The organism is Micromonospora sp. DT46, from assembly GCF_049841735.1.
GTDB lineage: Bacteria > Actinomycetota > Actinomycetes > Mycobacteriales > Micromonosporaceae > Micromonospora > Micromonospora reichwaldensis.
Genome location: NZ_JBNCKW010000008.1, coordinates 1 through 56514 on the forward strand (window position 1 = coordinate 1; position 56514 = coordinate 56514).

Here is a 56514-nt window from a genome sequence, read left to right on the forward strand (position 1 = left end):
GGATCAAACTCTCCAACAAAAACTTGTTGAAAAACTGTCCCGACAACAAAAAGTGTTGCCAAAGGAATCCAAGACCAACAAACCATAAACGGTCTGCCAGTCCGGGGTATAAATCATAATTGGCACTGGCTTATCAAGCACCCTGTTGAGTTCTCAAAGAACAACCACACACCGCCCAGAAACCCCACACCGTGGAGCACCCGACCCGGGGCATTTCGTTCACCGTGTCCGCCGCTTTCCGCGCCGGGCACTTTTACTACGTTACCCGGTGGTTTCCGCCGTGTCAAACCGCTTCGTAGCGATCCGCACCACTTCAACCCAATTTCGGGCGCCACGCGGCATCGGCTTGCGCCGTTGTCGATCGTGACTTCCGGCAGGCCGGCCGCTGCGGTCTCCCGCGAGCTCGCCCGGTTCCCTACCGGCGATGAACCATACCCGGTCGGCTCCGCCTCGCCAAATCCGCCTCGCGGCGGATCCGGGGCACCGCCCGGTCACGGGCCGGTGAGTGCAACTCGCCGGACCCGAAAGCTCGTTGCCGCGCCCGGCCTCCGGTTACTTTGCCCCGGTTCGTCCGTTCCGCGCTGGCAGAGAGAAAGTTACGCCCCCGGCGGGTCGATCGTCAAATCCACCGGGGGCGTCCCGCGTCACGTCGGGACCGTACGGCTAACCGCGCAGCTCGATCCCGGCGAACGACCGCTTGCCGCGACGCAGCACCAGGTACCGGCCGTGCAGCAGGTCGCCGGGGCCCACGGTGGCGTCGGTCTCCGTGATCCGGGTGTTGTTCACGTAGGCGCCGCCCTCGGCGATCACCCGGCGCGCCTCCTTGAGGCTCGACACCAGCCCGGAGTCCCGGAGCAGCCCGGCGACGTCGGGCAGCTCGTCGACGTGGACGAGGCCGGCCTCGGTCAGCGCGGCCCGCAGCGTCGCTGGCGCCAACCCGTCCAGGGAGCCGCGGCCGAAGAGCGCCTGGCTCGCGGCGACCACCTGTGTCATCTCCCGTTCCCCGTGCACCAGCGTGGTCAGCTCTTCGGCGAGCGCGCGCTGCGCCGCCCGGCCCGCCGGCCGTTCGGCGGTCTCCTTCTCCAGCGCCTCCAGCTCGTCGCGGGAGCGGAAGCTGAAGTACCGCAGGTAGCGGCCCACGTCCCGGTCGTCCACGTTGACCCAGAACTGGTAGAACGCGTACGGGCTGGTCATCTCGGGGTCGAGCCAGATGGCGCCGCCCTCGGTCTTGCCGAACTTCGTGCCGTCGGACTTCGTCACCAGCGGCGTGGTGAACGCCTGCACGGGCCCGGCGCCACGCCGGCGGACGTAGTCGACGCCGGCGGTGATGTTGCCCCACTGGTCCGAGCCGCCGAACTGGAGCCGGCAGCCGTGCCGGCGATGCAGCTCGAAGAAGTCGTTGGCCTGGAGCAGTTGGTAGCTGAACTCGGTGAAGCTGATGCCGCTCTCCAGCCGCGCCTTGACGACCTCCCGGGCCAGCATCTTGTTGACCGGGAAGTGCTTGCCAACGTCGCGGAGGAACTCGACCACCGACATCTCGCCGGTCCAGTCCAGGTTGTTGACCAGTTGCGCCGCGTTCTCCCCCTCGTACGAGACGAAGGGGGCGAGCTGGTCGCGGATCCGCGCCACCCAGCCGGCGACCACCTCGGGCGGGTTGAGGCTCCGCTCGGCGCTCTCCTTCGGGTCGCCGATCTGGCCGGTGGCACCGCCGACGAGCAGCAGCGGCCGGTGCCCCGCAAGCTGGAGCCGACGTGCCGTGGCGACCTGCATGAGGTGGCCGACGTGCAGGCTCGGCGCCGTCGGATCGAAGCCCACGTAGTAGGCGGCGGAGCTGCCGTCGAGCAGCGCACGCAGCTCGTCGAGGCCGGTGGAGTCCTGGATCAGGCCCCGCCACCGCAGGTCGTCGGTCAGGGAGTCCCGCCCGGGCGGCGGGGGGCTGCTGTCGGTCACGGTCACCGATTCTCCCCCATGACCGGGGACGGAACGTACCGGGTTTGCCGGGTGGCCGGCGGCGTAGGCTGGCGGGGTCGTGATCAAGGAGGGAAACGCCGTGGACATGCCGGATCTGACGGGTGGCTTCGTCGCCCTGCTCGGCCTCAAGCTCGACGAGGTCGACGGCGACCGGGTGGTGATCCGTTGGCAGGTCCGCCCCGAGCTGCACCAACCGTTCGGCATCCAGCATGGTGGCGTGTACTGCTCGGTGGTCGAGACGGCCGCCAGCATCGGCGGGTCGCTGTGGCTCGGCGAGCGCGGACGCGTCGTGGGCGTGTCGAACCAGACGGACTTCCTGCGCGCGGTCCGCGACGGCGAACTGACCGCCGTGGGCACCCCCGTGCACCGGGGGCGCAGCCAGCAGCTCTGGCAGGTGGAGATCACCGACGCCGACGCCCGGCTCGTGGCCCGCGGCCAGGTCCGGCTGCAGAACCTCTACCCGGCCTGACCCGCCGAGGCGCGTGACGGCGCCGGCCGCAAGGCGGCAGCGGGGGCGCGTCAGCCCCGGGCCTCGTCCAGCACGGCCTCGGCCTCGTCGGGCGCCGGCTCGGCCCCCCGGCGCAGCCGGACCCCGACGATGGCGCGGTGGTCGATGCGGGTCACCTCCAGCTCCCAGCCGTCCACGACGACGCTCTCGCCCGCCACGGTGGGGATGTGGCCGAGGCAGGCGAGCAGGAGGCCCGCGATGGTGGTGTAGTCGCCGCCGGGCCGGCTGGGCAGCTCGACGCCCAGATCGACGAGGTCGTGCACGGGGAAGGTGCCGGGGAGCAGCAGGGCACCGTCGGGCTCGGTGCGCACGGAGCGCACGTCCCGGTCGGTCTCGTCGTAGATCTCCCCGACGATCTCCTCAAGGATGTCCTCCAGGGTGACGATCCCGTCGACCGCGCCCCGCTCGTCCACCACCAGGGCGATGTGCTGGCGTTCGGCCTTGAACTGTCGCAGCGCGTCCACCACCGGCAGGGAGTCCGGCAGCAGCATCGGCGGGCGGGCGCACTCGTCGACCGGCCGGTCCTCGGGGACGCCGACGAGGTCACGCAGGTGGATCACGCCGACCGCGTCGTCGAGGCCGCCGTGCCGGACCACCGGCGCCCGGGAGTGGCCGGTGGCGGCCAGCAGCAGCCGCGCGGCCTCCGCCGTGGTGCCGCTGTCGAGCGTGAAGACCTGCAACCGGGGTACGAGGACCGCCCGCAGCTGGCGGTCGGCGATCTCGACGGCGCCGGCGATGATGGTCCGCTGCTCCTTGGTGAAGCCGTGGTTGCCGGCGACGATGTCCCGCAGCTCGTCGGGGCCGATCTCGTCGGGCTCGTGCTTCGGGTTGAGCCCGACGAGGCGTACCACCAGGTCGCTGGTGGCGCCGAGGGCCCAGACGGCCGGCCGGGTCACGGAGGAGAGCAGGTCGAGCGGGCGGGCCACCAGCAGGGCCCACCGCTCGGCGGCCTGCATGGCGATCCGCTTCGGGGCCAGCTCGCCGAAGACCAGGGTGACGAAGGTCAGCGCCAGGGTGACCGCCACGATCGCAACGGTCTCGGCGGCGCCGCCGAGCGCGCTGAGGAGCGGTACGAGGGGCTTGGCCAGCGACACCGCCGCCGCGGCGGAGGCCAGGAAGCCGGCGAGGGTGATCCCGATCTGGATGGTGGCCAGGAAGCGGTTCGGGTCCTTGGCGAGCCGGGCCAGCACCCGTCCGGCCCGGCTGGTGCGTTCCAGCCGCTGGATCTGGCTGTCCCGCAGCGAGACCAGGGCCATCTCGCTGCCCGCGAAGACCGCGTTGAGGACGACCAGGACGCCGACCAGGGCCAGTTGGGTCCAGATGCTCTGCACGCCCGGCTCTCCTCACGCGGGACAGGTGCCCGCCGGCACGACGGGCACCGCCGGCCGAAGGCCCCGGCCGGCGTAGGGCACTCTGTGCCCACCGGACCGGCCGGCGAATCCTCGCCCCGGGCGGGATGTGATCAGATCCGCCCGGCGACCGGCGGGGCGGGCAGGTCGAGGGCGTACGAGCGGCCCTCGGGGCGGAAACCCAGCCGGTGGTAGTACGGGGCGACCATGCCGGGCGGGGTGATCACCCGACGGAAGCCGCGGTCGGTGAAGAGGCTGCTGCGCCGGTAGACGAACTCGCCCGGGGTGAAGTCCCGGAACCGCCGGGTCACGTAGTCGAGGTCGACCTGCGCCACGCCGTCGGCCTCGGCGTGCGACAGCACCACGCCGACCACCTCGTCGGCGCGTACGACCAGGAACGCCGAGCGTTCGGCGGCGGTGCCGGGCGGCCAGCGGAAGCCGGGGTTGAATCGGGCGATGTCGGCGGCGTGCACACTCAGCGTGTGGGCCAGGAACTGGTCGTCGACGCCGACCTCGACCACCTGGTAGGTGGCCTCGTCGTGGCGGGTGGCGAGCATGGTCCGCAGGTACCAGACGTTGATCACGGCGAGTACGACGTTCAGCCCGACCATGGGCCAGACCTGCACGGCGGCGTTGTAGCCGATCAGGATCAGACAGCCGACCAGGTTGAGGGCACGCAGCCGGAGGATGCGCGTCTGCAGCAGCGACCAGACCAGCAGCGCGGAGCCGGTCCAGCCGATCAGTTCCAGCCAGTTCACCCCGCGAGAGTAGTGCTCGCGCGGATGCGGTGACCCGGCGGGCGGCGGGCGGGTCAGTCGCCGGCCAGCTCCAGCACCCATTCCTCCACCTCGGTGCCCCGGCCGTTGGCGTACCCCCGGTCCTCGCCGATGACGACGAAGCCGCACTTGCGCAGCACGGCGAGCGAGGCGCGGTTGTCCTTGGCGGCGCGGGCGTGCACCGGCCGTTGGGGCAGCTCGCGCAGCAGCGCGGCGAGCGCCGCGGTGGCGTGGCCCCGGCCCCAGCGTCGCGGGTCGATCCAGTAGCTGACCTCGGTGCGCCCGTCGGCCGGGAACGCGACCACGTGGCCGACGACCTCGTCGCCGACGACCACGGTGCGCGGGACGTTGCGCTCGTCGGCGCGCACGCGGCGCCAGTGGGCGTCGAAGCGCTCCCGGTCGGCCGGGTCCTCCGGGCCGAAGGCGGCCATCCAGTTGGCCTCGGCGTCCTGCTCGTGGGCGAAGAAGTGGGGCAGGTCGTCGTCGCGGACGGGGCGCAGGCGCAGCTCGGCGGTCACGGGCCCGAGGATAGGGCCGACCACCGACAACCGGACCGCTGGCCGCCCGGCCGGCCGGGACGCCCGGTGGCCCGGTGGCGCTGCCGGATCCGCGTCGCACCGGACCGCTGGCCGGGACGCCCGGTGGCGCTGCCGGATCGGTGTCGCACCCGCGCGCCGGCCGTGGGCGGCAGGGCCGTTGGTCCCGGGTCAGTCGGGCGGAACTCCCCTGGCCGGTGCCGTCCGGCGGGACGAGGGTGGGATCGGGACGGTGCGCCGCGACGGCGCCGGCAGGGCGGAGGGCGATGTGGGACGGTGCGGAGAACGGCGGCCACGGGGGCGTACCGGTGCCCGCTGACACGTCGACCAGGCCGGCGGCCGGGCTCAGCTCGGCGGAGGCCGCCGTCCGACTGCGCGCGGACGGGCCGAACGCGGCGGTCGCGCCGGCCCGGCGCCGTCTGGGCGGGCGCGTCCTGCACCAGCTCAGCGACCCGTTGGTGGCGCTGCTGCTGGCCGCCGCCGTGGTCACCACCGTGCTGCGCGACTACCCGGACACCGCGGTGATCGTGCTGGTGGTGCTGGTGAACACCGCCATCGGCGTGGTGCAGGAGGTCCGCGCCGACCGGGCGATCGCCGCGTTGGACCAGCTCGCCGCGCCCACCGCACGGGTCGTCCGGGACGGCCGGGACGTCGTCCTGCCCGCCGCCGACCTCGTCCGTGGTGACCTGGTGCGGGTCGAGGCCGGCGACGTGGTCCCGGCGGATCTGCTGCTCGCCGAGGCGGCCCGGCTGAGCGTCGACGAGTCGGCGCTGACCGGGGAGTCGGTGCCGGTGACCCGGGCCGTGGGCGAGGAGGCCAGCGCGGGGACCGTGGTCACCACCGGGCGGGCCACCGGCACGGTGGTACGCACGGGCGCCGCGAGCGCGCTCGGCCGGATCACCGCCCTGGTGGCGTCCACCAGGCCCGCCGCCACCCCGTTGCAGCGCCGCCTCTCCGCGCTCGGTCGGGTGCTCGGTTTCGCTGCGGTGGTGCTCTCGGGGCTGGTCTTCGTCATCGGCGTCGTCGGCGGGCGGCCGGTGGTCGACATGGCGGTCACCGCGGTGAGCCTCGTGGTGGCGGCCGTGCCCGAGTCGCTGCCGGCGGTCGTCACCCTCGCCCTCGCCCTCGGCGCCCGCCGGATGGCCGGGGCACGGGCCATCCCCCGCCGGCTGCACGCGGTCGAGACGCTCGGCTCCGTCACCGTCATCGCCTCCGACAAGACGGGCACGCTCACCGAGGGCCGGATGGCGGTGCAGCACGCCGTCACCGCCGGCGGCTCCCGCTACGGCGTCACCGGCAGCGGTTACGCGCCGCAGGGCGCGGTGCACCAGGGGGGCGCGCCGGTGGCCGTACCGGACGACCTGCGCAGCCTGGCGCGCGCCGGGCTGCTCTGCAACGACGCGACCCTGGCCACGCCCACCGACGAGCGGCCGGAGTGGGCCGCCGTCGGCGACCCGCTGGAGGCGGCCCTGGTCGCCTTCGCCGGCCGGTGCGGCCTCGACCCGGAGCTCACCCGGTCGGCGTGGCCGCGCGTCGCGGAGCACCCCTTCGACCAGGAGCTGCGCCGGATGACCACCGTGCACCGCTCCTGCGACCGGCGGTACCTGGTGGTGTGCAAGGGCGCGCCGGAGAACGTGCTGGCCGCGCCGCTGGTCGACGCCTCCGCCGAGGAGATCGCCGAGCTGACCGCCGTCGCGCACCGGCTGGCCGCCGAGGGGCTGCGGGTGCTGGCCATCGCGTCCGCCGTGGTGGACGCCCCGCCGGCCGATCCCGCCCGGCCGGTCGGGCTGCGGCCCGTGGGGCTGGTCGCCGTCGGCGACCCGCTGCGCGCGGGCGCGGCCGACATCGCGGGCAGCTTCGACGACGCCGGGGTCCGGCTGGTGCTGATCACGGGCGACCACCCGGCCACCGCCGCGGCGATCGGCGGCCAACTGGGGCTCTGGCGCGAGGGCGACCCGGTGGTACGCGGGGACGACGGCGACCCGGCGCGGGCGCACCCGCAGGCCCGGGTGTTCGCGCGGACCCAGCCGGAGCAGAAGCTCGACATCATCGCGGGCCTCCAGTCGCGGGGGCACGTGGTGGCGATGACCGGCGACGGGGTGAACGACGCCCCCGCGCTGCGTCGCGCCGACATCGGGGTGGCGATGGGCGGTGGCACGGAGGTCGCCCGGCAGGCCGCCGACCTGGTGCTCGTCGACGACGACCTGTCCACGGTGGCCGCCGCGATCGGTGAGGGTCGCCGCATCTACGACAACATCCGGCGGTTCCTGCGCTACGCGCTCTCGGGCGGGGTCGCCGAGATCGCCGTGATGCTGCTCGGCCCGCTGTTCGGGCTGGCCGTACCGCTGCTGCCGGCGCAGATCCTCTGGGTGAACCTGCTCACCCACGGCGTGCCGGGGGTGGCGCTGGGCGCGGAGCCGGCGGAGCCCGGCACCCTGCGCCGGGCGCCGCGCTCCCCGTCGGAGTCGGTGCTCGGGGCCGGCCTGGGCCGCGACGTGCTGGTCACCGGCGGTCTGATCGCCGCCGTGGTGCTCGGTGCCGGCGTGCTCGCCGCGCACTGGGACCGGCCCTGGCAGTCGGTGGTCTTCGTGGTGCTCGGCCTGGCCCAGCTCGGGGTGGCGCTCGCGGTCCGCGCGCCGCGACCGCGCGGGGCCCGGCGCGGCAACCTGGCGCTGCCGGTCGCGGTGGCGGTCTCCGCGCTGCTCCAGGTCGCCGGGGTGCTGCTGCCGCCGCTGCGGGAGTTGCTCGGCACGCAGCCGCTCGGCGCGGCGGAGCTGCTGGCCTGCGCCGCCGTCAGCGTGCTGCCCGGGCTGGTGCTGCGGCTGGCCCGCCGCCCGGGTGGCGGCGACGGCCCGGCGGACGCGCCCCTGCGGGACGGGAGCACGCGGGGTCCGGACGCGGTGGCCGGTGTCGGTCGGCCCGCGCGGCGCGTGCCGGTGTCGGACGGCCCGGCCGGTGACCGCCAGCCTGCGATTCGGGACCAAGGTCCCGCTGGTCGGGACGACCGCCTCTGACGGGTAGCGTGCGGACGAAGCAGGCTGAAGGTGGACGAAGGAGGAGTCGATGACCATCAACACCGGTGCCCCCGTCGTGGTGGGTGTGGACGGCTCGGCCGCCGCGCTCGACGCGGTCCGGGTGGCGGCGCGGGAGGCGGCGGAGCGGCAGCGCCCGCTGCGGGTCGTGCACGCCTTCATCTGGCCCCTGACGCGCGCCCCGCTCGGTGCCGCCGAGGGCGCGCCGGCCGGCGCCGGTCTGCGCAACCAGGCCGAGCGGTACGTCGCCGAGGCGATCGCCGAGGCCAACAGGACCGCCCCGGACGTGCCGGTGACCGGCGTGGTGGTCGACGGCGCGGCGACCCCCGTCCTGCTCGGGGAGTCCCGGAACGCCGCGCTGCTGGTGCTGGGCCACCGGGGCCTGGGCGGTTTCGCCGGGCTGCTGCTCGGCTCCGTCACCGTGCAGGTCTCCGCCCACGCGCAGGTCCCCGTGCTCGTGGTGCGCGGCGAGCAGCGCGCCGACGGCCCGGTCGTGGTGGGCGTCGACGGCTCCGAGTGCTCCCTCGAGGCCGTCGCGTTCGCCTTCGAGGAGGCGAGCCGCCGGGGTGCCCCGCTGCTCGCCGTGCAGGCCTGGCTCTATCCCACGCCGGTCGGCCCCGGTGACGTCCTGCCCCTGGCGTACGACCTGGACGCCTACGCCGCGGACGAGGAACGCGCCCTCGCGGAGTCCGTCGCCGGCTTCGCCGAGCGCTACCCCGACGTGCCGGCGCAGCACCGGCTGGTCCGGGGCTCCCCGGGCGGCGTACTGGTGGAGGAGTCGAAGAAGGCCCAGCTGGTGGTCGTGGGGGCGCGCGGCCGGGGCGCGCTGGGCGGGCTGCTGCTCGGCTCGGTCAGCCACGCGGTGCTGCACCACGCGCACTGCCCGCTGGTGATCGTGCGGCACCCGAAGCGGGCCGACGCGTCCTGATCCGGTCACCGCACCGCGACGCCGTCGCGTCGGCCGCTCCCCCGGCCGGCGCGACGGCGTCGACGCAAATGCCGGCGGGTCGGCGGTGCCCCGTCGACAATGGCCTGATCGATCTCTGGAGGGCTCATGAACCGACCCGTGGTGGTGGGTGTGGACGGATCACCGGCGAGCCTGCTGGCGGCGGAGCACGCCGCCCGGGCCGCCGTGCTGCGGTCCCGCCCCCTGCACCTGGTGCACGGCTACCTGCATCCGCTCGGTTACGGCGTGCCGGTCAACCCGTACGACCTGGGGTTGCCGGCGCCGACCGAGGAGGCGCAGAAGATGTTGGAGACGACGGCCGCCGACCTCGCCGAGCGCTGCCCGGGGCTGACCGTCGAGGTACGCCAGGTGGCGGGCGGGCCGGGTGCGACGCTGGTCGAGGAGTCCCGGCGGGCCGAGCTGGTGGTGGTGGGCAGCCGGGGGCTGGGCGGCTTCGCCGGGCTGCTGCTCGGCTCGGTCGGCACGCAGGTGGCCGCCCACGCGCACTGCCCGGTGCTGGTGGTGCGCCCCGCCGAGGAGCCGATCCCCGTCGCCGGGCCGGTGCTGGTCGGGGTGGACGGGTCGGAGCCCGCCGAGCTGGCGGTCGGGTACGCGGCCGACGAGGCGGCCCGCCGGGGCGACGGGCTGGTGCTGTTGCACGTCCAGCCCCCGGACCGCGCGCCGGCGGACGGGGCAACGGACACGCACGCCGCCGAGCTGCTGGCCACCGCCGCGGCGGCCGTCCGGGGCAGCCACCCGGGGCTGGCCGTGGAGGAGCGGGTGCTCCGGGCGCCGAAGGCCGAGCAGGCACTCGTCGAGGCCAGCGGGGACGCGGCGCTGGTGGTGGTCGGCTCCCGGGGCCGGGGCGGGTTCGCCGGGCTGCTGCTCGGCTCGGTCAGCCAGGCCCTCGTGCAGCACGCGCACTGCCCGGTGCTGGTGGCCCGCCCGTACGGTCACGCCCGCTGACGTGCCCCGACCCGCCGGCCCCGGGCGGGGCCGGCGGGTCGGCGGCGATCAGTGGTCCCGACCGCCGAGCAGCTCGTCGAAGCTGGTGGTGAGGGCGAACGGGTCGGCGGGGCCGGTGGACGCCGGCTGCCGGTGGACCTGATCGGCCAGCTCGCCGCCGGCGCGGACGATCCGCGCCCGCAGCGCGCCGTCGGCGGACCCGGCGGACCAGTCCTCCGGGGCGGCGAAGACCGCGGTGGGGACCACGACGGACCGCAGGTGGGCGAACATCGGACGCAGCGCGTGCTCCAGCGCCAGCGAGTGCCGGGCCGTTCCACCGGTGGCGCCGACCAGCACCGGCCGGTCCGCGAGTGCGCCGGATTCGACCAGGTCGAAGAACGACTTGAACAGCCCGTTGTACGAGGCGTGGAAGATCGGCGTGACGGCGATCAGCCCGTCCGCGCCGGTGACCGTGTCGAGCACCTCCCGCAGCGCGGGCGACGGGAAGCCGGTCAGCAGGTGGTTGACGATGTCGTGGGCGTGCTCGCGCAGCTCGACGGGGCGGACGTCGACGTCGTCGCCGCGCCGGGCCAGCTCGTCGCGGGTGGCCGCGGCGAGCTGGTCGGCGAGCAGCCGGGTCGACGAGGGCCGCCCCAGCCCGGCCGACACCACGGCGAGGGTGCGGCGGGTCATCGGCCCGCTCCCGTCCCGGCACGATCCGCGGCGTCGCCGCTGGTGGCGGCGTCCCGCAGGGACGCGTGGGTGGGCGCGGCCGGCACGTGCGCCGGGCGCAGCGACTCGAACTCCTTGCGCAGCACGGGGACGACCTCCTCGCCGAGCAGGTCGAGCTGCTCCAGCACGGTCTTCAGGGGCAGGCCGGCGTGGTCCATCAGGAACAGCTGGCGCTGGTAGTCGCCGACGTAGTCGCGGAAGCCCAGCGTACGGTCGATGACCTGCTGCGGGCTGCCGACGGTCAGCGGGGTCTGCGCGGTGAACTCCTCCAGCGACGGGCCGTGCCCGTAGACGGGCGCATTGTCGAAGTACGGCCGGAACTCCCGCACCGCGTCCTGCGAGTTGCGCCGCATGAACACCTGCCCGCCGAGGCCCACGATGGCCTGGTCGGCGGAGCCGTGACCGTAGTGGGCGTAGCGCTGCCGGTAGAGCCCGACCATCCGCTGGGTGTGCTCCTTCGGCCAGAAGATGTGGTTGGCGAAGAAGCCGTCGCCGTAGTAGGCGGCCTGCTCGGCGATCTCGGGGCTGCGGATCGAGCCGTGCCAGACGAACGGCGGCACGCCGTCGAGCGGGCGCGGCGTCGACGTGAACGACTGCAACGGGGTGCGGAAGCGGCCCTTCCAGTCGACCACGTCCTCGCGCCAGAGCCGGTGCAGCAGGTCGTAGTTCTCGATGGCGAGGGGGATGCCGTTGCGGATGTCCTGGCCGAACCACGGGTAGACCGGCCCGGTGTTGCCGCGCCCCATCATCAGGTCCACCCGACCGTCGGCGAGGTGCTGGAGCATCGCGTAGTCCTCGGCGATCTTCACCGGGTCGTTGGTGGTGATCAGCGTGGTGGAGGTGGAGAGCAGCAGGCGCTCGGTGCGGGCGGCGATGAAGCCCAGCATGGTGGTGGGCGACGACGGCACGAACGGCGGGTTGTGGTGCTCGCCGGTGGCGAAGACGTCGAGGCCGACCTCCTCGGCCTTGAGCGCGATCGTGACCATCGCCTTGATCCGCTCATGCTCGGTCGGCTCGCGACCGGTGGTCGGGTCGACCGTGACGTCGCCGACGGTGAAGACTCCGAACTGCATGACCAGCTCCTCGCGTTGTCCCTGGCCGGGGCCGCTGCGGCGCCCGGACGCACCGCACAACATGTTTGACGAGTCAACTATTCCGCCACCGGAGGCACCGCCGGTGGCCGCCGCCACGCCTCCCACGCCCTGCACGTCGATCACGCGGCGGGCGTGCCCGGACAGGTCAGCGGCTACGCGGCACGTGCCGGCGGTAGGCGCTGACCGTCGGGTCGCCAGCGATCCAGAACCGCCACGGCACGTCGTGCGCGCCGGTGACGCCGACGCGCGGCCCGGCGGCGACCGCCTCGCCGGGCACCGGCACGTCGGCCGGGCGCAGGCGGACGGGACCGTCGCCGAGCAGCCAGCGGCCGTAGGCGCTCTTGTCGATGCCCAGGGCCGCGCAGAGCCGGGCGGGCCCGCGCGCGAGATCGACGTCCCGGCGTACGGCGGGGCGCCGGGCGCGGGCCGTCTCGACGCCGTCGACCACCTCGCCGGCGCGCAGCAGCACCGCCGAGGCCTCCCCGTCGGGCCCCGTGACGACGTTCATGCACCAGTGCATGCCGTAGGTGAAGTAGACGTAGGCGTGCCCCGCCGGCCCGAACATGACGGCGTTGCGCGGGGTGCGGCCCCGGTGCGCGTGCGAGGCCGGGTCGCCGGCCGTCCCGGCGTACGCCTCGACCTCGGTGATCCGGACGGTCACGTCGCCGGCGGTCAGCCGGCAGCCGAGCAGGCCCCGGGCGGCCGGCACCACCGGGCCGGCGAGCAGGTCGGCCAGCCCCGCGAGGTCGGCGGGACGGCGCTGGGAGTACGCCACCACGAGCACGACCCTATCCGCCGGCGCCACCCGACGCCGAGCAGCTATCAACCTTCCGTTGACAACGTAACGTTGACGTGATGGAGTGCTCGCATGACTGACTCCTTCACCGGTCCCGACCCGAGCCGGGCCAGGGCACACCGCACCTACGAGGCGCTGCACCGGATCACCGAGCGGCACGCCGGCACCGAGACGCGGCGCCGCCGACACACCAACCCCTACGTACCGGACACCTACGAGGCGGTCGCGCTCGTCACCGCCCTCGCCGCCGGCGGGGCCGAGGTCGAGCCCGACGAGGAGCCCGTCGACGAGGCGGACCTCGTCGCGGCGCTCACCCTCGTCCCGCACCTGCGCGCCGAGGTCGACACGATGGAGGCGGGGCTGCTGACGCTGGCCCGCAGCCGCGGACTGACCTGGCAGCAGATCGCGTACGGGCTCGGGCTGGGCAGCGCGCAGGCCGCCAAGCAGCGCTTCGAACGGCTCTCCGCCCGCACCGCCACCACCGAATGACGCCGCCGATGGACGAGACTGGGCGCGGGATCGGTGTCGAGGAGGACGCGATGACGCGCGAGGAGATGCTGGCGTACTGCCTGGGGAAGCCGGGAGCCTGGCTCGACCGGCCGTGGGAGGGCGACGAGGTGGTGAAGGTCGGCAGCCGGATCTTCGCCTTCCTCGGCTCCGCCGGCGGCGACCAGCCGACCGTCGGGGTGAAGTGCGGCCCGAGCCGGGACGTGGCCGACGAGTGGCTGCACCGGCACCCGGGCGACGCGCGGCCGTCGCCGTACATCGGGCGCGCCGGCTGGAACACGCTGCGCCTGGCCGGCGGGATCGACGAGGAGGAGCTGATCGAGGCGGTCGACGCCTCGTACGACGCGGTGGTGGCGAAGCTGCCGAAGCGGGAGCGCCCGGCGGGCTGAACCCCGCGCGACGCCGACGGCGCCGCGCGGGGTCGGCGACTCAGCGGGGTACGACCCGCTCGGCGGCCCACTCCCGCCAGGTGGCGAGCTTGTCGGCGGCGGCGGCGAGCTGGTCGGCGACCGGCCCGGGACCGGTCGAGCCGGGCGTGATCCGGGCGGCGAGCGCCGAGCGGACGGAGAGCACGTCGCGCACCGACGGGTCGAGGTGCTCGCTGACCGCGGCGAGGTCGTCGTCGCTGACCTCGTCGAGGGCGCAGTCCCGGGCCACGCAGAGCGCCACCAACCTGCCGGTGATCTCGTGCGCGTCGCGGAACGGCACGTTGCGGCGCACCAGCCAGTCCGCGACCTCGGTGGCGAGGGAGAAGCCCACCGGCGCGGCCGCGACGAGCCGGTCGGCGCGTACGGTCATCGTGGAGATCATCCCGGCGAGCGCCGGCAGCAGCAGCTCCAGGGTGTCGACCGCGTCGAAGGCCGGCTCCTTGTCCTCCTGCATGTCCCGGTCGTAGCTCATCGGCAGGCCCTTGAGCATGGTGAGCACGCTCATCAGCCCGCCGACGAGCCGGCCGGACTTGCCCCGGGCCAGCTCGGCGATGTCCGCGTTCTTCTTCTGCGGCATGATCGACGAACCGGTGGCGAACGCGTCGTCCAGCTCCACCCAGCCGAACTCCTGCGACGTCCAGAGCACCACCTCCTCGCCGAGGCGGGACAGGTGCACCCCGATCAGCGCGGTGACGAACAGGAACTCGGCGACGAAGTCCCGGTCGGCGACCGCGTCCATCGAGTTGGCGAAGGACGTGCGGAAGCCCAGCTCCTTGGAGACGGCCACCGGGTCCAGCGGCAGGCCGGAGCCGGCGAGCGCGCCCGCGCCGAGCGGGCTGACCGCCGTGCGGTGGTCCCAGTCGCTCAGCCGCTCCAGGTCGCGCAGCAGCGGCTGCACGTGGGCCAGCAGCCAGTGCCCGAACGTGACCGGCTGGGCGTGCTGCAGGTGCGTCATGCCGGGTGCGGCGGTCTCCACGTGCCGCTCGGCCTGCTCGACCAGGGCCTCGGCCAGCTCGACCAGCCGACCGGCCACGCCCCGGGCGTGGTCGCGCAGGTAGAGCCGCAGGTCGGTGGCGACCTGGTCGTTGCGGGACCGGCCGGCGCGCAGCTTGCCGCCGAGGCTGCCGAGCCGCTCCAGCAGGCCGCGCTCCAGGGCGGTGTGCACGTCCTCGTCGTCGACCGTGGGACGGAACTGCCCGGAGGCGCAGGCGGCCTCCAGGTCGTCCAGGGCGGCGAGGATCCGGCCCAGTTCGTCCGGGTCGAGCAGGCCGGCGCCCGCGAGCACCCGGGCGTGCGCCCGGGACGCCGCGATGTCGTACGGGGCCAGCCGCCAGTCGAACTGCACGCTCACCGACAGGCGGGCCAGGGCCTCGGCGGGGCCGCCGGCGAATCGGCCGCCCCACAGGCTCGTGCGGTTGGTGGCGGCGCTGTTCTCGGTCAGGCTCTTGTCGTCCACGGCGCCCATTCTGGTGGTCATGGTCAGCAGCCGCCCAACCGGGCGTCCCGTGCGGCGGCCATCTCGCTCGGCAGGCCCCAGAGCCGCACGAAGCCCTTCGCCAGGGACTGGTCGAAGGTGTCGCCGGTGTCGTAGGTGGCCATGCCGAAGTCGTAGAGGCTGGCCTCGGAGCGGCGTCCGGTGACGGTGGCCCGGCCGCCGTGCAGGGTCAGCCGTACCTCGCCGGTGACGTGCCGCTGCGCGTCGTCGATGAACGCGTCCAGCGCGCGCTTCAGCGGCGAGAACCAGAGGCCGTCGTAGACCAGCTCCCCCCAGCGCTGGTCGACGCCGCGCTTGAACCGGGCCAGGTCCCGCTCCACGGTCACCGCCTCCAACTCCTGGTGGGCCGTGATCAGCGCAATCGCGCCCGGCGCCTCGTACACCTCGCGGCTCTTGATGCCGACGAGGCGGTCCTCGACCATGTCGAGCCGGCCGACGCCCTGGGCGCCCGCGCGCCGGTTGAGCTCCCGGATCGCCTGGTACGGGGTGACGGTCTCGCCGTCGATCGCCACCGGCACGCCGGCGTCGAAGGTGATCACGACCTCGTCGGCGTCGCGTTCCTGCGCCGGGTCGCAGGTGTACGAGTAGAGGTCCTCGACTGGCGCGTTCCAGATGTCCTCCAGGAAGCCCGTCTCGACGGCGCGGCCCCACAGGTTCTGGTCGACGGAGTACGGGGACTTCGCCGACACGTCGATCGGCAGCCCCTTCTCCTCGGCGAAGGCGATCGCCTTGTCCCGGGTCCAGGCGAAGTCCCGGGCCGGCGCGACGATCCTCAGGTCGGGGGCGAGCGCGCCGAGGCCGACCTCGAAACGGACCTGGTCGTTGCCCTTGCCGGTGCAGCCGTGCGACACGATGGTGCCGCCGTGCTTGCGGGCCGCGGCCACCAGGTGCTTGACGATCAGCGGCCGGGACAGCGCGGAGACCAACGGGTAGCGGTCCATGTAGAGCGCGTTCGCGCGGATGGCCGGCAGGCAGTACCCGGCGGCGAACTCGTCGCGGGCGTCGACCACCTCCGACTCCACGGCGCCGCAGTCCAGGGCGCGCTGCCGGATGGCGTCGAGGTCCTCGCCGCCCTGCCCGACGTCCACCGCCACGGCGATCACCTCGGCGCCGGTCTCCTCGGCCAGGTACGGGATGGCGACGGAGGTGTCGAGCCCTCCGGAGTAGGCGAGCACAACCCGCTCGGTCATGGTGTGGTGTTCCCTTCGACGTTCTCTTCGCGGCGGGCCCAGCCGGCGAGCTTGTCGCCGAGTGCGGCCCCGCCGACGGCCTCGCGGGCCACGACGAGGATGGTGTCGTCGCCGGCGATGGTGCCGACGATCTCGGGCAGGCCCGCCCGGTCCAACGCGCTGGCAAGGTAGTGGGCTGCGCCCGGCGGGGTGCGCAGTACGGCGATGTTGCCGCTGGCGTCGACCCCGTTGAGCAGCTCGCGCAGCAGCCGGACCAGCCGGGCCGGTGCCGCCTCGGCGTCACGCAGCGGCCGGTGGCCGTCCTCCGGGATGAGGTAGACGGCCCGCCCGTCGCCGCCGCGCGCGGTGACCGCACCCAACTCCTTGAGGTCCCGGGAAAGGGTGGCCTGGGTGACCTGGATGCCGTCGCCGGAGAGCAGGTCGGCCAGCTCGGTCTGCGAGTGGATCGCCTTCTCGCGGATCAGCTCGACGATGCGGGCGTGCCGGGCGGCACGGGTCAGCGGGGCGGTCATGGTGTCTCCCTGGTCGCGGCGACGCCCGGCGCCGCCGCGTCCGGGGCGGCGGGCGCGGCCCCGAGGAGGAACGTCAGCAGCGCCTTCTGGGCGTGCAGCCGATTCTCCGCCTGGTCGAACACGACGCTCTGCGGGCCGTCGAGCACCTCGTCGGTGATCTCCTCGCCCCGGTGCGCGGGCAGGCAGTGCAGCACGACGGCGTCGGGCGCGGCGTGCCCGAGCAGCGCGGCGTTGACCTGGTACGGCAGGAACGGGGTGATCCGGTCCAGCCCGTCGTCCTCCTGCCCCATCGACGTCCAGGTGTCCGTGGCGACCACGTCGGCGCCGGCCACCGCCGCCACCGCATCGGTCAGCGCCTGCACCGAACCCCCGGTGCCGGCGGCGATCTTCGCGGCCCGGGCGACCACCTCCGGGTCGGGGCCGAAGCCCGCCGGCCCGGCGACCCGGACGTGCATGCCGGCGGTCGCTCCGGCGAGCAGGTACGAGTGGGCGAGGTTGTTCGCCGCGTCGCCGACGTACGCCAGCGTCCGCCCGGCGGTGCCGCCGCAGTGCTCGCGGACGGTGAGCAGGTCGGCCAGGAGCTGGCAGGGATGGAAGCCGTCGGTGAGCGCGTTGACCACCGGCACGCTGGCGCCGTCGGCCACCTCGGCGATCCGGTCGTCGCCGTGGGTACGCAGCACGATCGCCGCCACGTAGCGGGACAGCACCCGGCCGGCGTCGGCCAGCGTCTCGCCCCGCCCGAAGTGGGTGACCTGGGTGTCCACCACGAGGGGATGTCCACCCAGCTCGGCGATGCCCACGTCGAACGAGAACCGGGTACGCAGGCTCTGCTTGTCGAACAGCACCGCCACCGACCGGGGCCCGGCCAGCGGCCGGTGACCGAACCGGTCGGCCTTCATCCGCGCCGCCAGATCGAGCACGGCCGACTGCTCGGCGGGGCTCAGGTCGTCGTCCCGCAGGAAGTGCCGGATCACGCCCCCGCCTCCGTCGTACTCGACATCGCCACGGTGGGCGCGGTGGGCGGCGTCGAGATCTTGGTAGGTTCCGGCCCCTGGAGGGGCCGTTTCTCACCAAGATCTGGTGCAGAGTCGGCGGCGCGGGCGGCGACGGCGGCCGAGGATGCGCCTGCAGCCACCGGGGATGCGCCGGCAGCCGCCGGGACGGAGGCGGCGGCAGGGACGGAGGCCGCAGGGGCAGGGGCAGAGACAGGGGCCGGGACCGTGCCGGCGGCGGCCGGGGACGCCGCGTCGAGGGCGGCCGGGAGGGCGGCCAGGAAGTCGTCGGTCTGGGCGACGGTGAGGATCAGCGGCGGGGCGAGCCGTACCACGCCGGGCTGCACCGGGTTGACCAGGAAGCCGGCCTCGCGCAGCGCCTCGGCGAGCACCTTCGAGACGGGCGCGGCGAGCACCACGCCGAGCAGCAGGCCCGCGCCGCGTACGCCGTCGACCAGCGGGTGGCCCAGCGCCTCGATCCCCCGGCGCAGCCGCTCGCCGACCCGCTTGACGTGGTCGAGCAGCCCCTCGCTGGCGATGGTCGACACCACCGCGAGGGCGGCGGCGCAGCTCACCGGGTTGCCGCCGAAGGTGGTGCCGTGCGAGCCGGGGGCCAGCAATTCGGCGGCCCGACCGAAGGCCAGGCAGGCGCCGATGGGCAGCCCGCCGCCGAGGCCCTTGGCAAGGGTCACCACGTCGGGCTCGATCCCGTCGGCCTGGTGCGCGAACCAGTGCCCGGTACGCCCGACACCGGTCTGCACCTCGTCGAGCACCAGCAGCGCGCCGTGCCGGGCGGTGATCCGGCGTGCAGCGGCCAGGTAGCCGGCCGGCGGGACCACCACGCCGTTCTCCCCCTGGATCGGCTCCAGGATCACCATCGCGGTGGCGTCGGTGACAGCCGCCTCCAGGGCCGCCACGTCGCCGTAGTCGACGTGGGTCACCTCGCCGGGCAGCGGGCGGAACGGGTCGGCCTTGGCCGGCTGGCCGGTGAGGGCGAGCGCGCCCATCGTCCGGCCGTGGAAGCCGCCCCGGGTGGCGACCACGTGCGAGCGGCCCGTCAGCCGGGAGAGCTTGAACGCCGCCTCGTTGGCCTCCGCGCCCGAGTTGGCGAAGAAGACCCGTCCCGGCCGCCCGGCCAGGGCCAGCAGCAGCTCGGCGAGGGCCACCGGCGGTTCGGCGATGTAGAGGTTCGAGACGTGCCCGAGGGTGGCGACCTGCTTCGACACGGCGGCCACCACGGCCGGGTGGGCGTGGCCGAGGGCGTTGACCGCGATGCCGCCGACGAGGTCGACGTACTCCCGGCCGGCGTCGTCGACCACGACGGCGCCGGAGCCTGCGACGAGGGCGAGCGGCGGCGTGCCGTAGTTGTCCATCATGGACTGTGCCCAGCGCTCGACGAGCGTGCTCATCCGGCGATCGTGCCTTCCTGGTTGGCGGCGGCGGAGCTGACAGGCCCGCTCCGCGCGCTGACGGCGTCCTCTTCGTTCGCGACTGCGGGGCTTGGTCGCTCCGCTCCCGCACTCCTCGCGCTCACGACCATGGTTCCGAATCCTTCCGAGGTGAAGACCTCCAGCAGCGTGGAGTGGGCGACGCGGCCGTCCACGACGTGCGCGGCCGGCACGCCCTGCCGCACCGCCCGTAGGCACGCCTCCATCTTCGGGACCATGCCGCTGGACAGCGACGGCAGCAGCGCCGCCAGTTCGTCGACGGTGATCTCGCTGATCAGGCTGTCGGTGTCGGGCCAGTCGGCGTAGAGGCCCGGCACGTCGGTGAGGACCACCAGCTTGCGGGCGTCCAGGGCGACGGCGAGCGCGGCGGCGGCGGTGTCGGCGTTCAGGTTGTGCAGCACCCCGTCGGCGTCGGGCGCCACGGTGGAGATCACCGGGATGCGACCGGCGCCGATCAGGTCGGTGACCGCTGAGACGTCGACCGACTCGACGTCGCCGACCTGCCCGACGTCGACCGGTTCCCCGTCCACGTACGCGGGCCGCCGCACGGCGGTGAACAGGCCGGCGTCCTCGCCGGAGAGGCCCACCGCGAACGGGCCGTGGGCGTTGATCAGGCCGACGAGTTCCCGGCCGACCTGGCCGACCAGAACCATCCGGACCACGTCCATCGCCTCCGGGGTGGTGACCCGCAGGCCGCCCCGGAACTCGCTGGCGATGCCCAGCCGGCCGAGCATGGCGGAGATCTGCGGGCCGCCCCCGTGCACCACGACCGGCCGGAGGCCGGCGTAGCGCAGGAAGACCATGTCGGCGGCGAAGGCCCGCTGGAGCTCGGGGTCGACCATGGCGTTGCCGCCGTACTTGACCACGACGGTCGAGCCGGAGAAGCGGGCCAGCCAGGGCAGCGCCTCGATCAGCGTGGCCGCCTTGACCTGGGCGCGGGCGAGGTCGGTGGAGAGGCTCATGTCGAGTAGGCCGAGTTCTCGTGCACGTACGCATGGGACAGGTCGTTGGTCCAGATCGTGGCCTCGGCGGCGCCGGCGTGCAGGTCGATGCGGATGGTGACGTCCCGGCCGGTCAGGTCGACCTTCGACCGGTCCTCGGCGGCGGCACCGGAGCGGCACACCCAGACGCCGTTGACGGCGACGTCGACCCCGTCGGGCTCGAACGCGGCGGCGGTGGTGCCGACGGCGGCGAGGATCCGGCCCCAGTTCGGGTCGTTACCGAACAGCGCGGTCTTGACCAGGTTGTTGCGCGCCACCGAGCGCCCCACCTCGACGGCGTCGTCCTCGCTGGCCGCGCCGACCACGTCGATGGCGATCTGCTTGGTGGCGCCCTCGGCGTCGGCGATGAGCTGCTGTGCCAGGTCGTGGGCGGCGGCCGTGACCGCCGCCGCCAGCTCGGCCGGGGTCGGCGCGATGCCGCTCGCGCCGCTGGCCAGCAGCAGCACCGTGTCGTTTGTCGACATGCAGCCGTCGGAGTCGATCCGGTCGAAGGTGACCCGGCACGCCTCCCGCAGGGCGGCGTCGAGGGCCTCGGGCCCGGCCACCGCGTCCGTGGTCAGCACGCAGAGCATGGTGGCCATCGCCGGGGCGAGCATGCCGGCGCCCTTGGCCATGCCGCCGACCGTCCAGCCGCTGCCCCGGGCCACCGCGGTCTTGGGCCGGGTGTCCGTGGTCATGATGGCCTCGGCCGCCGCCGGGCCGCCGTCGCGCGCCAGCCGGCGGATCGCCGAGCGTACGCCGGGAAGCAGCTTGCCCATCGGCAGCCGCTCGCCGATCAGGCCGGTCGAGCAGACCGCCACGTCGGCGGCGCCCAGCATCAGCCGCGGGCTGGCGGCGGTGAGCGCGGCGGCGGTGTGCTCGGCCGTGGCGTGGGTGTCCTGGAAGCCGGCCGGGCCCGTGCAGGCGTTGGCGCCACCGGAGTTGAGCACCACGGCGCGCGCGACGCCGCCGCGCACCACCTGCTGCGTCCAGAGCACCGGCGCGGCCTTGACCCGGTTGGCGGTGAACACGCCGGCGACACCGGCGTCCGGGCCGTCGTTGACGACCAGCGCGACGTCGCTCGCGCCACTGGTCTTGAGCCCGGCGGCCACCCCGGCCGCCCGGAACCCCCGCGGAGTCGTGACGCTCACTGCACCAGTCCTTCGTTCGTGGCTACGGAACTCACGGCGCGACTCCCCAGGTGGACAGGCCCGTCGTCTCCGGCAGGCCGCACATCAGGTTGGCGTTCTGCACGGCCTGGCCGGCGGCGCCCTTGCCGAGGTTGTCCAGCGCGCTCAGCACGATCATCCGGCGGGAGTCGACGTCGACCGTGGCCTGCAGGTGGCAGGAGTTGGAGCCGAGGGTGGCGGCGGTGTGCGGCCAGGCCCCCTCGGGCAGGACGTGCACGAAGGGCGCGTCCGCGTACGCCTCGGCGAGCACCGCCCGCGGGTCGACGCCCCGGGCCGGCACCGCCGTCACGGTGGCGAGGATGCCCCGGGGCATCGGCGCGAGCACCGGGGTCAACGACAGGCCGGTCGCGCCGGTGGCCTGCTTGATCTCCGGGACGTGCTGGTGGGTGCCCACGCGGTAGGGCGACAGGTCGCCCATCACCTCGCTGCCGAGCAGGTGCGGCTTGGCCGCCTTGCCGGCGCCGGAGGTGCCGGAGGCGGCGACGACCACCACGTCGGCCGGGGAGGCGGCGCCGGCGGCGACCAGCGGGGCGAGGGCCAGGATGATGGCGGCGGCGTAGCAGCCGGTGTTGGCGACCCGGGTGGCGCCGGCGATCAGCTCTCGCTGGCCGGGCAGCTCGGGCAGGCCGTAGGTCCACGGCCCGGCGTGCGTGCCGCCGTAGTAGTTGGCCCAGGCGTAGGGGTCGGCGAGCCGGTGGTCGGCGCCCAGGTCGACGACCCGGACCTCGGGCGGCAGCTGGGCAGCCAGGGCCGCCGACTGTCCGTGCGGCAGGGCCAGGAAGACCAGGTCCGCGTCGGCCAGCGTCGCCGCGTCCGTCTCGCCGAGGACCAGGTCCAGGCCGGCGAGCTGCGGGTGTACGACGTCGAGCCGGTGCCCGGCCTGGCTGTGCGCGGTGGCGGCGACCAGATCGAACTCCGGATGCCCGGCGACCAGGCGGATCAGCTCGCCGCCGGCGTAGCCGCTCGCCCCGGCGACCGCGACTCGGATACCCATCCCCACCTCCGCATGACTATGCAGAGGAGGCTAGCAAGCGGCGACACCTGTCTGCAAGTTCATGCAGTCGACTGCATGGGAATGAGACTGGTCCCGATCACGCTCCCACCCACCTGTGGAGCCGGGAAACGACGAGGGCTCCTCCCGCGCCGGCGGAAGGAGCCCTCGTCGTCACTCAGGCGCCGCGCAGGGTGGCGCCGAAGCGTTCCGCGGCGCGGGCGACCGCCGCGTCCCGGGCGGCCACCGCCTCCTCCACGGTCAGCGTCCGGTCCGGGGCCCGGAAGGTGAGCTTGTACGCCAGCGACCTGCGCCCCTCACCGAGCTGCTCCGAGGCGTACACGTCGAACAGGCGCACCTGCTCCAGCAGCCCACCGGCGCCCTCGACGAGGGCCTGCTGCACCTGCGCCGCGGGCACCGAGGCGTCCACCACCAGCGCCACGTCGATCAGCGCCGGGGGGAAGCCCGAGACGACCGGCCCGGACGCCACCGGGGCGGCCGGCAGCGCGTCCAGGTCCAGTTCCATGGCGCTGGTCCGCCGGGGCAGCTCCAGCGCCGCCACGACAGCCGGGTGCAGCTCGCCGGCGTGCCCGACCACCGTGCCGTCGACCAGCAGCTCGGCGCAGCGGCCGGGGTGCCAGGGGGCGTACTCGGCGGCCCGGACCTCGATCCGGTCCGCCGGGACGTCGGCGGCGGCGAGCACGTCGCGGCCGGCCTCCACGGCGTCCGCCCAGCCGGCCGGGCGGCCCGCGCCCCACCAGCCGGCCGGCTCCACGTCGCCGGTCAGCACGACGGCGACGTGCCGGGGCTGGTCGGGCACCACCGCGTCGGCGGCGGCGAACTCCTCGTCGGTGGGTCGCCGGTCCACGCCCATCGCCGGCGGGCGGCCGGCGTCGGGACGCGGGTGGAACACCGCGCCGATCTCGTAGAGGGCGAGGTCGCGCTGGCCCCGGCCGAGGTTGCGCTTCGCGATGCCGAGCAGCGGGCCGAGCAGCGTGGTGCGCAGCAGCGGCTCCTCCTCCGACAGCGGGTTGGCCAGTCGCACCGCGCTCCGGCGCGGGTCGTCGGCCGGCAGGCCGAGCTGGTCGGCCAGCCCGGGGGCGACGAACGGGTGCGCGAGCACCTCCACGTACCCCCGCTCGGCGAGCGACCGGGCCACGGCCCGGCGGCGGCGCTGCTGCCAGGTCAGGCCGCGGCCGGGCGGCGCGGTCGGCAGCACCGACGGCACCCGGTCGTACCCGTCGAGGCGGACCACCTCCTCGACCAGGTCGGCCGGGTCGGTCAGGTCGGGCCGCCAGGTCGGCGGGGTGACGCTGAGCGCGCCCCCGGTGCCGGCGGCCACGCCGACCTCGCCCGGGTCCTCGGCCAGCCGGTCGGCGCCCCGGGCCACCGTGCAGCCGACCTGCTCCAGCAGGGCGGCCACCCGCGCGGGCGGGTAGCTCACGCCGATCCGCTGGCTCGGCAGGTCGGCCGGCAGGACGACCGGGGTACGCGGCCGGACGTGGTCGATGTCGAGGATCTCGTCACCGGCCGCGCCGCCCGCGTGCTCGGTGAGCAGCCGGACCGCCCGCGCGATGGCCACCAGCGGCAGGGCCGGGTCGACGCCCCGCTCCCACCGCTTCGCCGCCTCGCTGAACAGCTTGTGCCGGCGGGCAGTGCGCCCGACCATCACCGGGTCCCAGTGGGCGGCCTCGAAGAGCACGTTCGTCGTCCCGGCGACGACCTCGCTGGTCTCGCCACCCATCACTGCGGCCAGTGAGATCGGGCCGGTCTCATCGCAGATGACCATGTCCTCGGGCGCGAGGGCGCGGGTGACCCCGTCCAGGGTGGTCAGCTTCTCCCCCGCCTCGGCGCGGCGGACCACCAGCGGCCCGGCGATCCGGTCGGCGTCGAAGGCGTGCATCGGCTGGCCCAGTTCGAGCATCACGTAGTTGGTGATGTCGACCGGCAGCGAGATGCTGCGGATGCCGGCGACGGTGAGCCGCCGCTGCATCCAGTCGGGGGTCGGCGCCGTCGGGTCGACGCCGCGCACGAGGCGGGCGGCGAACCGGTCGCAGCCGACGGTGTCGCGCACCTCGACCGGGTAGGCCGGCTCGACGGTGCCGCCGGGCGCGGGCGCCAGGCCCGGGTCGCGGAACGGCACGCCGAGGGCGTGCGACAGCTCCCGGGCCAGGCCGCGGACGCTCATCGCGTACCCCCGGTCGGGGGTGATCTCCAGGTCGACCACGACGTCGTCGAGGCCGACCACGGGCCGCGCGTCGTCGCCCGGCTTGGCCGGGGTGTCCGCGGGCAGCACGACGATGCCGTCGTGGTCGTCGCCCAGGCCCAGCTCCCGCGCGGAGCAGATCATGCCGTGGGAGTTGCGCCCGTACGTCTTGCGCGCGCCGATGGCGAAGCCGCCGGGCAGCACGCCGCCGGGGAGGATCACCACCACCCGGTCGCCGGGGGCGAAGTTGCGCGCCCCGCAGACGATCTCCTGCGGCTCGCCGGTGCCGTTGGCGTCGCCGACGTCGACCCGGCAGAACCGGATCGGCTTCTTGAAGCCGGTCAGCTCCTCGATCTCGCGGACCTCACCGACCACCAGCGCACCGGTGACGGTCTCCCGCAGGTCCACCACGGACTCGACCTCGATGCCCAGGCCGACCAGGGCCTGCTCCAGGTCGCCGGCGGGCAGGTCGGCCGGGAGGTCGACGTACTCCCGCAGCCAACTGACAGAAACTCGCATGACTCAGACCACCGTCTCCATGACTCGTACCCGCATCGCCTACGCCCCGGTCCCGAACGCGCGGGTGAACCGCACGTCGCCCTCGGCCATGTCCCGCATGTCGCTGACCCCGTGCCGGAACATCACCGTCCGGTCGATGCCCATGCCGAACGCGAATCCGGAGTAGACCTCGGGGTCGATGCCGCAGGCGCGCAGCACCCGCGGGTTGACCATGCCGCAACCGCCCCACTCGACCCAGCGCGGGCCGTCGCGGTGCTCGGGGAACCAGACGTCGAACTCGGCCGACGGCTCGGTGAACGGGAAGTAGTGCGGCCGGAAGCGGGTCTTCGCGCCCTCGCCGAACATCGCCCGGGCGAAGTGGTCCAGGGTGCCACGCAGGTGCGCCATGGTGATGCCCCGGTCCACCACGAGCCCCTCCACCTGGTGGAAGACCGGCGCGTGGGTGGCGTCCAGCTCGTCCGTGCGGTAGACCCGGCCCGGCACGATCACGTAGATCGGCGGCTTGCGGGTCAGCATGGTGCGCGCCTGCACCGGCGAGGTGTGCGTACGCAGGACGAGGCCGGAGCCCTCCGTGCCCTCCGGCGGCGCGACGTGGAAGGTGTCCATCAGGCCGCGCGCCGGGTGGTCGGCGGGGATGTTCAGGGCGTCGAAGTTGGTCCACTCCAGCTCGACCTCGGGCCCCTCGGCCACCTCGTAGCCCATGCCGACGAACAGGTCGCTGACCTGCTCCATCAGGGTGCTGATCGGGTGCCGGGCGCCCCGGGGCCGCCGGTCGTGGGGCAGCGTCACGTCGACGCGCTCCTCCACCAGCACCCGTTGCGCCTGCTCCCGGTCCAGGACCTCCTGGCGGGCCGCGTACGCGGCGTCGATGGCGCGGCGGGCCTCGTTGACCCGCTTGCCGGCGTCGGACTTGGCGGCCGGCGGCAGCGCGCCGATCTCGCGGCGGGCCAGCGAGACCGGGGACCGGTCGCCGAGGTGCGCCGGGCGAAGCGCGGTCAGCGCGTCCGGGTCACCGGCCTCGGCGAACGCCTTCTCGGCGGCGGCGACGGCCTCGGCCAGGGCGGCCGGGTCGAGCAGGGCGACCTGCTTCGGGTCGTACGGATCGTTGCGGTAGCTCATGGCGTACGGGCACTCCCTCACGGCGGCGCCAGCCCTCACGGGCGGCGAAGCGAGTCTACGGACGCGCGGCTGTGCCGCAGCCCGCCGGTGGGAGTTGTGCGGAGAGCAGGTCAGGCCCGCCGCCCGCCGACACCGGCGGGCTGGCTAAACGAACGCCGTGGCGCGTTCATGGGCGGACGGTCTCCCCTGCGATCTGACTCGACGGTCGGGTCACGACCGCCGCTGTGCTCTCGCCGAAGCGTACAGGCAGACGGCGGCGGCCGCAGCCAGGTTCAGGCTCTCGGCGCGCCCGTGCAGGGGCACCCGGACCCGGGCGTCGGCGGCGGCGGTGAGCGCCTCGGGCAGGCCGTGCGCCTCCGCGCCGAAGAGCCAGGCGGTGGGGGCGGCGAGCCGCCCGTCGTCGGCGAGGTCGTCGAGGTCGTCCTCGCCGTAGCCGGTGGTGGCGAGCACGGTGAGCCCGGCGGCGCGCAACGCCGCGACGACGTCCACCGGGTCGGGCGCGCGGACCACGTCGACGTGGAAGAGGCTGCCGGCCGAGGCCCGCACGCACTTGCCGTTGTACGGGTCGACGGCCTCGCCGGCGAAGACCACCGCACCGGCGCCCGCGGCGTCGGCGGTGCGCAGCACGGTGCCGGCGTTGCCCGGGTCGCGGATCCCGGCGAGCACGGCCACCAGGCGGGGCCCGTCGGCCAAGGCCCGCTCCAGCGGCACGTCGAGGTGGCGGCAGACGGCGACGAGGCCCTGCGGGGCGACGGTCTCGGCCAGCGCGGCGAGCGCCTCGTCGGTCGCCTCGGAGACGGGCACGTCGGCACGGGCCGCGACGGCAGCCAGGTCGGCGTGCCGGTCCAGGGCTGCGGGCGTACCGAAGAGTTCGGTGACCACCCCCGGGCAAGCCAGGGCCTCGCGGACCGCCTGCGGCCCCTCGGCCAGGAAGCGGCCGGCGGCCTCGCGGTCCCGGCGGCGCTGCAACCGGCGGGCGGCGACGACCCTGGGGGTACGCGGGGTGAAGGGGCCGGAGACAGCGTCGAGGCGTCTCCCGCGCGATGGTGACTGCATGGGAGACGCCTCGATCTGCTGGTGCGCGGGGATCAGGCGGCCTGGGCCGCCGCGCCGCCGGTGCCCTCGGCCGCGACCGCGGCCCGGGCCAGCTCGACGATCGCCGCGAAGGCGGCGGCGTCGTTGACGGCCAGGTCGGCCAGGATCTTGCGGTCGACCTCGATGCCGGCCAGGCGCAGGCCCTGGATCAGGCGGTTGTAGGTCATCCCGTTGGCGCGGGCGCCCGCGTTGATCCGCTGGATCCACAGCTGCCGGAAGTCGCCCTTGCGGTCGCGACGGTCCCGGTAGGCGTACTGCATCGAGTGCAGCACCTGCTCCTTGGCCTTGCGGTAGAGGCGGGAGCGCTGACCGCGGTAGCCGCTCGCGGTCTCCAGCAGGGTACGACGCTTCTTCTGGGCGTTCACAGCCCGCTTGACGCGTGCCATCTCAACTCCTAATTACGTAAGGTGGCGCGCGTCAGCGGCCGAGCAGCTTCTTGATGCGCTTGACGTCGGCCTTGGCCAGCACCACGGTGCCGGTCAGCCGACGGGTCTGGGTGGAGGGCTTCTTCTCCAGGTTGTGCCGGAGGCCGGCCTGCTGGGCAACGATCTTGCCCTTGCCGGTCACCTTGACCCGCTTGCCCATTCCCGTGTGGCTCTTCATCTTCGGCATGTGGAACGTCTCTCCCCTGTTACTCGCCGCTGTTGTCGGCGACGGTGCCGGTGTCACCGGCCGCTGCGGGCTCGTCGACCGGGGCGCCCTCGGCGTCCCGTTCCCTCGGCCCGCCCCGGGTGGCCGTGGCGGCGACCGCGGCGGCCTTGGTGGCGCGGTGCGGCGCGAGCACCATGATCATGTTTCGACCGTCCTGCTTCGGAGCGGCCTCGACGTACCCCAGCTCCGAGATCTCCGACTCGAGCCGGCGCAGGAGCCGGTAACCCAGCTCCGGGCGGCTCTGCTCGCGACCGCGGAACATGATCGTCACCTTGACCTTGTCGCCCGCCTTGAGGAACCGCACCACGTGACCCTTCTTGGTCTCGTAGTCGTGCGGGTCGATCTTCGGGCGGAGCTTCATCTCCTTGATGACGGTCTGCTGCTGGTTACGCCGCGCTTCGCGCGCCTTCAGTGCGCTCTCGTACTTGAACTTGCCGAAGTCCATGAGCTTGCACACCGGCGGGCGCGCCATCGGCGCAACCTCGACCAGGTCCAGGTCGACGTCCGCGGCCAGCTGAAGGGCGCGCTCCAGCGGGACGATGCCCACCTGCTCACCCTCGGGGCCGACCAGTCGGACCTCACGTGCCCGGATCTGCTCGTTCACGCGTGGTTCGACGCTGATGGGGCCTCCTCGAGTCGGAATCTCTACGTGGCCGACCCTCGCGGCTCCCGGGTGGGAGCCGGCCCGGAAAGCAGAAGGCCCCGGCGCATGCCAGGGCCCGCTCGACCGGTCGGCACGATCACATGATCGCGCATCCGGTGCCGGGACGTGCCCGGAACCGGTGACCGGACCCGGCCACCGTGGTGGCGACTCGGGTGGGAGCAGGCGCTCCTCTTTCAAGGCTGCACGCACGGGCGCGATGCGCACACACGAAGACAGCCTGGTCGACTTGGTAACACTACACCCTCGCCCGGACACCCTCCCAACCGGGCGCCCGGGTCAGCGGCCGGCGGCGCCCTCGGTGAGCCGGGCCTGGTGCGCCTGGTGCAGCCGGCGCAGGGCGCGGACCCCCTCGACGGCCCGCTCCTTGTCGGCGGCCTGGAGGGCGACCATCGGCAGCAGGTCGTCGTCGTGCAGCTCCAGGCTGGCCCAGGGCGCGCCCCGGTCGAAGCGGACCCCCCGGACGACCTCCCACGGCAGCTCGTACGAGCCGACGAGGTTGCGCACGCGCACCCCCGACGCGTTCGCGTCGACCCGGGGACGGGTGAAGATCAGGACGGCGAGCGCACCGAGGACGCCGAGCCCGACCATCGCGATCTGGTCGCCCCGCTGGAAGCTCCCGTAGCCGTTGCCCGTCGCGCCGCTCAACGAGGTGGCCAGCAGGCTGAACACCACGAACAGCACAGCCGCGCAGGCCCAGCAGACCACTCGGATGCGGCGCGGGCGCAGGTGGACGGACTCGATTTCGCTCACCCCACCAGTCTGCCACCCGGTCCCGGCCGTTCCCGCGCCGCCACACGTTCCGCCCCCGCCCGGGCGCTTTCCCCGGGACCCGGACCCCGCCGGCCGCCCCCTCGGCCGGCGACCAGGGCGGCCGCCAGGGTGAGCAGCGCGCCGGCCAGCACCGGCAGCCGCAGGCCGGGGCCGCCCGGCAGCAGCGCGTCCAGCAGCAGGGCGCCGCCCAGCTGGCCGGCGACCAGGGCGAGCCCGGTGCGCAGCACACCGACCGCCGGGACGCCGACCAGCAGGGCCGCCACGATGACGACGCCGAGCAGGCCGCCGGTGTAGAGGTACCAGTCGTCCGGCCAGGTCGGGCCCGGCCCGGTGAGGGCGCCGGCCAGCGCCGCGACCAGCAGCACGACGGGCGTGGCCGTGGCGAAGTTGACCACCATCCCGGCGGCGGCCGAACTGGCGGCGGAGACCCGCGCGTTCAGCGCGGACTGGAGCGCGACACCGAGCCCGCCGGCCACGGCGAGCAGGACCAGGCCGAGGGCGAGGTCGCCGACGGGCTGGCCGAGCTGGGCCAGCGTCACGGCGGTCACGCCGAGCAGCGCACCGGCCACCCGGGGCGGGGTGAGCGCCAGCCGCCCCACCGGCGCCAGCCCGGCCCGGTCGACGGCCAGCCCGCCGAGGCTGCCGCCGGCGACCTGGGCGATGGTGAAGAGCGCCACCCCGAGCACCGGGACGATGTACGCGCCGGCCAGCACGATGCCCGCGCCGCCGAGCCCGCCCAGGTACGTCCACCAGGGCAATCGGGCCCGGCGCAGCGCGGCCAGGCCGGTGCGCGCCGAGGGCAGCGCCAGGACCCCGAGGCCGACCAGCAGCGCCCCGCCGAGGTTGTTGACCACCGCGCCCAAGGTCGCGTTGCCGGCCCGCTCGCCCAGCTCGGCGTTGGCCGCGCCCTGGGCCGCCGAGGCGACGCCGGCGAGGGTGACCAGGGTCAGCGCCACCCACGGCGGCAGGGCCCGCGACACCGGGGACGGCGCCGGGGCACCCGCCGCCGTGGGCGAACGGCTCACAGCCGGCAGGCGTGGATGTTGGTGACCAGGATCGCGCGGGCCCCGAGCTCGTACAGCTCGTCCATGATCCGGTGCACGTCGTCGCGGAGCACCATCGCCTGCACCGCCACCCAGCCCTCGCGGTGCAGCGGGGAGACGGTCGGCGACTCGATGCCCGGGGTCAGCGAGCTGGCCCGGTCGAGCAGGCCGGCCGGCACGTCGTAGGCGAGCATCACGTAGCGGCGGGCGACCAGCACCCCGTGCAGCCGGCGCAGCAGCTGCGCGGCCTGCGGGTGGGCCTCGACGTCGGCGCGGCGGACCAGCACCGCCGACGAGCGCAGCAGCGGCTCGCCGAAGACCACGAGGCCGGCCTGGCGCAGCGTGGTGCCGGTCTCGACCACGTCGGCGACCACGTCGGCGACGCCGAGCCGGATGGCGTTCTCCACCGCGCCGTCGAGGCGGGTCACCTCGGCCTTGACGCCCAGCTCCGCGAGGTGCCGCTCCACGAGCCCCGGGTACGCGGTGGCGATCCGGTGCCCGCCCAGCTCCCGCACGTCGTCGACGTCCTCCGGGCGGGCGGCGAAGCGGAAGGTGGCCCGGCCGAAGTCGAGATCCATGACCTCCTCGGCCGGCGCGCCGGAGTCGATCAGCAGGTCCCGGCCGGTGATCCCGACGTCGAGGTCGCCGGAGCCGACGTAGGTGGCGATGTCCTTCGGGCGCAGGTAGAAGAATTCGACGTCGTTGGGCTCGTCCCGGCAGACCAGGTCCTTCGGGTCGGTGCGCTGGCGGTAGCCCGCCTCGCGCAGCATCTGGGCGGCCTTCTCGGCCAGGGCGCCCTTGTTCGGAATGGCGACACGCAGCATGACGGAGTGCTCCTTCGATCGAAACTGATCAACGACGGGGCGCACTCACAGATGTCGGTAGACGTCCTTCAGGTCGAGTCCGCTGGCCAGCATCAGCACCTGGACCTGGTAGAGCAGCTGGGAGATCTCCTCGGCGGTGCGTTCCGGCCCCTCGTGCTCGGCGGCCATCCACGACTCGGCCGCCTCCTCGACGACCTTCTTGCCGATGAAGTGCACGCCCTTCTCGAGCGCGGCGACCGTGCCCGAGCCGGGGGTGCCCGCAGCGGCCTTGGCCTGCAGCTCGGCGAACAACTCCTCGAACGTCTTCACGCCGCGATTCTTCCAGCCGCCCCGACGGCCCCGGTGCGCCGGGTCAGGCCCCGCTCACCGACCGGGAACGCGGCACGGCGTCGGCGCGGTCCCGGTCGGTCGGGGGTCAGCCGCCGAAGCCGACCCGCTGGCCGTTGCTGGCGAGGGCGCGGATGGCCAGGGCGGCGTCGAGGGCGGCGACGGTGGCCGACCAGCCCTTGTCCTCCGCCGAGTCGGGCAGCCCGGCCCGGTCCCGGGCCTGCGCGAGGGTGTCGACGGTCAGGACGCCGTGCGCGACCGGCTTGCCCTCGTCCAGCGCCACCCGGGTCAGCCCGTCGGTGACCGAGCGGCAGACGTAGTCGAAGTGGGCGGTGGCACCGCGGACCACCACGCCGAGCGCGACCACCACGTCGCAGCGCCGCGCGAGGGCCTGGGCCACCACGGGCAGCTCGACCGAGCCGGCCACCCGGGCGGTGACCGCCCGGGCCCCGCACGCCTCGGCGGCGGCGACCGCCCGGTCGAGCATGTGGTCGGTCAGCTCGCCGTGCCAGCGCGCCGCGACCACGCCGACGGTCATCCCGGCGGCGTCCACCGCCGTCACGCCCGGTTCACCGAAACCCGCCATGCCTACGCTCCGATCTCGTCGCCGAGGACCGGGCGGCCCATCGGGGCCTCGGTCACCTCGTCCAGCTCGTCCAGCAGGTGCCCCATCCGGTCCCGCTTGGTGCGCAGGTAGCGCACGTTCTCAGGGTGCGGGCGCACCGGCAGCCCCTCGCGGCCGGTGACGGTCAGCCCGTAGCCCTCCAGCCCGGCGCGCTTGGCCGGGTTGTTGGTGAGCAGCCGCATCGAGCGCACCCCGATGTCGTAGAGGATCTGCGCGCCGGTGCCGTAGTCGCGGGCGTCGGCCGGCAGGCCCAGGTCGAGGTTGGCGTCGACCGTGTCCCGGCCCTGGTCCTGGAGCTGGTACGCCTGGAGCTTGTGCAGCAGGCCGATGCCGCGCCCCTCGTGGCCGCGTACGTAGAGCACCACGCCCCGCCCCTCCCGGGCGACCCGGTCCAGGGCGGCGTCGAGCTGCGGGCCGCAGTCGCAGCGCACCGAGCCGAACACGTCCCCGGTGAGGCACTCGGAGTGCACCCGCACCAGCACGTCGCGCCCGTCGCCGATCTCGCCCGTGACCAGGGCGACGTGCTCGGCCGAGTCGTGCTCGCTGCGGTAGCCCAGGGCCCGGAACACGCCGTGCCGGGTGGGCATCCGGGCATCGGCGACCCGCTCGACCTGCTTCTCGGTCCGCCGCCGGTACGCGACCAGGTCGGCGATGGTGACCAGCGTCAGGGAGTGCTCGGCGCAGAACTTCTCCAGGTCCGGCACCCGCATCATGGTGCCGTCGTCGTTGACCAGCTCGCAGAGCACGCCGGCGGGGCGCAGCCCGGCCAGCCGGGTCAGGTCGACCGCCGCCTCGGTGTGGCCGGGCCGGCGCAGCACGCCGCCCTCGCGGGCCCGCAGCGGCACCACGTGCCCGGGGCGGGCCAGGTCGGCCGGGCCGGTGCCGGGGTCGGCGAGCAGCCGGATCGTGTGCGCCCGGTCGGCGGCGGAGATGCCGGTGCTGACGCCCTCCCGGGCGTCCACGGTCACCGTGTAGGCGGTGCCGCGCCGGTCCTGGTTGGTGTGGTGCTGCGGCGGCAGGTCCAGCCGGTCGCACTCGCTCTCGGTCAGCGGGGCGCAGATGTAGCCGGACGTGTGGCGCACCATGAAGGCGAGCAGCTCCGGCGTCGCCAGCTCGGCGGCGAAGATCAGGTCGCCCTCGTTCTCCCGGTCGGCGTCGTCGACCACGACGACGGGCCGACCGGCGGCGATGTCCGCCACCGCCTGCTCGATGCTCGCGAAGGTGCTCATGCCGACACCCCGCTGCGCCGCGTGCCGCCCTGAGGCGCCACCGCACCACGCCTGATGGTTCGCTCGCTCATGCCACGGCCTCCGAGTAGGTCGACGGGATCGGGGCGGGCGCCGGGCGGGCGGCCCGCGAGGTGCGCCACCAGGCGACCAGGCCCCAGGCGCAGAAGGCGCCGTAGACGAGGTACATGGCGGCCGATGGGTAGAACCCGCCGCGCAGCAGCAGCGGCACGCCGACCGCGTCGACGGCGATCCAGATGAGCCAGAAGTCCACCCAGCCGCGGGCCATGCCGTAGGTGGCGAGCAGGCTGCCGGTGAGGATCCAGGCGTCCGGCAGCGGCCCCCAGGAGCCGAGTGCGGCGAGCAGCGGGTACGCCGCGGCGGTGCCGATCCCGGCCGCGAGCAGCAGGCCGAGCCGTTCCCGGCCGGTGGCCCAGCGGGGCGCCACCGCGGCACCGTCGCCGTCGCCGCCCTGGCGGCGGTTGCGCGACCAGCGCCACCAGCCGTAGACGCTGACCGAGAAGAAGAAGACCTGCCGGCCCGCCTGCCCGTAGAGGTCGTGCGCCTGCGGGGTGGCGAAGACGCCGCCCAGGAAGACGGTGAACAGCAGCGCGTTGCCGATCATGCCGACGGGCCAGGCCCAGACCAGCCGGCGCAGGCCGAACACCGCCGAGGCCAGCCCGAACCCGTTGCCGACGATCTCCCGGACCAGCACCGGCGACCCGGCGATGTCGACCTGCGCGTCGAGCAGCCACCCGAGCGGGCCCATCAGGCCGCCTCGCCCGGCGCAGCATCCGGCAGGCCGGTGACCGGCGGCCCGCCGGGCGGGCCGGCGTCCGGCAGGGCGGGACCGGCCAGCCGGGCGCCGAGCAGCCGCTCGACGTACTTGGCGAGCACGTCCACCTCGAGGTTGACCGGGTCGCCGACGCCCCGGGCGCCGAGGGTGGTCAGCTTCAGCGTGGTCGGGATCAGGCCGACCGCGAACCAGTCCGGGCCGACGTCGGCGACGGTCAGCGAGACGCCGTCGACCGTGATCGAGCCCTTCTCCACCACGTACCGGGCCAGGGCGGCGGGCAGCCGGAACCGGACCGTCTCCCACTGCGCGGCCGGCTCGCGGGCGATCACCTCGCCGACGCCGTCGACGTGCCCCTGCACGAGGTGCCCGCCGAGGCGGCTGCCCAGCGCGGCGGCCCGCTCCAGGTTGACCGGGTCGCCGGCGCGCAGCGCGCCCAGCGCGGAGCGGCGCAGCGTCTCCCCCATCACGTCCGCGGTGAACGTCCCGTCGGTGACGTCGACCACGGTCAGGCAGACGCCGTTGACCGCGATCGAGTCGCCGTGCCGGGCGTCGGAGGTGACCAGCGGGCCGCGGACCGCGACCAGCGCCGAGTCACCCGCCGTCTCGGTGATCCGGACGACCTCACCCAACTCCTCGACGATGCCGGTGAACATGTCAGCCCTCCCTCTTTCGGGGCAGCGCGGTGATCCGCAGGTCGGGTCCGACCTGCGTGACGTCGACGAACTCCAGGTCGATGGCCTCGGCGATGGTGTTCACACCCGCGTCGACCAGGGCGGTCGGGCCGGCGCCGAGCAGCCGGGGCGCGACGTAGCCGACGATCTTGTCGACCAGGCCGGCGGCCAGGAAGGCGCCGGCCAGCTTCGGGCCGCCCTCCAGCAGCACGGCGCGGATTCCCCGCCCGTGCAGCGCGGCGAGCAGCGCCGGCAGGTCGACCCGGCCGTCGGGCCCGGTGCCGACCTCCGCCGCGGTGGCGATCCACGTGCGCGCCGCGCCGTCGCGGACGCGGGCGTCGGCTGGCGTACGACCCTCGGTGTCCACCACGACCCGCAGCGGCTGCCGGATGGCCAGCGTGCCGTCGCGCAGGTTGCGGGCGGTGAGCCGGGGGTCGTCGGCGAGCACCGTGCCGACCCCGGCGAGCACCGCGTCGACGGTGCCGCGTAGTGCGTGCACGTCCATCCGGGCGGCCTCGGAGGTGATCCACATGCTGGTGCCGTCGGCCGCCGCCGACCGGCCGTCCACCGTCGCGGCGAACTTCCAGATCACGTACGGCCAGCCCCGGCGCATCGAGGTCAGCCAGGCGATGTTGCCGGCCTCGGCCTCGGCCTCGCGTACCCCCGTGTCGACCTGGATCCCGGCGGCGCGCAACGTGGCGGCGCCCCCGGTGGCGAGCGGGTTGGGGTCGGGCACGGCGATGACGACCCGGGCGACTCCGGCGCGCACCAGCGCGGTGCTGCAGGGGCCGGTGCGGCCGGTGTGGTCGCAGGGTTCCAGGGTGACCACGGCGGTGCCGCCACGGGCCCGCTCCCCCGCCTGGGCGAGCGCGACGATCTCGGCGTGCGGCCCGCCGGCGTAGGCGTGGAATCCCTCGCCGACCACCTGCCCGTCGGCGTCGAGCAGCACGCAGCCGACCACCGGGTTGGGGCTGGTCGTGCCGAGACCGCGCGCGGCGAGTTCCACCGCGCGACGCATCGCCTCGTCTACGGAGACGCCGGCCATGCCCTGCCCTCTCACTCGCCGGTCGACGCGCGGGCGGACACGGGAGGCAACGGCATGGGGCCGCGAGCGTGCGGCGGCGGAGATCCGGGTACGGCGGGGCCGCCCCGGGGGGCGCGCACGGCACGCTGAACTCAGCGGCCGGGCAGGGCCCGTCCGTCCCGCGCGCTGTCTCCCATCCGGACTGTCTGGGGGCGGGGTTTCCCGCTCCCAACCGTCGGCCCCGGATTCTCACCAGGTCCACCGGGCGGCACGAGGCCGACCGGGTCGCGGGCTTACCACGGTCACACCGTGGATCACCGCCGGTTCGGAATTACACCGAGTCCCGCCAGCGCGTGGTGGGTACACGGGAAGTGTTACACGCCGGACGGGGGGTCGTGCCACCCGGGCGTGGTACTTCACAGCAACAGCGCACGAATCAGGTAACCCCGCGCCGGCGGTCCACCGCCACGTACGAGCCGGGTTGGCTCTTGGCCACCGTCTTCATCTCCGAGGCGACCGCGATCGCCTCCAGCGGGTCGGTGAACCGCTTGCCGGAGTCGGAGAGGGACACGCCGATCGACAGGGTGACCAGGGCGGCCCGCCGGATGTTGCCCCGGCGGTCCTTCAGCTCCACGTAGCCGCGCGCGGCGTCGACCGGGTCGTAGAGCGAGTCGGCGGCCTTCTCGAAGTCAGCGGAGACCCGGGAGGTGAGCGGGCGGACCTGCTCCGGGGCGCAGACGATGACGAAGTCGTCCCCGCCGACGTGCCCCAGGAAGGCCGGCGGCAGCCCGACCGAGACCACCGCCCGGTGCAGGCTGCGGGCCAGGGCCGAGATGAAGTCGTCGCCGCGGACGAAGCCGTACCGGTCGTTGACGCTCTTGAACCGGTCGATGTCGATGTAGCCGACGGCGTAGTCGACCCCGCTGCGGACGCGGTCGGAGATCTCCCGGCGGATCCGGCTGTTGCCGGGCAGCCCGGTCAGCGGCGAGACCTCGCGGAACTCCTTGTTGCGGCGCAGCGTGGAGCTGACCCGGGCGACCAGTTCGGCGGTGTCGAAGGGCTTGACCAGGTAGTCGTCGGCACCGGCGCTGAGCCCGTGCACCTTGTCCACCGTCATGCCCTTGGCGGTCAGCATGATCACCGGCAGGGCCGAGGTCATCGGGTCGGCGCGCAGCCGCCGGGTCAGTTCCAACCCGTCGATGCGCGGCATCATCAGGTCGACCACCGCCAGGTCGGGTCGCTGGCGCTCGATCACCTCGAGCGCCTCCTGCCCGTCGCTGGCGTGGATCACCTCGAAGCCGTGCAGCCGGAGGTTGAACGCGACGAAACGCGCGATGTCCTCGTCGTCGTCGACGACGAGGATGACGTCCGGACGGTCGCCGGCCGGTTCCACGTCAGGCCCCGGGGGCGGCGTGTTCCGCGAGTGCCCGCAGCTTCCGGATGGCCTCGGCGGGGTCGTCGGCGCCGTAGACGGCGGTGCCGGCGACGAACGCGTCGGCCCCCGCCTCGGCCGCCTGGGCGATGGTGTCGGCGGCGATGCCGCCGTCGACCTCGATGCGCAGTTCGAGGTGGCCGGCGTCGACGTGCCGGCGGGCCGTACGCACCTTGTCCAGCAGCTGCGGGATGAACCGCTGCCCGCCGAAGCCGGCCTTGATGGTCATGATCAGCAGCGTGTCGAAGCTCGGCAACAGCTCCAGGTACGGCTCGATCGGGGTGTCCCGGTCGATCGCCAGCCCGGCCTTGGCCCCCGCCGAGCGCAGGTCCTTGGCCAGGGCCACCGGGTCGTCGCACGCCTCGGCGTGGAAGGTGACGTTGTACGCCCCGGCGTCGGCGTAGCCGGGCGCCCAGCGGCGCGGGTCCTCGATCATCAGGTGCACGTCGAAGGGCAGCTCGGTGGCGGCCCGCAGGCTCTGCACCACGGGCAGCCCGATGGTCAGGTTGGGCACGAAGTGGTTGTCCATGACATCCACGTGCAGCCAGTCCGCGGCGTTCTCGACGGCGCGGACCTCCTCGGCGAGGCGGGCGAAATCGGCGGCGAGGATGCTGGGCGCGACGATCGGCGGCGGTACGGTCACCGGGCCAGTGTACGAACGTGGCCGACGGCCGCCCGCAGCACGCCACCAACGGGACACCCGGTGACCCGGCGGTGACCAGTGGTGCAGAATTGGTCCTCCCGGCTCGGCGAAACCGGACGAAGGACCATCCGTGACTGGCCGGACGACGGAAACGCGGCGAGACTCCATCAGGGACGGTGACGTGAGCCGCACGCCCGCGCGGTGCCCGGCGGCGGTCGACGCGTCAGCTCCCGGAAAGGGCGGACGATGCGACGGTGGCTCGCGGCGCTGGCGCTGGCCGGCACGCTGACGGTCCTGCTGTCCGGCTGCGTACGACCGGGCGGCTCCGACGGCGACCTCACCGACGACTGGCCGGCCCTGCGGGCGCCGCAGCTGTTCGTGCCGGCCACCGACGCCTGCCTGCCCCGGATCACCGCCGTCGTGCAGGCCCGCACCTACGAGGCGGTGGACTGCTCCCGCAACCACCTGGCCGAGACCGTGCACGTGGACAGGTTCGCCGGGCCGACCGCCGACGGCGACCGACCCGAACCGGGATCCGCGACCCTGCGGCCCGCCCGCGCCGAGTGCGACCAGCGCGCCCGCGAGGTGCTCGGCGGCGACTGGCACGCCGCCCGCATCGCCCTCACCGTCGCGCTGCCCTCCGCCCCCGCGTGGCGCGCGGGCGCCCGCTGGTTCCGCTGCGACCTGAGCGAGACCGGCAGCATCGACAACACCCGGCCGGTGAACCGCACGGGCAGCCTGCGGGGGGCGATGATCGGCGACTCCCCGCTGCTGCACCGCTGCTTCGACCCCAAGCTGATCGGCGACAACCTGAACTACATGGCCCCGGTGCTGTGCACCGAGCCGCACCGCGCCGAGTTCGTCGGCGTCTACCTGGAGCGGGACATGACCTGGGCCGAGTTCGGCCGGTCCCACCAGCAGGCGCACACGCGCTGCATGGCGCTCATCGCCGCCTTCGCCGAGGTGCCCGTCAACAGCGACCTGCCGTACCGGGCGGGCTCGATCTTCTATCCCCCGTCCCAGCGGGAGTGGCAGGAGGGCGACCGGGGCGTGCGGTGTTTCCTGTGGAGCGACGACCGGAAGCTGACCCGCTCCATGCGGGGCGCCGGCCCGCAAGGGTTGCCCGCGAGCTGAGCGGGGGTGCCGTATGCTGCCGCACCGTGGCGTGTCCGGCCGCCTCCGCGCCGGCGGGACCGTCGCGCTGGCCGCCGCCGCCGGGGTGCGGCCCACGAACGGCGGGAGGTCGGGATGCGACGGTGGTGGACGGCGGCCACGGTGGGCGCGGTGGCGGCCCTGGCGCTCGCCGGTTGCGGCACCCCGGCCGGCACCGACCGTGACCTGACCGACGACTGGCCGGCGCCCGCCGCGCCGCAGGCGTTCGTGCCCGCCGCCGGGGTCTGCCACGCCGGCGTGCAGGACGTCGGCTACCTCACCGCCTACCACCCCGTCGACTGCGCCGTGTCGCACCGCACGGAGACCGTGCACGTCGGCACGCTGACCGGGGCGGGAGCCGACCGGGTCACGCCCCCGCCGGCCGGCTCGGCCGGCATGCGCGCCGCCCGCGCCGAGTGCGACGCGAAGGTCAACCGGATGGTCGGCGGCGACTGGCGCTCGGGCCGGCTCGGGCTGAGCGTGGTGCTGCCGTCGCCGCAGGCGTGGGGCGGCGGCGCCCGCTGGTTCCGCTGCGACCTGAGCGAGCAGACCAGCCTCGACGAGGCCGGCGCGAAGGCCCGCACGGGCAGCCTGAAGGGCGCGCTGACCGGCGCCGCCCCGCTCGCCCACCGCTGCTTCAACCCGAGGACGCGGGCCGACGAGGTGCGGGAGATGGTGCCGGTCGCCTGCACCAGCAAGCACCGCGCCGAGTTCGTCGGGGTGTGGCAGGCCCCCGACACCAGCTACGACGACTTCGGCCGGGACACCCGGAAGGTGCACCGGGCGTGCCGGACGCTGATCGCGAAGTACGCGAAGGTGCCGGACAACGGCGACCTGCAGTACCGGGCCGGCTCGATCTACTACCACCCGTTCGAGCGGGAGTGGCGCAACGGCAACCGCGGCGTGCAGTGCTTCCTGTGGGTCAGCGACCGCAACCTCACCCGGTCGGTGAAGGGCGCCGGCACGAAGGGCCTGCCGGTCACCTGAGCGGGGCGGTCAGCGTGGCCGACCGCCCCGACCCTGTGGTGTGTCAGCTGGCCTGGAGCGTCACGTCGTCGACGACGAAGCTGGTCTGCAACGAGGCGTCCTCCGTGCCGGTGAACTTCAGCGTCACCGTCTGGCCCGCGAACCCGGCCACGTTGAACGACCGCTGCGTGTAGCCCGCCGCCGCGTTCAGGTTCGAGTACGTCGCCAGCGTCGTCGAACCCGCCTGCACCACCAACCGGTCGTACGCGGTGCTCGTCGTCGTCTCCGCCGTGTCGACGTGCAGCCAGAACGACAGCGTGTAGCTCGCACAGCCCGCCGGGATGGTCACCGACTGCGACAGCGTCTCGGTCCGCGTCGAGCCGTAGCCCAGCAGCCACGCCTTGTACGAGCCCGTCCGCGCCGGCTGGCGGGTGTCGTTGGTGATCACGCCGGACGACGCCGTCCACGGCGACGACCCGCTCTCGAACCCGCCGTTGCCGATGAGCTGGCCGCCGGAGCACCCGCCGCTGCCGCCGACGGTCAGCGTGTAGCTGGCCGAGCGCGAGACGCCCCCGGAGCCCGCGCCGGTGACCGTGACGGTGTAGGTGCCCAGCGTCGCCGAGGCCGACGCGCTGAGGGTCAGGGTCGCGGAGCCGCCGGAGGTGACCGACGACGGGCTGAACGAGGCGGTGACGCCCGCCGGCAGGCCGGTCGCCGACAGGCCCACCGTCTGGGCCGTGCCGGCGGTGGTGGCCGTGGAGACCGTCGCCGTGGTCGACGCGCCCCGCTGCACCGAGCCCGACGTCGGGCTCACCGCGACGGAGAAGTCGTTGGTCGCCGAGCCCACGGCGAGCTGCCAGATGGCGTAGGCGATCCCGTCGGCGCTGCGGTTGAGGACCGTGGCGCTGACGTTCGAGGTGGTGTCGCAGGACCGGTGGTAGCACGGGTCGTACGCCGAGCCGGACGTGCCGCCCCACTTGGTGGCCTGCGCCGAGGTCTTCCGGGCGCTGGCGCCCGCGGCGTACCCGGAGGTCTGGATGCCGGCCTGCGCGAACGGGTAGTCGTCGGAGCGTCCCTGGCCCTCGACGTTCTCCTCGGGCTGGATGTTCAGCGAGTCCCAGTACGCCTTCAGCGGGGCGGCTGTGGCGGAGGTGATCCGGTTGATGAAGTAGCCGCCGTTGGTGGAGCCGATCATGTCGAAGTTGTAGTAGCCCTTGATGTAGCCCCGCTGGGTGGCGCTCAGCGAGCGGACGTAGAAGTCCGAGCCGTTGAGGCCCTGCTCCTCGTCGGTCCACCAGGCGAACCGGACCCGCTTGGTCATCGTCGGGTTCTGCCGGGCCAGCACCAGCGCGTTCTCCAGCAGCGCGGACGAGCCGGTGGCGTTGTCGTTGATGCCCGGGCCGGCGGAGACGCCGTCGAGGTGCGAGCCGAACATGACGACCTGGTCGGCGGGTCCGCCCGGCCACTCGGCGATCAGGTTGTTCGACCGGTACGTGCAGTCGGTGCAGACCTGCTCGGTGACCGTGTAACCGGCGGCCTGGAGCTTCGTCTTGACGTACGCGACGGAGGCCGTGTAGCCGGCGGACCCGGCCCGCCGGTTGCCGCCGTTCTGGGTGGCGATGGTCTGGAACTGCGTGAGGTGGGCCTGGACGTTGGCCACCGCGATGTCCGGCGCCGCCAGGGCCTGCGCGGCGGGCGCGAGCACGCCGGCGGACGGGGCCGCCGCCGCCGGCGCCACGGTCAGCGTCGCCACGCCGCCGGCGGCGACGGCGAGCGCGAGGCCAGCGGTCAGGATGCTTCGTTTCATGGACGCTCCTCGATAGGTGACGACATGATGCCACCTCGGAGCGCAGTTTGGGGAGACAGTGGAGGGACGGCGATCCCGGCCGCCGGCGCGCCGTGCGCACGACGGCCCCGGGCGTCGCCGGCCCGCCCCGACCGGGGCGGACCGGTTTGTCCCGTGCGCCCCGCTCAGGTGCGGCGGAGCATCGCGAGGAACATCGCGTCGGTGCCGTGCCGGTGCGGCCACAGCTGCACCGTCGGCCCGTCGCCGAGGCCGGGCATGCCCGCCGGCAGCAGCGGCCGGGCGTCGACGAAGTCGACCGGCACCCCGGAGCGGCGGGCCGCCTCGGTCACCGTCACGTGCGTCTCCACGGTGTGCGGGGAGCACGTCACGTAGGCGACCAGCCCGCCCGGCCGGACGGCGCGCAGCGCCGCGGCCAGCAGCTCACGCTGCAACCGGGTCAGCGGCGGCAGGTCCGAGGGCTGACGCCGCCAGCGCGACTCCGGGCGACGGCGCAGCGACCCCAGCCCCGTGCAGGGCGCGTCGACGAGCACCCGGTCGAAGTGCGCCTCCGGCAGCTTCGGGTCCGCGCCGACGGTGCGGCCGTCAATGTTCAGCACGCTCACGGGCAGGCCCCGGGTGGCCTGCTCGACCAGCCGGGCCCGGTGCTCCGAGACCTCGACCGCGGTCAGCCGCGCGTCCCGCTGGGCGGCGAGGGCGCCGAGCAGGCCGGACTTGCCACCCGGTCCGGCGCACAGGTCCAACCAGCGCCCGTCCGGGCCGTCGAGCGGGGCCACCGCCAGGGCGTTGGCCACCAGCTGGGAACCCTCGTCCTGCACGTGGGCGCGCCCCTGCGCGAGCGCCGGCAGGTCGCCGGGCGCCCCACCGGAGAGATAGACCGCGTATGGGGAGAAGGCCCCCGGCGCCCCGCCGGCCTCGTCGGCCAGCTCCGCCGGATCGGCCAGCCCCGGCCGGGCGCACAGGTGCACCGGCGGGCGCTCGTTGTCCTCGATGAGCAGCCGGGTGGTCTCGCCGAGGTCGCCGCCGAGCGCCTCGGCGAAGGCCCGCACGATCCACTGCGGATGGCTGTACGCCAGGGCCAGGTGCCCGATCGGGTCGCTCTCCGCCGACGGGGCCAGCTTGGCCACCCAGGCGTCGGCGTCACGGCCGGCCACCTCGCGCAGCACCGCGTTGGCGAAGCCCGTCGCGCCGACACCCACCGACTTGACCAGGTCGACGGTCGAGGAGACGGCGGCGTGCGCCGGCACCCGCGTGTGCAGGAGCTGGTACGCCCCGAGCCGCAGCGCGTCGCGCACCGGCGGGTCGATGCGCTGCACGTCCCGCCCGGCGGCGTCGCCGAGGATCGCGTCGAGGGTGCCGAGGTGGCGCAGCGTGCCGTAGGTCAGCTCGGTGGCGAAGGCGGCGTCCCGGCCGACCAGCCCCGCGTCGCGCAGGAGTGACGGGAGCACCAGGTTGGCGTACGCGTCGTCCCGGTGCACCGCCGCGACCGCCTCGTAGGCCACCTGGCGGGGCAGGTCCACCGTCGGGCGGGCCGGGGGACGCCGGCCGCCGTCGCGGCGGTCACCGCCGGCCCGGGCACCCCACTGGCCGCCCCGCGCCGGCCGCTCGCCGCGCTGGCCGCCCGGGGGACGCTGCTCGCGCCCGCCGAACCGCTCACCGCCGAACCGTTGACCCTCGGAGCGCTCACCGCCGGAGCGCTCACCGTGCCGTTCGCCGGAGAAGCGGTCGCCCGAGGGCCGTTCCGAAGTGCCCGTCACGCGACTTCCTCCCCTGCGGCGACCCGGACGCCCCGCGCCCAGTCGGTCGCCGGCATCGCCCGCTTGCCCGCCGCCCGGACCTCGCCGAGCCGCACCGGGGTGGTGGCCGTGCCGGCCAGCACCCGGGACTTCTCCACCAACAGCTCGCCCGGCTTCAACTCCGGACCGTCGGGCACCGGGGTGACCGGACCCAGCTTGACGCGCTCGCCCCGGAACGTCGTCCACGGGCCGGGCGCCGGAGTGCAGGCCCGGATCCGCCGGTCCACCGCGAAGGCGGGATCGGACCAGCGCACCCGGGCGTCCTCCACGGTCAGCTTCGGCGCCAGCGACACCCCGTCGGCGGGCTGCGGCTCGGCCCGTGCCGTGCCGTCGTCGATCGCGTCGAGGACGGCCACCAGCAGGCCGGCGCCGGAGTGGGCCAACCGCTCCAACAGGTCGCCGGACGTGTCGGCCGGACGGATCTCGTCGGTCAGCGTGCCGTAGACCGGACCGGTGTCCAGCCCCTCTTCGAGCTGGAACACGCTCGCCCCCGTCAACTCGTCGCCGTGCAGCACGGCGTGCTGCACGGGCGCGGCCCCGCGCCAGGCGGGCAGCAGCGAGAAGTGCAGGTTGATCCAGCCGTGGCGGGGGATCTCCAGGGCGGCCGGCGGCACCAGCGCGCCGTAGGCGACCACGGGGACGCAGTCGGGGGCCAGCTCGCGCAGCCGGTCCTGGAACTCCGGCTCACGCGGCCGGGCGGGGGTGAGCACCTCGATCCCGTGCTCGTCGGCCCACGCCCCGACCGGGGAGCGGGCCAGCCCGCGACCGCGTCCGGCGGGGGCGTCCGGCCGGGTGACCACGGCGACGAGCTCGTGCCGGGAGGCGGCCACGGCGGCCAGGGCGGGAACGGCGACGGCCGGCGTGCCGGCGAAGATCACGCGCACCGGCTCACCGCCCCAGGCCGAAGGGGCTGCCCGAGGCGTGCGGGTTGAGCTTGACCGTCGGCGGGGTGGCCGCGTCGTACCACTCCGCCTGGCGGATCGCCTTCATCGCCTCCTTGCGCCCGGCCGGGTCCAGCCGGTCCACGAAGAGCACCCCGTCGAGGTGGTCGGTCTCGTGCTGCACGCAGCGGGCCATCAGACCGGTGCCGACGATCTGCATCGGGTCGCCGTAGCCGTTGAAGCCCTTGGCGATCACGTTCTGCCGGCGCTTGGTGTCGAAGTAGAGGCCGGGGATGGACAGGCAGCCCTCGGGGCCGTCCTGCTCCTCGGCGTCGGGAAACTCCAGCACCGGGTTGACCAGGTGGCCGACCACGTCGTCGACGTCGAAGGTGAACACCCGCAGGCCCACACCGAGCTGCGGCGCGGCGAGGCCGGCGCCGTTCTGCTCACGCATCGTGTCGGTCAGGTCGGCGACGAGCTTGCGCAGCTCGACGTCGAAGTCGACCACCGGATCGGCCGGCGTGCGCAGCACCGGATCCCCGAACAGACGGATGGGCTGGACGGTCACTCGGCATGGCTCCTTCGGCGGGCGGACTGGTGCCGTACCAGTCTACGGAGTGCCGTCGGCCGCCCCGGCCGGCGTACCGCGAAGCGGCGCGGCCCGTCACGTGTCGATGGTCACCGGAAGGCGCCCATGGCCGCGCAGGAAGCGGCTCAGACGCCGGTGCCCGGCTCCCCGGCCAGGACCGCGTCGCCGCCGAGCAGGGCGTGCTCGGGCAACGGCAGCTCGATGGAGTGGGCGGCCTCCCAGTCGTGGATCAGGCCGGGCCGGGCCTGGGCGGCGAAGTAGTCCACCGCGCTCATCCCGCCGACCACCGGCTCGTCCACCTCGGCGACGAGTTGGGCCGGCACCAGGCGGAAGCCGTTCTGGAGGGCGGCGCTGAGGCGGCGGTGCCCGTCGACGACGAAGAAGTACTCGCCGGTGTAGCCGATCCGCAGGGGCTCCAGCGCCTCGTCGCCGGCGGCGGCCACCTCGCCGACGAACTCCGAGTCCCACAGGTCGCGCAGGTGGGCGATGTCCTCGGTCGGGTAGACGCGGGCCGGGTCGAGCAGCAGCAGCGGCGGCGCGTCGCGCAGCACGTCCGCGCCCAGCCGGCCCTCGTACGCGTCGATGATGTGCTCGATGACCTCGGAGGCCGAGGCGCGGGTGGTGTCGCAGATCAGGTCGTAGTTGCGCAGCCGGGCCTTGTCCACCCCGTAGCGGACGATGAACCGGCCCCGCTCGCTCTCGCTGCGCTCCAGCAGCTTGGCCTTGGCCTCCTCCATCGAGGCGTAGCTCTCGGCTGGGCCGGAGGGGCGGGCGAGCACCCGTCGGGCCGCCTCGCCCGGCTCGGTGATCATGTGCACCTTGAGCGCGTCCGTGAAGAAGTGCCAGGCCAGCCGGGAGTCCATGACGAGCCGCTCGCCCGAGGCCGCGATGTCCCGCTGGAGCTGGTCGACGTAGCCGTCGACGGCCTGGTCCAGCTCCGCGTGCAGGTTGAGCTGGAGCGCGGTCATCTTCCGCTCCTGCGCCATCTGGCGGTAGAGGTCACCGACGCTGACCCGGCGCAGGCCGAGCCGCTCGGCGATCACCACGGAGACGGTGCTCTTGCCGCTGCCGAGGTCACCATTGAAGACGATCGACTGACGAACGGTCACGACTGGTCCACCCCTGATCACCGGCTGTTTGGAATCATCGACACCGCGCCGAACCGACGCGCTCCCGCCATCGTCGCGCGATCCTGCGACGACCCCGGCTCGGCGCGATTGGCGCCGCGCCGCGACCTGGAGCCGTCGTACGCCCGGGCATGACGGGCGATGCTATCACCCGCGTGTCGACACACCGCCGGACACGGCGTGCGACGACGGGCCAGGTCGGGCGGTGGGGGCGGCGCCGGATCGGCCGGGCCGTCGGTCAGAAGAGGGCCAGCGGGTCGACCTGGAGGCGGACCGGCTCGGCGGCCTTACGGGCGGTGCGCACCCCCGCCGCCGAGTGCAGCGCGCCGGCCAGCGCGCCGGCCCGGGCCCGGGGGACCCGGACCAGCATCCGCTCGCGCTCCCCGTCGGCCGGCACCGGCCCGAGCAGCTCGGCCTCCGCCGGCAGCCGGGCCTCGGCCAGCAGGTCGGCCACGGCGGCCGGTAGGCCGGTCACGCTGGCCATCCGCACCGCCGGCGGGAAGCCCAGCTCCCGCCGTTCGGCCAGCTCCCGGGCGGCGAACCAGCCGGCGTCCCAGCGCAGCAGCGCCTGTACGGGGGCGAGGGCCCCGTCGGCGACCACCACCACCCGGCCCCCGGCGGCGGCGGGACGGGCCAGCGCGGCGGCCGCCAGCCAGCGGCGCAGCGCCTCCTCCCCCGCCCGCAGGTCGGCCCGCGTGAGCAGGGCCCACGAGTCGAGCAGCAGCACCGCCCCGAAGCCGCCGTCGGCGACCGGCTCGGCGCCGGGGGTGGCGATGACCAGGCCGGCGCCGCCCGGGACCGTGGCCAGCACCTCCTCCCGCCCGGAGGTCCGCACCGGCACGCCGGGGAAGGCCCGGCCCAGTTCCTCGGCGGTGCGCCGGGCGCCGGTGACGGAGGCACGCAGCCGCCGCCCGCCGCACTCCGGGCAGGCGTACGCGGCGGCGACCCGCCCGCACCAGCGGCAGGCCGGGGTGCCCTCAGCGGAGGGCAGCGCGAGCGGGCCGGCGCAGTGCGGGCACCGGGCCGGGGTGCGGCACTCGGCACAGGCCACCGACGGCAGGTAGCCACGGCGGGGCACCTGGACCAGCACCGGCAGGTCCGCCCGGAGCGACTCCCGGGCGGTCGTCCAGGCCAGGCTGGGCAGCCGGGCGGTGGCCGCCCCTGGGTCCCGGGCCAGCTGCGGGTCGTCGCCGGTCGGCGCGATCGCCGGCATCCGGGCCCGGAGGGTGGCCCGGTCGGCCACCACCTCGCGGGCCCATCCGGTCTCCACCAGCAGCTGCGCCTCGGCGGTGCGGGTGTAGCCGCCCACCAGCGCCGCGGCGTCGCCGAGCTGGGCGCGGGTGAGCAGCACCTCCCGGGCGTGCGGATAGGGGGCCCGGGGCTCGGCGTGCAGGTCGTCGCCGTCGTCCCAGATCGCCACCAGCCCGAGCCGGGCGACCGGGGCGAACATCGCGGCCCTGGTGCCGACCACCGCCGCCACGTCGCCGCGCCGGGCGGCGAGGAACGCCCGGTAGCGCCGGGCGGGACCGAGCGCGGCGGAGAGGCAGACGTGCCGCCCCGGACCCAGGGCGTCGTGCAGCGCGGCGTCGAGACGGTCCAGGTCGCGGTTGTCGGCGACGACCACCACCGCGCCCCGACCGCCGGCCACGGTGGCGGCGACGGCCTCGGCGTACCGGGCGGGCCAGTCCTCCCCCGGCAGCGCCGACCAGACGGCCCGGGCGGCCCGGCCTTCGGCGAGCGCCCGGAGCAGGGCCGGCCCGGCCGGGTAGTCCCGCCAGGCGTCGGGACCGGGGCCGGCCGGCGCAGCGGGGCCCTCGCCTAGGGCGGCGGGGTTCTCTTCGGGGACGGCGGGGTTCTCTTCGGGGGCGGCGGGGCCCTCTTCGGGGGCGGCGGGGTTCTCGTCGGGGGCGGCGGCGCGGGCGCGTACGTCCTTCTCCACGCGGGCGTGCCGGGGCGGGACGGCGAGGCGGAGCACGTCGGCGAGGTTGCCGGCGTAGCGGTCCGCGACCACCCGGGCCAGCCGGGCGACCTCCGGCGCGAGCACCGGCTCGGGCGAGACGACCTTCTCCAGGTACGCCAGCCGACCGGTGTGCCCCGAGTCGTCGGCCCGCTCCAGCAGCCAGCCGTCGACGAGCTGCCCCGCGAAGCGGACCTTCACGCGTACGCCGGGGACGGCGTCGGCGTCCAGCTCGGCCGGGACGAGGTAGTCGAACGGGCGGTCCAGGTGGGCCAGGGGGACGTCGACGCAGACACGAGCGACCGGCGACCCGTCCGCGGGTCGCCGGTCGCTGCGCCTGGTGCCGGTCAGGCTCCCGCGGCCGACTTGAGGTCGGCGGCCCGGTCGGTGCTCTCCCAGGTCAGGTCCGGCAGCTCCCGGCCGAAGTGGCCGTAGGCGGCGGTCTGCTGGTAGATCGGGCGGAGCAGGTTCAGGTCCCGGATGATTGCGGCCGGGCGCAGGTCGAAGACCTCGGAGACGGCCTTCTCGATCGAGGCGACCGGCACGGTCTCGGTGCCGAACGTCTCGACGAAGAGGCTGACCGGGTGGGCCTTGCCGATCGCGTACGCGACCTGGACCTCGCACCGCTCGGCCAGGCCGGCGGCGACCACGTTCTTGGCCACCCAGCGCGTCGCGTACGCCGCCGAGCGGTCCACCTTCGACGGGTCCTTGCCGGAGAACGCGCCGCCGCCGTGCCGGGCGTAGCCGCCGTAGGTGTCGACGATGATCTTGCGGCCGGTGAGGCCGGCGTCGCCCATCGGCCCGCCGATCTCGAACCGGCCGGTCGGGTTGACCAGCAGCCGGTAGCCCTCGGTGTCGAGCCCGAGGCTCTCCAACTCCGGAGCGATGACGTGCTCGCGTACGTCGGGGGTGAGCAGCGAGTCCAGCGAGATGTCCGCCGCGTGCTGGCTGGAGACGACGACCGTGTTGAGCCGGACGGGGCGCAGCCCCTCGTACTCGATCGTGACCTGGGTCTTGCCGTCGGGGCGCAGGTACGGGATCGTGCCGTCCTTGCGGACCTGGGAGAGCCGCCGGGCCAGCCGGTGCGCCAGGGCGATCGGCAGCGGCATCAACTCCGGCGTCTCGGAGCAGGCGAAGCCGAACATCATGCCCTGATCGCCGGCGCCCTGGGCGTCCAGCGCGCTCTCCGACGCCCCGGTACGCAGCTCGAAGGCGTTGTCGACGCCCTGCGCGATGTCCTCCGACTGGGCGCCGATGGAGACGCTGACGCCGCACGAGGCGCCGTCGAAGCCCTTCTTCGACGAGTCGTAGCCGATGTCGAGGATGGTCCGGCGGACGATGGTCGGGATGTCGGCGTACGCCTTGGTGGTCACCTCGCCCGCGATGTGCACCTGACCAGTGGTGATCAGGGTCTCCACGGCGACGCGGCTGCGGGGGTCCTCGGCGAGCAGGGCGTCGAGGATGCCGTCGCTGATCTGGTCGGCGATCTTGTCCGGGTGGCCTTCCGTGACCGATTCGGAAGTGAAGAGGCGGCGTGTCACGGCACTCCTAAATTGTGGAAGTCGTTCCGCGGCAGTGTAGTCATCCGCGTCAGAGCCTGGCCTCTTCGGTCGTGCCCGTTTCCAGCCGTCAGGAACGGCCGGGCAACCGGGCCACCACGAGATCCCAGACGCCGTCGGCGAGGTCCTCCTTGGACCGCTCGGGCATCCGGCTGACCGAACCGTCCGCGCCGATGACCGTCGCCGCGTTGGTCTCGGCGCCGAAGACCTTGTCGGGACCGACCTCGTTGATCACGACGAGGTCCGCCCGCTTGCGGGCGAGCTTGGCCCGGCCGTTGGCCTCGGCGTCGCCCGTCTCCGCGGCGAACACCACCAGCACCTGCTCCGGTCGACGGCGCCGGCCCAGCTCGGCCGCGATGTCCGGGTTGGTGACGAGCTCGATGGTGGGCGCGCTGCCGTCGTCCGACTTCTTGATTTTGCCAGGCGCGTAGGTCGCGGGACGGAAATCGGCCGGAGCCGCCGCCATCACCACCGCGTCGGCGTCTGCCGCCGCCGCGAGCGTGGCGTCGCGCAGCTCGCCCGTGGTGCCGACGCGGACCAGGTCGACGCCGGCGGGGTCGGGCAGCGAGACGTTGGCCGAGATCAGGGTGACCCGGGCGCCCCGGGCCACCGCGCAGCGGGCGAAGGCGTAGCCCTGCTTGCCCGAGGAGCGGTTGCCCAGGAAGCGGACCGGGTCGAGGGGCTCGCGGGTGCCGCCGGCGGTCACCACCACGTGCCGGCCGGCGAGGTCGGCGGGAGCCCCGACGCCCCGCGCGAGGGCCCGGCGGGCGACCGCGAAGATCTCCGCCGGGTCGGGCAGCCGGCCCTTGCCGGTGTCGGCGCCGGTGAGCCGGCCGACGGCGGGCTCGACGACGCGCACGCCCCGGGAGCGCAGCGTCGCGACGTTGGCGACGGTGGCCGGGTGCTCCCACATCTCGGTGTGCATGGCCGGGGCCAGCACGACCGGGCAGCGGGCGGTCAGCAGCGTGTTGGTGAGCAGGTCGTCGGCGAGGCCGTGGGCGGCCTTGGCCAGCAGGTCGGCGGTGGCCGGCGCGACCACCACCAGGTCGGCCTGCTGACCGAGCCGGACGTGCGGCACCTCGTGCACGTCCGACCAGACGTCGTCGGCGACGGGCTGGCCGGAGAGCGCCGCCCAGGTCGGGGCCCCGACGAAGCGCAACGCCGACGCGGTCGGCACGACCCGGACCTGGTGGCCCGACTCGGTGAAGAGCCGCAGCAGCTCGCACGCCTTGTAGGCGGCGATGCCGCCGCCGACCCCGAGGACGATCCGAGGGGACATCGGCGCGGGGCGGATTACGGCTGGTCGGTCGGCTCGGCGGTGAGCAGGCCCGCGTTGATCTCGCGCATGGCGATGGAGAGGGGCTTCTCCTGCGGCGTGGTCTCGACCAGCGGGCCGACGTATTCCAGCAGACCCTCACCGAGCTGGCTGTAGTAGGCGTTGACCTGGCGCGCGCGCTTGGCGGCGAAGATCACCAGCGCGTACTTCGAGGTCGTCTTCTCGAGGAGCTCGTCGATCGGCGGGTTGGTGATGCCTTCGGGGTTTGCGATGGATCCCACGAATTAACCTCTGCGTCTATCGCACCGCGCTTGGCGGTGCTGGCGGTCAACCGCGCATGTGCGGTGGCGCCGGAGCCAGGAAAGAAGAACCGGACAAGCCTACCAGCTCGTCGACGACCCGCCCGGTGAGGTCGTGCGCGAGGGTGTGTTCGAAGGCGGCCGGGGTGGCCTGCGGGGGGAGGTTCCCCGGCGGGTGCAGCAGCACCAGCCGGGCGTCGGGCAGCACCGCCCGGACCAGCAGCGCGCCGGCCAGGTCGAGGCCGATCAGCACCGGCTGCCCGGCGGCGAGCCGGGCGCGCAACGGTTCGAGGGGGGTGCCGCGCCGGTACGGCCCGGCCCGGCTCCACTCCAGCAGCTCCCCGGCGGCGACCATCCGGTCGAACTCGGCGAGGGTCAGGAAGAGCCGGTCGACGCCGTCCAGCTCGCCCTCCCGGCGGGAACGCGTGGTGGCCGGCACCGGAACCCACACGGACGGAGAACGCGCCCGGACGCGCTCGACGACACTCTCCGTGCCGGAGCCCGAAGGCCCCGCCAGGACAGTGAGCCGAGCCGCCGGGCGCGCCTCGTCATCCGTGCTCACTGCTTGTTTCTACACGCAGCCAGCCTCAGTTGGCGGCGAACTCTCCAAGCAGTGCCTTGCGCTGCTGCTCGCCGAGGCCACGCAGGCGACGGCTGTCGGCGATCTTGAGCTTCTCCATGATCTGGGTGGCCCGGATCTTGCCGATACCCGGCATCGCCTGCAGCACGGCGGAGACCTTGAGCTTGCCGACGACATCGTCGGACTCGGCACGCTCGAGGACGGCTCCGAGGGTGGTCTTGCCCTGCTTGAGCTGCTCCTTCAGCTCAGCACGGGCCTTGCGGATCTCCGCGGCCTTCTCCAGCGCGGCAGCGCGCTGTTCGGGGGTCAGTGACGGGAGCGGCACCAGTTCTCCTCAGGTCCCTATCGCGACGGGCGGGACGCACCGCCGCATCTGTGAAACGTGGTGTCGCTGTGAACCAAGGGGTCCGTGGTTCCCAGCGCGGGGAAAACTAGCGGTCGACGGCGCATTCGGCAACGTGGACGCGCGATGATCTTCACAAAGGTGACCGAGCCGTCAGTCAGTCACCAGCGGCGAGGGCCGCCCGGCAGCCGGTCAGGGCGCGGTCGGCGGCGGCCCGCAGCGCGTCCGGATCCGGGCCCGCGCCCAGCACCTCGCGGGAGTACGAGGGCAGCACCGCGGGCAGGGCGGAGCCGAAGACGACGCGCAGATCGGCCGCCGTGGCGCCCTGCGCGCCGAGGCCCGGAGCGAGCAGCGGACCGTTCACGGCGGACAGGTCGTGACCGGTGTCGCCGATGGTCGCGCCGACCACCAGCCCGATGCTGCCGAGCGGCTGCGCACCCGCGTTGAGCTGGGAAATCTCGTCGATGACGGCCTGCGCGACGGTGCGTCCGTCGGCGGTGCGCGCGCGCTGCACGGCGGCGCCCTCGGGGTTGGAGGTGAGCGCCAGCACGAAGACCCCGCCGCCGTGCTCGGCGGCCAGTTCGAACATCGGCGCGAGCGCGCCGACACCGAGGTACGGGCTCGCCGTCACCGCGTCCACATGGATCGGGCTGGATGGATCGAGGTACGCCGAGGCGTACGCGGCGACGGTCGAGCCGATGTCGCCGCGCTTGACGTCCAGCAGAACGAGCGAGCCGGCATCGCGTAACTGTCGGATAGTTGACTCAAGAATCGCGACACCTTTCGAGCCGAACCGCTCGAAAAAGGCCGACTGGGGCTTGATCACCGCGACCCGGTCACCGAGGGCGTCCGTGACCGTCCGGGCGAACCGGTCAAGCCCCCGGATGTCGTCGTCGAGCCCCCAGCGGGCCAGCAGCCCCGGGTGCGGGTCGATGCCGACGCAGAGCGGACCCCGCTCGGTGACGGCCCGGTGCAGGCGGGCGCCGAAGCTCTCCATCCGGTTCTCTCCCTCTCCTCGGCACCCGGGGCGTCCGCCGCCGGGGCACGCTCCATGTCGCGGGCAACGCGCGCGCCCGCGTACTCCCGCCGGACCGTGACCGGCGGCTCAGCCGGCCCGCACCGCGGCGGCGACCCCGGCGGCGATCCGGGCCAGGTCGGCGTCGTCGGTGACGTACGGCGGCATGGTGTAGACCAGGTCGCGGAACGGCCGCAGCCAGACCCCCTCGGCGACCGCCGCGGCGGTGGCGGCGGGCAGGTCCACCTCGTGGTCCAGCTGGACCACGCCGATCGCGCCGAGCACCCGCACGTCGGCCACCCCCGGGGCGCCGCGCAACGGCTCCAGGCCGGCCCGCAGGCCCGCCTGCACCCTCGCCACCCGCCCCGCCCAGTCGCCGGCCCGCAGCAGGCCGAGGGAGGCGTTGGCGACCGCACAGGCCAGCGGGTTGCCCATGAACGTCGGGCCGTGCGCCAGCACCCCGCCGGCGGAGATGCCCCGGGCGACCTCCGCCGTGCAGAGCGTGGCGGCCAGCGTCAGGTACCCGCCGGTGAGCGCCTTGCCCACGCACATCACGTCGGGCACCACCCCGGCGTGCTCGGCGGCGAACATCGTGCCCGTGCGGCCGAAGCCGGTGGCGATCTCGTCGAAGATCAGCAGCACGCCGTGCGCCCGGGTCACCTCGCGCAGCACCCGCAGGTAGTGCGGGTGGTGGAAGCGCATCCCGCCGGCGCCCTGGACCACCGGCTCGACGACGACCGCGGCCAGCTCGTGGGCGTGCCGCTCGACCGCCTCCACCAGGGCCGCCTCGTAGGCCGGCTCGGGCGGGGTGTCGAAGCCGCCGGGCGGCACGGGGGCGAAGACCTGCCGGGGCAGCACGTCGCCCCAGAGGTGGTGCATGCCGCCCTCGGGGTCGCAGACGCTCATCGGGTGGAACGTGTCGCCGTGGTAGCCGCCCCGCCAGGTGCCCAGCCGGCGGCGCTCCGGCCGGCCGGCGGCCCGCTGGTACTGCAGGCACATCTTGATCGCGACCTCGACGCCGACCGAGCCGGAGTCGGCCAGGAAGACGTGCTCCAGCCCGTCCGGGGCCAGCTCGACCAGGGTGGCCGCCAGGCGGACCGCGGGCTCGTGGGTGAGCCCGCCGAACATCACGTGGCTCATCCGGCCGAGCTGGTCGGTCACGGCCGCGTCGAGCACCGGGTGCCGGTAGCCGTGGATCGCCGCCCACCACGAGGACATCCCGTCGACCAGTTCCCGGCCGTCGGCCAGCCGCAGCCGTACGCCCGCCGCGCCCTCCACGACGTAGGGCGCGCTCGCCGGCGGCAGGGCCGCGTACGGGTGCCACACGTGCGCCCGGTCGGCGGCCAGGATCTCCTCGGGGGTCACCCGCCCGTCCCCGTGGCGCGGGCGGCGGCGCGGACCAGGGCCGGGCCGCGATAGATGAAGCCGGTGTAGAGCTGCACCAGGGCGGCGCCGGCGTCGAACATCCGGGCCGCCGCGTCCGGGTCCACGATGCCCCCGACGCCGATCACCGGCAGCCGCCCCCCGGCCTCCCGGTGCACGAAGGCGACCACCTCGCGGGCGCGGTCGGCGAGCGGGCGCCCCGACAGGCCGCCGGTCTCCGCGCCGCGCGCCCGGTCCGCCGGGGCGAGGCCGTCGCGGGCCAGCGTGGTGTTCGTGGCGATCACCCCGGCCGCGCCCCGGGCCAGGCAGACCTCCAGCAGCTCGGCGATCGCCGGCTCGGTGAGGTCCGGGGCGATCTTCACCAGCACCGGCTTCTCCCCCACCAGCGCCGCCAGGATGGCGTCCAGGTGCGCCCGGTCCTGCAGCGAGCGCAGCCCCGGGGTGTTCGGCGAGGAGACGTTGACCGCGAAGTAGTCGCCGTGCCCGCGCAACGCCCGGTAGGACGCCTGGTAGTCCGCCACCGCCTCGTCCAGCGGGGTCACCTTGGACTTGCCGAGCGAGATGCCCAGCGGCACGCCGATCGGGCGCGGCAGCGCAGCGAGCCGGGCCGCGAGGGCCTCGGCGCCGGCGTTGTTGAAGCCCATCCGGTTGACCACGGCCTCGCTGCCGGGCAGCCGGAACAGCCGGGGCCGGGGATTACCCGGCTGTGGGTGCGCGGTGACCGTGCCGACCTCGACGAAGCCGAAGCCCAGCGCCGGCCAGGCCGGCAGGGCCGCGCCGTCCTTGTCCATCCCGGCGGCCAACCCCACCGGGTTGGGGAACTCGACGCCGAACACCCGCCGCGGCGCCCGCACGGCGTACCGGGCCCGCAACACCCCCAGCGCCGCCGGCCGGCGGGACAACCCCGCCAGCCGCCGCAACGTCCACTCGTGCGCCGCCTCGGCGTCCCCGCCGCCGATCCGGAACAACCCCGGCCGGACCACCCGCTCGAACATCACGACCGACCACCCCCGTCGATCATGAAGTTGTCGCCGCGACACGCCGTGCCGGCCGACAACAACTTCATGATCAACGCGTACGGGTGGGGGTGCGGGCGGTGGGGGTGGGGGGTCATTCGGCGGCTCGGAGGGCGGCGTGCAGCTCCTGGAGCGGGCGGACCTGCATGTCGCCCCGGATCCGCGCCTCGATGCCCATCACCGCCGCCGCCGCACCCGGCACCGTGGTGATGCACGGGATGTCCGCCGTGACGGCGGCGCTGCGGATCTCGTAGCCGTCCGAGCGGGCGCTCGCGCCCGAGCCCTGCGGAGTGTTGATCACCAGCGCCACGTCGCCGCCGAGGATCAGCGACACCGCGTCCTCGCCCCCGCCGGACTCGTAGTGCTTGCGGATCTGCTCGCAGGCGATGCCGTGCCGGCGCAGCACCTCCGCCGTGCCGGTGGTGGCGACGATCTCGAACCCCAGGTCGGCCAGGCGCTTGATCGGGAAGATCATGCCGCGCTTGTCCCGGTTGGCGACCGAGACGAAGATCTTCCCGGCGGTCGGCAGCGAGCCGTACGCGGCCGACTGCGACTTGGCGAAGGCGTGCCCGAAGGCGGTGTCGATGCCCATCACCTCGCCCGTGGACTTCATCTCCGGGCCGAGCAGCGAGTCCACGCCCTTGCCGGTGGGGGTGCGGAACCGCTTGAACGGCAGCACCGCCTCCTTGACCGCGATCGGGGCGCCGGCCGGCAGCG

General features: G+C 74.5%; 55 protein-coding genes and 1 riboswitch (1 of these 56 only partly in view). Of the genes, 8 read left to right on the forward strand and 47 right to left on the reverse strand.

The genetic code is table 11. The annotated features are described in order from the left end of the window. Positions 1-663 precede the first annotated feature (663 nt). Positions 664-1950: a tyrosine--tRNA ligase gene (tyrS, locus tag ACLQ20_RS22205; protein ID WP_425857769.1), complete on the reverse strand. Its 1287-nt coding sequence runs from the start codon at positions 1948-1950 to the stop codon at positions 664-666. Positions 1951-2032: 82 nt separating this feature from the next. On the opposite strand from tyrS, the gene ACLQ20_RS22210 reads away from it, so the two are divergent. After that, a complete protein-coding gene (locus ACLQ20_RS22210) occupies positions 2033-2440 on the forward strand; it encodes a PaaI family thioesterase (protein WP_327031195.1) in 408 nt (135 codons plus the stop codon). A gap of 50 nt (positions 2441-2490) precedes the next feature. Here ACLQ20_RS22210 and ACLQ20_RS22215 read toward each other — a convergent pair whose 3' ends face one another. The 3 genes from ACLQ20_RS22215 to ACLQ20_RS22225 form a co-directional block, all read right to left on the reverse strand. Next, a complete protein-coding gene (locus tag ACLQ20_RS22215; protein ID WP_151455539.1) occupies positions 2491-3810 on the reverse strand; it encodes a hemolysin family protein in 1320 nt (439 codons plus the stop codon). Positions 3811-3941: 131 nt separating this feature from the next. Continuing rightward, positions 3942-4586, reverse strand: coding sequence for a YgjV family protein (locus ACLQ20_RS22220; protein ID WP_151455540.1), 645 nt, complete (start codon positions 4584-4586; stop codon positions 3942-3944). A 53-nt stretch (positions 4587-4639) separates the two neighbouring features. After that, on the reverse strand, positions 4640-5122 hold the full coding sequence (locus tag ACLQ20_RS22225; protein WP_132240206.1) for a GNAT family N-acetyltransferase: 483 nt from the start codon (positions 5120-5122) through the stop codon (positions 4640-4642). Positions 5123-5406: 284 nt separating this feature from the next. On the opposite strand from ACLQ20_RS22225, the gene ACLQ20_RS22230 reads away from it, so the two are divergent. The 3 genes from ACLQ20_RS22230 (at position 5407) to ACLQ20_RS22240 (ending at position 10084) form a co-directional block, all read left to right on the forward strand. Next, positions 5407-8154 carry a cation-translocating P-type ATPase gene (locus ACLQ20_RS22230; RefSeq protein ID WP_425857588.1) on the forward strand — a complete coding sequence of 916 codons (2748 nt, stop codon included), beginning with the start codon at positions 5407-5409 and terminating at the stop codon, positions 8152-8154. A gap of 49 nt (positions 8155-8203) precedes the next feature. Next, on the forward strand, positions 8204-9100 hold the full coding sequence (locus ACLQ20_RS22235; RefSeq protein ID WP_425857590.1) for a universal stress protein: 897 nt from the start codon (positions 8204-8206) through the stop codon (positions 9098-9100). A 126-nt stretch (positions 9101-9226) separates the two neighbouring features. Next, on the forward strand, positions 9227-10084 hold the full coding sequence (locus tag ACLQ20_RS22240) for a universal stress protein (protein ID WP_358120905.1): 858 nt from the start codon (positions 9227-9229) through the stop codon (positions 10082-10084). 48 nt (positions 10085-10132) lie between these two features. Here ACLQ20_RS22240 and ACLQ20_RS22245 read toward each other — a convergent pair whose 3' ends face one another. The 3 genes from ACLQ20_RS22245 to ACLQ20_RS22255 form a co-directional block, all read right to left on the reverse strand. After that, a complete protein-coding gene (locus ACLQ20_RS22245) occupies positions 10133-10756 on the reverse strand; it encodes an FMN reductase (protein ID WP_358120902.1) in 624 nt (207 codons plus the stop codon). Then, positions 10753-11868, reverse strand: coding sequence for an LLM class flavin-dependent oxidoreductase (locus tag ACLQ20_RS22250; RefSeq protein WP_132240199.1), 1116 nt, complete (start codon positions 11866-11868; stop codon positions 10753-10755). The genes ACLQ20_RS22245 and ACLQ20_RS22250 overlap by 4 nt, the downstream gene beginning before the upstream one ends. A 166-nt stretch (positions 11869-12034) precedes the next feature. Continuing rightward, positions 12035-12664: a DNA-3-methyladenine glycosylase gene (locus ACLQ20_RS22255; protein WP_425857770.1), complete on the reverse strand. Its 630-nt coding sequence runs from the start codon at positions 12662-12664 to the stop codon at positions 12035-12037. A gap of 93 nt (positions 12665-12757) precedes the next feature. Here ACLQ20_RS22255 and ACLQ20_RS22260 point away from each other — a divergent pair, with 93 nt between their 5' ends. After that, a complete protein-coding gene (locus ACLQ20_RS22260; protein ID WP_151455545.1) occupies positions 12758-13174 on the forward strand; it encodes a DNA-binding protein in 417 nt (138 codons plus the stop codon). A 50-nt stretch (positions 13175-13224) separates the two neighbouring features. After that, on the forward strand, positions 13225-13581 hold the full coding sequence (locus ACLQ20_RS22265) for an MmcQ/YjbR family DNA-binding protein (RefSeq protein ID WP_132240196.1): 357 nt from the start codon (positions 13225-13227) through the stop codon (positions 13579-13581). A gap of 40 nt (positions 13582-13621) precedes the next feature. On the opposite strand, the gene argH is transcribed toward ACLQ20_RS22265, so the two are convergent. From argH to rpe, 25 genes are all read right to left on the reverse strand, one after another. Then, positions 13622-15085, reverse strand: a complete 1464-nt coding sequence (gene argH, locus ACLQ20_RS22270; protein ID WP_327031194.1) for an argininosuccinate lyase — start codon at positions 15083-15085, stop codon at positions 13622-13624. A 14-nt stretch (positions 15086-15099) separates the two neighbouring features. Continuing rightward, complete coding sequence (locus ACLQ20_RS22275) at positions 15100-16305, reverse strand: argininosuccinate synthase (RefSeq protein ID WP_327027786.1); 1206 nt, start codon at positions 16303-16305, stop codon at positions 15100-15102. Then, positions 16302-16817, reverse strand: a complete 516-nt coding sequence (locus ACLQ20_RS22280; RefSeq protein WP_358120895.1) for an arginine repressor — start codon at positions 16815-16817, stop codon at positions 16302-16304. The genes ACLQ20_RS22275 and ACLQ20_RS22280 overlap by 4 nt, the downstream gene beginning before the upstream one ends. Further along, positions 16814-17791 carry an ornithine carbamoyltransferase gene (argF, locus tag ACLQ20_RS22285; RefSeq protein ID WP_311414715.1) on the reverse strand — a complete coding sequence of 326 codons (978 nt, stop codon included), beginning with the start codon at positions 17789-17791 and terminating at the stop codon, positions 16814-16816. Before argF ends, ACLQ20_RS22280 begins: the two co-directional genes overlap by 4 nt. Next, complete coding sequence (locus ACLQ20_RS22290) at positions 17788-19218, reverse strand: acetylornithine transaminase (RefSeq protein WP_425857594.1); 1431 nt, start codon at positions 19216-19218, stop codon at positions 17788-17790. The genes argF and ACLQ20_RS22290 overlap by 4 nt, the downstream gene beginning before the upstream one ends. Then, positions 19215-20219, reverse strand: a complete 1005-nt coding sequence (gene argB / locus ACLQ20_RS22295; RefSeq protein WP_425857596.1) for an acetylglutamate kinase — start codon at positions 20217-20219, stop codon at positions 19215-19217. Before argB ends, ACLQ20_RS22290 begins: the two co-directional genes overlap by 4 nt. Continuing rightward, entirely contained in the window at positions 20216-21388 is a 1173-nt protein-coding gene (argJ, locus tag ACLQ20_RS22300; RefSeq protein ID WP_151454077.1) for a bifunctional glutamate N-acetyltransferase/amino-acid acetyltransferase ArgJ, read from the reverse strand. The genes argB and argJ overlap by 4 nt, the downstream gene beginning before the upstream one ends. A gap of 31 nt (positions 21389-21419) precedes the next feature. Beyond that, positions 21420-22421: an N-acetyl-gamma-glutamyl-phosphate reductase gene (gene argC, locus ACLQ20_RS22305; protein ID WP_425857598.1), complete on the reverse strand. Its 1002-nt coding sequence runs from the start codon at positions 22419-22421 to the stop codon at positions 21420-21422. A gap of 175 nt (positions 22422-22596) precedes the next feature. Beyond that, entirely contained in the window at positions 22597-25143 is a 2547-nt protein-coding gene (pheT, locus tag ACLQ20_RS22310) for a phenylalanine--tRNA ligase subunit beta (protein ID WP_151454079.1), read from the reverse strand. A gap of 39 nt (positions 25144-25182) precedes the next feature. Then, positions 25183-26262: a phenylalanine--tRNA ligase subunit alpha gene (gene pheS, locus ACLQ20_RS22315; protein WP_132240216.1), complete on the reverse strand. Its 1080-nt coding sequence runs from the start codon at positions 26260-26262 to the stop codon at positions 25183-25185. A 210-nt stretch (positions 26263-26472) separates the two neighbouring features. After that, complete coding sequence (locus ACLQ20_RS22320; RefSeq protein WP_151454080.1) at positions 26473-27318, reverse strand: TrmH family RNA methyltransferase; 846 nt, start codon at positions 27316-27318, stop codon at positions 26473-26475. 32 nt (positions 27319-27350) lie between these two features. Beyond that, complete coding sequence (rplT, locus tag ACLQ20_RS22325; protein ID WP_030335718.1) at positions 27351-27743, reverse strand: 50S ribosomal protein L20; 393 nt, start codon at positions 27741-27743, stop codon at positions 27351-27353. 31 nt (positions 27744-27774) lie between these two features. Then, positions 27775-27969 carry a 50S ribosomal protein L35 gene (gene rpmI / locus ACLQ20_RS22330; protein ID WP_007458415.1) on the reverse strand — a complete coding sequence of 65 codons (195 nt, stop codon included), beginning with the start codon at positions 27967-27969 and terminating at the stop codon, positions 27775-27777. A 19-nt stretch (positions 27970-27988) separates the two neighbouring features. Beyond that, positions 27989-28612: a translation initiation factor IF-3 gene (gene infC / locus ACLQ20_RS22335; protein ID WP_327027774.1), complete on the reverse strand. Its 624-nt coding sequence runs from the start codon at positions 28610-28612 to the stop codon at positions 27989-27991. Positions 28613-28948: 336 nt separating this feature from the next. Continuing rightward, entirely contained in the window at positions 28949-29422 is a 474-nt protein-coding gene (locus ACLQ20_RS22340) for a PH domain-containing protein (RefSeq protein ID WP_132240188.1), read from the reverse strand. Next, entirely contained in the window at positions 29419-30468 is a 1050-nt protein-coding gene (locus tag ACLQ20_RS22345; protein ID WP_425857600.1) for a DMT family transporter, read from the reverse strand. The genes ACLQ20_RS22340 and ACLQ20_RS22345 overlap by 4 nt, the downstream gene beginning before the upstream one ends. After that, positions 30465-31310 (reverse strand): ATP phosphoribosyltransferase, encoded by an 846-nt coding sequence (hisG, locus tag ACLQ20_RS22350; RefSeq protein ID WP_151454083.1) that lies wholly within the window; start codon positions 31308-31310, stop codon positions 30465-30467. Before hisG ends, ACLQ20_RS22345 begins: the two co-directional genes overlap by 4 nt. A 45-nt stretch (positions 31311-31355) precedes the next feature. Continuing rightward, positions 31356-31619 (reverse strand): phosphoribosyl-ATP diphosphatase, encoded by a 264-nt coding sequence (locus tag ACLQ20_RS22355; RefSeq protein WP_088947482.1) that lies wholly within the window; start codon positions 31617-31619, stop codon positions 31356-31358. Positions 31620-31725: 106 nt separating this feature from the next. Beyond that, entirely contained in the window at positions 31726-32223 is a 498-nt protein-coding gene (ribH, locus tag ACLQ20_RS22360; RefSeq protein WP_151454084.1) for a 6,7-dimethyl-8-ribityllumazine synthase, read from the reverse strand. Between the two features lie 2 nt (positions 32224-32225). Continuing rightward, positions 32226-33491, reverse strand: a complete 1266-nt coding sequence (locus ACLQ20_RS22365; RefSeq protein WP_151454085.1) for a bifunctional 3,4-dihydroxy-2-butanone-4-phosphate synthase/GTP cyclohydrolase II — start codon at positions 33489-33491, stop codon at positions 32226-32228. Between the two features lie 67 nt (positions 33492-33558). After that, entirely contained in the window at positions 33559-34257 is a 699-nt protein-coding gene (gene pnuC, locus ACLQ20_RS22370; protein WP_151454086.1) for a nicotinamide riboside transporter PnuC, read from the reverse strand. Continuing rightward, positions 34257-34937: a riboflavin synthase gene (locus ACLQ20_RS22375; protein ID WP_151454087.1), complete on the reverse strand. Its 681-nt coding sequence runs from the start codon at positions 34935-34937 to the stop codon at positions 34257-34259. Before ACLQ20_RS22375 ends, pnuC begins: the two co-directional genes overlap by 1 nt. Before the next feature lies 1 nt (position 34938). Continuing rightward, a complete protein-coding gene (gene ribD / locus ACLQ20_RS22380) occupies positions 34939-36000 on the reverse strand; it encodes a bifunctional diaminohydroxyphosphoribosylaminopyrimidine deaminase/5-amino-6-(5-phosphoribosylamino)uracil reductase RibD (protein WP_151454088.1) in 1062 nt (353 codons plus the stop codon). Between the two features lie 160 nt (positions 36001-36160). Then, a riboswitch (FMN riboswitch) is annotated at positions 36161-36334 on the reverse strand. A gap of 81 nt (positions 36335-36415) precedes the next feature. After that, positions 36416-37372 (reverse strand): GGDEF domain-containing response regulator, encoded by a 957-nt coding sequence (locus ACLQ20_RS22385; protein WP_121395205.1) that lies wholly within the window; start codon positions 37370-37372, stop codon positions 36416-36418. A gap of 1 nt (position 37373) precedes the next feature. After that, complete coding sequence (rpe, locus tag ACLQ20_RS22390; RefSeq protein ID WP_132240180.1) at positions 37374-38054, reverse strand: ribulose-phosphate 3-epimerase; 681 nt, start codon at positions 38052-38054, stop codon at positions 37374-37376. 246 nt (positions 38055-38300) lie between these two features. On the opposite strand from rpe, the gene ACLQ20_RS22395 reads away from it, so the two are divergent. Together ACLQ20_RS22395 and ACLQ20_RS22400 are read left to right on the forward strand one after the other, a co-directional pair. Beyond that, positions 38301-39188 carry a septum formation family protein gene (locus ACLQ20_RS22395; protein ID WP_425857602.1) on the forward strand — a complete coding sequence of 296 codons (888 nt, stop codon included), beginning with the start codon at positions 38301-38303 and terminating at the stop codon, positions 39186-39188. 114 nt (positions 39189-39302) lie between these two features. After that, positions 39303-40193: a septum formation family protein gene (locus tag ACLQ20_RS22400; protein ID WP_425857603.1), complete on the forward strand. Its 891-nt coding sequence runs from the start codon at positions 39303-39305 to the stop codon at positions 40191-40193. Positions 40194-40236: 43 nt separating this feature from the next. Here ACLQ20_RS22400 and ACLQ20_RS22405 read toward each other — a convergent pair whose 3' ends face one another. The 15 genes from ACLQ20_RS22405 to carB all read right to left on the reverse strand — a co-directional run. After that, positions 40237-41979 carry a M28 family peptidase gene (locus ACLQ20_RS22405; protein WP_425857605.1) on the reverse strand — a complete coding sequence of 581 codons (1743 nt, stop codon included), beginning with the start codon at positions 41977-41979 and terminating at the stop codon, positions 40237-40239. A gap of 164 nt (positions 41980-42143) precedes the next feature. Then, the gene (locus ACLQ20_RS22410) at positions 42144-43733 is read right to left on the reverse strand and encodes an RsmB/NOP family class I SAM-dependent RNA methyltransferase (protein ID WP_151454092.1); all 1590 of its coding nucleotides are present in this window, start codon (positions 43731-43733) and stop codon (positions 42144-42146) included. After that, entirely contained in the window at positions 43730-44656 is a 927-nt protein-coding gene (gene fmt, locus ACLQ20_RS22415) for a methionyl-tRNA formyltransferase (RefSeq protein WP_151454093.1), read from the reverse strand. Before fmt ends, ACLQ20_RS22410 begins: the two co-directional genes overlap by 4 nt. Before the next feature lie 4 nt (positions 44657-44660). After that, positions 44661-45221 carry a peptide deformylase gene (def, locus tag ACLQ20_RS22420; RefSeq protein ID WP_151454094.1) on the reverse strand — a complete coding sequence of 187 codons (561 nt, stop codon included), beginning with the start codon at positions 45219-45221 and terminating at the stop codon, positions 44661-44663. Between the two features lie 146 nt (positions 45222-45367). Further along, complete coding sequence (locus ACLQ20_RS22425; RefSeq protein ID WP_151454095.1) at positions 45368-46351, reverse strand: AAA family ATPase; 984 nt, start codon at positions 46349-46351, stop codon at positions 45368-45370. Positions 46352-46607: 256 nt separating this feature from the next. After that, positions 46608-48677 carry a primosomal protein N' gene (locus ACLQ20_RS22430; protein ID WP_425857771.1) on the reverse strand — a complete coding sequence of 690 codons (2070 nt, stop codon included), beginning with the start codon at positions 48675-48677 and terminating at the stop codon, positions 46608-46610. Then, entirely contained in the window at positions 48674-49867 is a 1194-nt protein-coding gene (metK, locus tag ACLQ20_RS22435; protein ID WP_091632919.1) for a methionine adenosyltransferase, read from the reverse strand. The genes ACLQ20_RS22430 and metK overlap by 4 nt, the downstream gene beginning before the upstream one ends. Before the next feature lie 88 nt (positions 49868-49955). Continuing rightward, complete coding sequence (gene coaBC, locus ACLQ20_RS22440; RefSeq protein WP_151457092.1) at positions 49956-51164, reverse strand: bifunctional phosphopantothenoylcysteine decarboxylase/phosphopantothenate--cysteine ligase CoaBC; 1209 nt, start codon at positions 51162-51164, stop codon at positions 49956-49958. Positions 51165-51178: 14 nt separating this feature from the next. After that, the gene (gene rpoZ / locus ACLQ20_RS22445; RefSeq protein WP_007075826.1) at positions 51179-51442 is read right to left on the reverse strand and encodes a DNA-directed RNA polymerase subunit omega; all 264 of its coding nucleotides are present in this window, start codon (positions 51440-51442) and stop codon (positions 51179-51181) included. A gap of 46 nt (positions 51443-51488) precedes the next feature. Then, complete coding sequence (locus tag ACLQ20_RS22450) at positions 51489-52022, reverse strand: guanylate kinase (RefSeq protein ID WP_151457093.1); 534 nt, start codon at positions 52020-52022, stop codon at positions 51489-51491. Positions 52023-52047: 25 nt separating this feature from the next. Beyond that, positions 52048-52365, reverse strand: a complete 318-nt coding sequence (gene mihF, locus ACLQ20_RS22455) for an integration host factor, actinobacterial type (protein ID WP_007458370.1) — start codon at positions 52363-52365, stop codon at positions 52048-52050. A gap of 175 nt (positions 52366-52540) precedes the next feature. Further along, a complete protein-coding gene (pyrF, locus tag ACLQ20_RS22460; protein WP_151457094.1) occupies positions 52541-53380 on the reverse strand; it encodes an orotidine-5'-phosphate decarboxylase in 840 nt (279 codons plus the stop codon). Between the two features lie 108 nt (positions 53381-53488). Beyond that, positions 53489-54763, reverse strand: coding sequence for an adenosylmethionine--8-amino-7-oxononanoate transaminase (locus ACLQ20_RS22465; RefSeq protein ID WP_358120840.1), 1275 nt, complete (start codon positions 54761-54763; stop codon positions 53489-53491). Next, positions 54760-55779: a quinone-dependent dihydroorotate dehydrogenase gene (locus tag ACLQ20_RS22470; protein ID WP_151457096.1), complete on the reverse strand. Its 1020-nt coding sequence runs from the start codon at positions 55777-55779 to the stop codon at positions 54760-54762. The genes ACLQ20_RS22465 and ACLQ20_RS22470 overlap by 4 nt, the downstream gene beginning before the upstream one ends. 112 nt (positions 55780-55891) lie before the next feature. Beyond that, positions 55892-56514, reverse strand: partial view of a carbamoyl-phosphate synthase large subunit gene (carB, locus tag ACLQ20_RS22475; RefSeq protein ID WP_425857610.1) — the end only. It continues 2779 nt past the right edge of the window; only the last 623 of its 3402 coding nucleotides appear in the window; its start codon lies off the right edge, out of view — the gene reads right to left on this strand; its stop codon occupies positions 55892-55894.

Coding starts and splice junctions, on each gene's coding strand:
- ACLQ20_RS22230 (WP_425857588.1), top strand. CDS start 5,407: ATGTGGGACGGTGCGGAGAACGGCGGCCACGGGGGCGTACCGGTGCCC.
- ACLQ20_RS22235 (WP_425857590.1), top strand. CDS start 8,204: ATGACCATCAACACCGGTGCCCCCGTCGTGGTGGGTGTGGACGGCTCG.
- ACLQ20_RS22240 (WP_358120905.1), top strand. CDS start 9,227: ATGAACCGACCCGTGGTGGTGGGTGTGGACGGATCACCGGCGAGCCTG.
- ACLQ20_RS22245 (WP_358120902.1), bottom strand. CDS start 10,756: ATGACCCGCCGCACCCTCGCCGTGGTGTCGGCCGGGCTGGGGCGGCCC.
- ACLQ20_RS22250 (WP_132240199.1), bottom strand. CDS start 11,868: ATGCAGTTCGGAGTCTTCACCGTCGGCGACGTCACGGTCGACCCGACC.
- ACLQ20_RS22260 (WP_151455545.1), top strand. CDS start 12,758: ATGACTGACTCCTTCACCGGTCCCGACCCGAGCCGGGCCAGGGCACAC.
- ACLQ20_RS22265 (WP_132240196.1), top strand. CDS start 13,225: ATGACGCGCGAGGAGATGCTGGCGTACTGCCTGGGGAAGCCGGGAGCC.
- argH (WP_327031194.1), bottom strand. CDS start 15,085: ATGGGCGCCGTGGACGACAAGAGCCTGACCGAGAACAGCGCCGCCACC.
- ACLQ20_RS22275 (WP_327027786.1), bottom strand. CDS start 16,305: ATGACCGAGCGGGTTGTGCTCGCCTACTCCGGAGGGCTCGACACCTCC.
- ACLQ20_RS22280 (WP_358120895.1), bottom strand. CDS start 16,817: ATGACCGCCCCGCTGACCCGTGCCGCCCGGCACGCCCGCATCGTCGAG.
- ACLQ20_RS22290 (WP_425857594.1), bottom strand. CDS start 19,218: ATGAGCACGCTCGTCGAGCGCTGGGCACAGTCCATGATGGACAACTAC.
- argB (WP_425857596.1), bottom strand. CDS start 20,219: ATGAGCCTCTCCACCGACCTCGCCCGCGCCCAGGTCAAGGCGGCCACG.
- argC (WP_425857598.1), bottom strand. CDS start 22,421: ATGGGTATCCGAGTCGCGGTCGCCGGGGCGAGCGGCTACGCCGGCGGC.
- pheT (WP_151454079.1), bottom strand. CDS start 25,143: ATGCGAGTTTCTGTCAGTTGGCTGCGGGAGTACGTCGACCTCCCGGCC.
- pheS (WP_132240216.1), bottom strand. CDS start 26,262: ATGAGCTACCGCAACGATCCGTACGACCCGAAGCAGGTCGCCCTGCTC.
- ACLQ20_RS22320 (WP_151454080.1), bottom strand. CDS start 27,318: ATGCAGTCACCATCGCGCGGGAGACGCCTCGACGCTGTCTCCGGCCCC.
- rplT (WP_030335718.1), bottom strand. CDS start 27,743: ATGGCACGCGTCAAGCGGGCTGTGAACGCCCAGAAGAAGCGTCGTACC.
- rpmI (WP_007458415.1), bottom strand. CDS start 27,969: ATGCCGAAGATGAAGAGCCACACGGGAATGGGCAAGCGGGTCAAGGTG.
- hisG (WP_151454083.1), bottom strand. CDS start 31,310: ATGCTGCGTGTCGCCATTCCGAACAAGGGCGCCCTGGCCGAGAAGGCC.
- ribH (WP_151454084.1), bottom strand. CDS start 32,223: ATGGCGGGTTTCGGTGAACCGGGCGTGACGGCGGTGGACGCCGCCGGG.
- ACLQ20_RS22365 (WP_151454085.1), bottom strand. CDS start 33,491: ATGAGCACCTTCGCGAGCATCGAGCAGGCGGTGGCGGACATCGCCGCC.
- pnuC (WP_151454086.1), bottom strand. CDS start 34,257: ATGGGCCCGCTCGGGTGGCTGCTCGACGCGCAGGTCGACATCGCCGGG.
- ACLQ20_RS22375 (WP_151454087.1), bottom strand. CDS start 34,937: ATGTTCACCGGCATCGTCGAGGAGTTGGGTGAGGTCGTCCGGATCACC.
- ribD (WP_151454088.1), bottom strand. CDS start 36,000: ATGGCCGGCGTCTCCGTAGACGAGGCGATGCGTCGCGCGGTGGAACTC.
- ACLQ20_RS22395 (WP_425857602.1), top strand. CDS start 38,301: ATGCGACGGTGGCTCGCGGCGCTGGCGCTGGCCGGCACGCTGACGGTC.
- ACLQ20_RS22400 (WP_425857603.1), top strand. CDS start 39,303: ATGCGACGGTGGTGGACGGCGGCCACGGTGGGCGCGGTGGCGGCCCTG.
- ACLQ20_RS22405 (WP_425857605.1), bottom strand. CDS start 41,979: ATGAAACGAAGCATCCTGACCGCTGGCCTCGCGCTCGCCGTCGCCGCC.
- coaBC (WP_151457092.1), bottom strand. CDS start 51,164: ATGTCCCCTCGGATCGTCCTCGGGGTCGGCGGCGGCATCGCCGCCTAC.
- pyrF (WP_151457094.1), bottom strand. CDS start 53,380: ATGGAGAGCTTCGGCGCCCGCCTGCACCGGGCCGTCACCGAGCGGGGT.